The organism is Bifidobacterium pluvialisilvae (assembly GCF_019331695.1).
GTDB lineage: Bacteria > Actinomycetota > Actinomycetes > Actinomycetales > Bifidobacteriaceae > Galliscardovia > Galliscardovia pluvialisilvae.
The window spans coordinates 1-57671 of sequence record NZ_JAHBBI010000002.1 but is presented as its reverse complement, the minus strand read 5'-3'; the positions used below and the strand labels follow the sequence as shown (position 1 = coordinate 57671).

41 protein-coding genes, 1 tRNA gene and 2 pseudogenes (1 of these 44 running past the window's edge) are annotated in these 57671 nt (G+C 57.0%); 22 read left to right on the top strand and 22 right to left on the bottom strand.

Features of this window, described 5'->3' with window-relative positions; genetic code table 11:
- The 4 genes in view from KIH77_RS01715 to rfbA are tightly spaced (at most 45 nt apart) and all read right to left on the bottom strand, a layout consistent with a single transcriptional unit that may run on beyond the window.
- Window positions 1–1104, bottom strand: the 5' portion of a protein-coding gene (locus KIH77_RS01715; RefSeq protein WP_219099373.1) for an ABC transporter ATP-binding protein. Its footprint begins 177 nt before the window's first position; 1104 of the gene's 1281 nt are visible here — the first part of the coding sequence; its start codon is at window positions 1102–1104; its stop codon lies beyond the left edge, outside the window.
- Complete coding sequence (locus tag KIH77_RS01710; RefSeq protein ID WP_219099372.1) at window positions 1104–1952, bottom strand: ABC transporter permease; 849 nt, start codon at window positions 1950–1952, stop codon at window positions 1104–1106. The genes KIH77_RS01715 and KIH77_RS01710 overlap by 1 nt, the downstream gene beginning before the upstream one ends.
- Before the next feature lie 18 nt (window positions 1953–1970).
- Window positions 1971–5150 (bottom strand): rhamnan synthesis F family protein, encoded by a 3180-nt coding sequence (locus KIH77_RS01705; RefSeq protein ID WP_219099371.1) that lies wholly within the window; start codon window positions 5148–5150, stop codon window positions 1971–1973.
- Window positions 5151–5195: 45 nt separating this feature from the next.
- Complete coding sequence (rfbA, locus tag KIH77_RS01700) at window positions 5196–6104, bottom strand: glucose-1-phosphate thymidylyltransferase RfbA (RefSeq protein ID WP_219099370.1); 909 nt, start codon at window positions 6102–6104, stop codon at window positions 5196–5198.
- A 126-nt stretch (window positions 6105–6230) separates the two neighbouring features.
- On the opposite strand from rfbA, the gene KIH77_RS01695 reads away from it, so the two are divergent.
- The 11 genes and pseudogenes from KIH77_RS01695 (at window position 6231) to KIH77_RS10655 (ending at window position 17288) form a co-directional block, all read left to right on the top strand.
- Complete coding sequence (locus tag KIH77_RS01695) at window positions 6231–7247, top strand: glycosyltransferase (protein ID WP_219099369.1); 1017 nt, start codon at window positions 6231–6233, stop codon at window positions 7245–7247.
- 10 nt (window positions 7248–7257) lie between these two features.
- Entirely contained in the window at window positions 7258–8175 is a 918-nt protein-coding gene (locus tag KIH77_RS01690; RefSeq protein WP_219099368.1) for a hypothetical protein, read from the top strand.
- 138 nt (window positions 8176–8313) lie between these two features.
- Window positions 8314–9753, top strand: a complete 1440-nt coding sequence (locus KIH77_RS01685; RefSeq protein WP_219099367.1) for an oligosaccharide flippase family protein — start codon at window positions 8314–8316, stop codon at window positions 9751–9753.
- Window positions 9754–9849: 96 nt separating this feature from the next.
- The gene (locus tag KIH77_RS01680; protein WP_219099366.1) at window positions 9850–10239 is read left to right on the top strand and encodes a hypothetical protein; all 390 of its coding nucleotides are present in this window, start codon (window positions 9850–9852) and stop codon (window positions 10237–10239) included.
- A 76-nt stretch (window positions 10240–10315) separates the two neighbouring features.
- Window positions 10316–11651: pseudogene (locus tag KIH77_RS01675) on the top strand (IS3 family transposase).
- Between the two features lie 253 nt (window positions 11652–11904).
- Window positions 11905–12549 carry a hypothetical protein gene (locus KIH77_RS01670; protein WP_219099365.1) on the top strand — a complete coding sequence of 215 codons (645 nt, stop codon included), beginning with the start codon at window positions 11905–11907 and terminating at the stop codon, window positions 12547–12549.
- A 106-nt stretch (window positions 12550–12655) separates the two neighbouring features.
- Window positions 12656–13376: pseudogene (locus KIH77_RS10400) on the top strand (transposase).
- 104 nt (window positions 13377–13480) lie between these two features.
- A complete protein-coding gene (locus tag KIH77_RS01660) occupies window positions 13481–15676 on the top strand; it encodes an AAA family ATPase (protein WP_219099363.1) in 2196 nt (731 codons plus the stop codon).
- A 273-nt stretch (window positions 15677–15949) separates the two neighbouring features.
- A complete protein-coding gene (locus KIH77_RS10660) occupies window positions 15950–16270 on the top strand; it encodes a hypothetical protein (protein WP_236024422.1) in 321 nt (106 codons plus the stop codon).
- On the top strand, window positions 16159–17199 hold the full coding sequence (locus tag KIH77_RS01655) for an ISL3 family transposase (protein WP_274607429.1): 1041 nt from the start codon (window positions 16159–16161) through the stop codon (window positions 17197–17199). The genes KIH77_RS10660 and KIH77_RS01655 overlap by 112 nt, the downstream gene beginning before the upstream one ends.
- A complete protein-coding gene (locus KIH77_RS10655) occupies window positions 17166–17288 on the top strand; it encodes a hypothetical protein (protein WP_443623250.1) in 123 nt (40 codons plus the stop codon). Before KIH77_RS01655 ends, KIH77_RS10655 begins: the two co-directional genes overlap by 34 nt.
- Window positions 17289–17837: 549 nt before the next feature.
- On the opposite strand, the gene KIH77_RS01650 is transcribed toward KIH77_RS10655, so the two are convergent.
- Window positions 17838–19292: a sugar nucleotide-binding protein gene (locus tag KIH77_RS01650; RefSeq protein WP_219099362.1), complete on the bottom strand. Its 1455-nt coding sequence runs from the start codon at window positions 19290–19292 to the stop codon at window positions 17838–17840.
- Between the two features lie 132 nt (window positions 19293–19424).
- Complete coding sequence (gene rfbB / locus KIH77_RS01645; protein ID WP_219099361.1) at window positions 19425–20444, bottom strand: dTDP-glucose 4,6-dehydratase; 1020 nt, start codon at window positions 20442–20444, stop codon at window positions 19425–19427.
- 102 nt (window positions 20445–20546) lie between these two features.
- Here rfbB and KIH77_RS01640 point away from each other — a divergent pair, with 102 nt between their 5' ends.
- From KIH77_RS01640 to KIH77_RS01630, 3 genes are all read left to right on the top strand, one after another.
- Window positions 20547–22688 (top strand): glycosyltransferase family protein, encoded by a 2142-nt coding sequence (locus KIH77_RS01640; protein ID WP_219099360.1) that lies wholly within the window; start codon window positions 20547–20549, stop codon window positions 22686–22688.
- Between the two features lie 228 nt (window positions 22689–22916).
- Window positions 22917–24635: an ATP-dependent nuclease gene (locus KIH77_RS01635; protein ID WP_219099359.1), complete on the top strand. Its 1719-nt coding sequence runs from the start codon at window positions 22917–22919 to the stop codon at window positions 24633–24635.
- Window positions 24628–25731, top strand: a complete 1104-nt coding sequence (locus tag KIH77_RS01630; RefSeq protein ID WP_219099358.1) for a UvrD-helicase domain-containing protein — start codon at window positions 24628–24630, stop codon at window positions 25729–25731. The genes KIH77_RS01635 and KIH77_RS01630 overlap by 8 nt, the downstream gene beginning before the upstream one ends.
- Before the next feature lie 114 nt (window positions 25732–25845).
- Here the strand turns inward: KIH77_RS01630 and KIH77_RS01625 are convergent, their stop codons facing one another.
- The 8 genes from KIH77_RS01625 to KIH77_RS01590 form a co-directional block, all read right to left on the bottom strand.
- A complete protein-coding gene (locus tag KIH77_RS01625) occupies window positions 25846–27558 on the bottom strand; it encodes a glycoside hydrolase family 25 protein (protein WP_236024406.1) in 1713 nt (570 codons plus the stop codon).
- A gap of 368 nt (window positions 27559–27926) precedes the next feature.
- Window positions 27927–30341: a DUF4143 domain-containing protein gene (locus KIH77_RS01620; protein WP_274607427.1), complete on the bottom strand. Its 2415-nt coding sequence runs from the start codon at window positions 30339–30341 to the stop codon at window positions 27927–27929.
- A 110-nt stretch (window positions 30342–30451) separates the two neighbouring features.
- Entirely contained in the window at window positions 30452–31129 is a 678-nt protein-coding gene (locus KIH77_RS01615; RefSeq protein ID WP_219099355.1) for a trimeric intracellular cation channel family protein, read from the bottom strand.
- 25 nt (window positions 31130–31154) lie between these two features.
- Window positions 31155–32564 carry an APC family permease gene (locus tag KIH77_RS01610; protein WP_219099354.1) on the bottom strand — a complete coding sequence of 470 codons (1410 nt, stop codon included), beginning with the start codon at window positions 32562–32564 and terminating at the stop codon, window positions 31155–31157.
- A gap of 26 nt (window positions 32565–32590) precedes the next feature.
- The gene (locus KIH77_RS01605; RefSeq protein ID WP_219099353.1) at window positions 32591–33520 is read right to left on the bottom strand and encodes a proline iminopeptidase-family hydrolase; all 930 of its coding nucleotides are present in this window, start codon (window positions 33518–33520) and stop codon (window positions 32591–32593) included.
- Between the two features lie 18 nt (window positions 33521–33538).
- Complete coding sequence (locus KIH77_RS01600) at window positions 33539–34324, bottom strand: glutamine amidotransferase (RefSeq protein WP_236024389.1); 786 nt, start codon at window positions 34322–34324, stop codon at window positions 33539–33541.
- 210 nt (window positions 34325–34534) lie between these two features.
- Window positions 34535–35755, bottom strand: coding sequence for a LacI family DNA-binding transcriptional regulator (locus KIH77_RS01595; protein ID WP_219099352.1), 1221 nt, complete (start codon window positions 35753–35755; stop codon window positions 34535–34537).
- Between the two features lie 92 nt (window positions 35756–35847).
- Complete coding sequence (locus tag KIH77_RS01590) at window positions 35848–37092, bottom strand: nucleotide sugar dehydrogenase (protein ID WP_219099351.1); 1245 nt, start codon at window positions 37090–37092, stop codon at window positions 35848–35850.
- A gap of 432 nt (window positions 37093–37524) precedes the next feature.
- Between KIH77_RS01590 and KIH77_RS01585 the strand changes: the two genes are divergently transcribed.
- The 3 genes from KIH77_RS01585 to KIH77_RS01575 all read left to right on the top strand — a co-directional run bounded on the left by KIH77_RS01585 (window position 37525) and on the right by KIH77_RS01575 (window position 39676).
- Window positions 37525–38673: a PfkB family carbohydrate kinase gene (locus tag KIH77_RS01585; RefSeq protein WP_219099350.1), complete on the top strand. Its 1149-nt coding sequence runs from the start codon at window positions 37525–37527 to the stop codon at window positions 38671–38673.
- A gap of 281 nt (window positions 38674–38954) precedes the next feature.
- Window positions 38955–39042, top strand: a tRNA-Ser gene (locus tag KIH77_RS01580).
- A 271-nt stretch (window positions 39043–39313) separates the two neighbouring features.
- Entirely contained in the window at window positions 39314–39676 is a 363-nt protein-coding gene (locus KIH77_RS01575; RefSeq protein WP_219099349.1) for a DUF488 domain-containing protein, read from the top strand.
- A 177-nt stretch (window positions 39677–39853) separates the two neighbouring features.
- Here the strand turns inward: KIH77_RS01575 and KIH77_RS01570 are convergent, their stop codons facing one another.
- A complete protein-coding gene (locus KIH77_RS01570) occupies window positions 39854–40870 on the bottom strand; it encodes an NADP-dependent oxidoreductase (protein WP_219099348.1) in 1017 nt (338 codons plus the stop codon).
- A gap of 169 nt (window positions 40871–41039) precedes the next feature.
- On the opposite strand from KIH77_RS01570, the gene KIH77_RS01565 reads away from it, so the two are divergent.
- Both KIH77_RS01565 and KIH77_RS01560 read left to right on the top strand, forming a co-directional pair.
- Window positions 41040–41516: an RrF2 family transcriptional regulator gene (locus KIH77_RS01565; protein ID WP_219099347.1), complete on the top strand. Its 477-nt coding sequence runs from the start codon at window positions 41040–41042 to the stop codon at window positions 41514–41516.
- 342 nt (window positions 41517–41858) lie between these two features.
- Complete coding sequence (locus KIH77_RS01560; RefSeq protein ID WP_219099346.1) at window positions 41859–42917, top strand: hypothetical protein; 1059 nt, start codon at window positions 41859–41861, stop codon at window positions 42915–42917.
- 199 nt (window positions 42918–43116) lie between these two features.
- Here the strand turns inward: KIH77_RS01560 and KIH77_RS01555 are convergent, their stop codons facing one another.
- From KIH77_RS01555 to KIH77_RS01545, 3 genes are all read right to left on the bottom strand, one after another.
- Window positions 43117–43668 (bottom strand): type 1 glutamine amidotransferase domain-containing protein, encoded by a 552-nt coding sequence (locus KIH77_RS01555; protein WP_219099345.1) that lies wholly within the window; start codon window positions 43666–43668, stop codon window positions 43117–43119.
- A gap of 77 nt (window positions 43669–43745) precedes the next feature.
- Window positions 43746–45893, bottom strand: coding sequence for a DUF4012 domain-containing protein (locus KIH77_RS01550; RefSeq protein ID WP_219099344.1), 2148 nt, complete (start codon window positions 45891–45893; stop codon window positions 43746–43748).
- Between the two features lie 224 nt (window positions 45894–46117).
- Complete coding sequence (locus KIH77_RS01545; protein WP_219099343.1) at window positions 46118–46807, bottom strand: HD domain-containing protein; 690 nt, start codon at window positions 46805–46807, stop codon at window positions 46118–46120.
- A gap of 341 nt (window positions 46808–47148) precedes the next feature.
- On the opposite strand from KIH77_RS01545, the gene KIH77_RS01540 reads away from it, so the two are divergent.
- The 3 genes from KIH77_RS01540 (at window position 47149) to KIH77_RS01530 (ending at window position 50860) form a co-directional block, all read left to right on the top strand.
- Window positions 47149–48423, top strand: a complete 1275-nt coding sequence (locus tag KIH77_RS01540) for an FtsX-like permease family protein (protein ID WP_219099342.1) — start codon at window positions 47149–47151, stop codon at window positions 48421–48423.
- Entirely contained in the window at window positions 48420–49700 is a 1281-nt protein-coding gene (locus tag KIH77_RS01535; protein WP_219099341.1) for an ATP-binding cassette domain-containing protein, read from the top strand. The genes KIH77_RS01540 and KIH77_RS01535 overlap by 4 nt, the downstream gene beginning before the upstream one ends.
- A gap of 230 nt (window positions 49701–49930) precedes the next feature.
- On the top strand, window positions 49931–50860 hold the full coding sequence (locus KIH77_RS01530) for a cation diffusion facilitator family transporter (RefSeq protein ID WP_219099340.1): 930 nt from the start codon (window positions 49931–49933) through the stop codon (window positions 50858–50860).
- A gap of 87 nt (window positions 50861–50947) precedes the next feature.
- On the opposite strand, the gene KIH77_RS01525 is transcribed toward KIH77_RS01530, so the two are convergent.
- The 4 genes from KIH77_RS01525 to KIH77_RS01510 form a co-directional block, all read right to left on the bottom strand.
- Window positions 50948–52210 carry a glutamate-cysteine ligase family protein gene (locus KIH77_RS01525; protein ID WP_219099339.1) on the bottom strand — a complete coding sequence of 421 codons (1263 nt, stop codon included), beginning with the start codon at window positions 52208–52210 and terminating at the stop codon, window positions 50948–50950.
- Between the two features lie 79 nt (window positions 52211–52289).
- On the bottom strand, window positions 52290–53144 hold the full coding sequence (locus KIH77_RS01520) for a class II glutamine amidotransferase (protein WP_219099338.1): 855 nt from the start codon (window positions 53142–53144) through the stop codon (window positions 52290–52292).
- A gap of 67 nt (window positions 53145–53211) precedes the next feature.
- Window positions 53212–55833 carry a KUP/HAK/KT family potassium transporter gene (locus KIH77_RS01515; protein WP_219099554.1) on the bottom strand — a complete coding sequence of 874 codons (2622 nt, stop codon included), beginning with the start codon at window positions 55831–55833 and terminating at the stop codon, window positions 53212–53214.
- A 486-nt stretch (window positions 55834–56319) separates the two neighbouring features.
- Window positions 56320–57270, bottom strand: coding sequence for a TatD family hydrolase (locus KIH77_RS01510; RefSeq protein ID WP_219099337.1), 951 nt, complete (start codon window positions 57268–57270; stop codon window positions 56320–56322).
- Window positions 57271–57671 lie beyond the last annotated feature (401 nt).

Genomic DNA, 57671 nt, shown 5'->3' with positions numbered 1-57671 from the left:
GCCGTCGTTGAAAATCGACACTGGCATCTCGAAATGCGCCACCTTCCGGCCTTTGCCGACGGGCACGGTGAATGCTTTGGCACCCGGGTCGTAGGTGATGCCGCCGCGTTTGAGATCGAGCAACGACATGGCCATGTAGCATTCGTCAAGGTCCGTATCGGTGATTTCGTATTCTACGTCGAACCGGAACGGCTTAGAGATATCCTCGACGAGAGGCACGCTGGGCTTGACCTTCAGGAACGGAATATGCTCGCTCAACCCAGTCGGATATTCCGATTTCTTCTTATCGTCCTTCTTGTCTTTCTTCGACGACTCGCTTTTGAAGTTCTCCAACGTGTATCGGTTGGCGACTTCGTCCTTATCGCCGTTAATGACGATTTCGCCGTCCTTGATGAGAATGGCTTTGTTGCAGTACTTCTTCACCGAATCCATGCTGTGGGTGACGAGAATCACCGTCTTGCTGGGGTCCTTTTTAATCTGGGTGAAGAAGTTGTCGCACTTGCGCTGGAACGCCTCGTCGCCGACAGCGAGCACCTCGTCGAGTACGAGGATATCGCCCTGCGCCTTGATGGCCACGGAGAAGGCAAGACGTACCTGCATACCGGAAGAGTAGTTCTTCAGCTTCTGGTCCATGAAGTCTTCGAGCTCGGCAAATTCGACGATATCGTCGTACATGTCCTCGATTTCCTCGTGGGTAAAACCCAAGAGTGCGCCGTTAAGAAAGACATTCTCGCGTCCGGTGAGCTCCGGATTGAAACCGACACCCAGTTCAATGAACGGGACCAGCTTGCCTTCAACATCGATGACTCCTTTTTCCGGCACGTAGATGCCGGAAATCAGCTTCAGCAGCGTTGATTTGCCGGAACCGTTGCGCCCGACAATGCCGAAGAAGTCTCCGCGATGCACGTCGAAAGTGATGTCTCGCAGCACCTGCTGCTCACGATAGCCTTTGATGCCACGGGTCCAATTGATAAGCGCCTGCTTGAGCCCCGACGCCTGTTCGGTCGGCAGACGGAACATTTTGGCTACGTGTTCGACACGCAGCACAACATCGTCGGCGGCGACATCGTGCTTGGCGTTGCCCTGCATATTGTTTTCGACCATTAGAGCACCTCCGCGAACTTTCGGCTGTACTTACGGAAAATATGCACGCCAATCCATAGCAGCATCAGGGTCAACGCAACGGGAAACAGCGCAATCCACCAATGGTTGTACGCGGTCCATGTGATGGGTGTGGTGTCCGGGGCGATGAGATTGTGGCGGATATCCTGGATGATCTGTGCTGGAGGGCTGAGCAGCATCACCTTGATGATGAGTTGGGCCTCAGCCACGTGAGCCGGGCCGAAACGGTCGATGATCATGCTCAGCGGGTAAATGATAGGCGTCGCATAGAAGAACATCTGCATAAGGACTTCCCAAATGTGCTGGATGTCTCGGAAATACACGTTCAGTGTAGCGAGGATAAGTGCCGTTCCCAAGGCCAGAAGATAGAACTCGACAAAGTTCAGTGGCAGCAGCAGTACACGCCAAGTGAAATGCACCCGCGCAAATATACAGAAAATCAGTACCACGGCCATGTTGATGGCGAGACCGATGAGCGATCCGATGGTGGCTGAGACCACCACGATGTATTTGGGGAAGTTGATCTTACGCAACAGGTCGCCTCGGCCGGTGATGCCGTTAAGTCCCATGGTGGTGGCTTCCGCAAAGAAGTTCCACAGGCTGATGCCGAGCAGCAGCACCAACGGGAAGGTGGGCGTACCATCCGTGAACTTCAGGAATTTGGCAAACACCACGTACATCACGCAGAAAAGCATCAGCGGCTTCAGTACCGACCATGCGATGCCAAGGAACGACCCTTGGTATCGCAGCTGGAAATCAGTTTTCACCAGCTCTTTCAGGACCACCCATGAATAGTGGTATCGCTCCTGAATTTTTTTCAAACCGTTCATCACGAAAACCTTATCCTATCACTGCTCGTCGGAACGCTTTCCACGCAGCCGCTGCTGCAGGGAGTCACGCGTATGGCGGAAGATGTTGATGGGGGCCCAGCCCGCGGTGTAGACGACGTCTCGAATCGGCTTGGGTAGCGGGGCGACGAAATGATGCGCCGTCCACTTCAACCCAAGGTGGGCGCGACGGCGAATCACACGATGCGCCCTGTCCAGGAAGCCCGTGCGCAGATTGCCGCGTAGCGACTCGCAATTCGCCAACAGAGTCTCGCCGTGGCGGAATGGTCCCAGAGCCTTCAGCATCGCGTTGGTCGTGTACAGCAGGGAATCGACCTCTATGCGGGCATATCGGTCCGACATCACCCATGCCGGGTAGTATCCCTGTGACTGCGCGATGTAGCCGTTGGCGCGTTCGATGGCGTGGGAAATCGAGCCGTCTCCGCCCATCTGGCCTTCGGGCAGGAAGTCCTCATAGTGCCATCCCCATGCGAAGAGCGGCCGAAGGGCGTCCACGCGGAACCAGTAGCATGAGCCCATGGCCGACATCGTCGCTTTGCTTTCGTCGAGCGGTACCCGCAACTTCAGGCGCTTTTCGATGAGATCCTTCGTGTTCTTGAAGTTCGGGCCCCAATCGGTCGGAATGGTGTGAGCGAAGTACAGTGCGTGATACGGCGGCGGAGGGCAAGCTAGGCCAAGGCGGGGGTTGTTTGCAAACAACGTGAGGATGTTCTCCACGTAGTCCCTGGAACCGAGGGTGTTCTCCATCAGTTTATATGCGAATCCCTGGGTTTCGGTGCCGTGGTGCCCGCTTTCCTGATTCTGGCTGGACTTCTTGTCGTGGGCGAATCCGACGACCTCGTATTTTCCATTGAGAACCACGTCCTTGGCGGCGACGAGCAGGGCAGAGACATCGCGCCCGCGGTTCTTCACCGCGATGAATTCCACGTGACGGGTCATGCCACGCTTGGTCAGATATTCGCGGATGGTGTCGATCTTGTCGGCGGTCGTGGTGATGTACAGGTCGGTCTGTTCGGGGACTTCGGCAAGATACCGGTAGGTGTCGTCGAGCAGGTCGAGGAAGTAGATATGGTAGATGAACGCGGAGGACGGACGCTCGTTCTCCCGCGGGTTTAGCGTATGCAACGGCAGCACATAATCCAAGTGCATGTTCTTGCGAATGTCTTCGATATTGTACGACTGAAGAATCGCATCCCAGATGAGGTTCACATCGAAAGTGGTGTGATCCTTGAGGTAGTCGTACAAGTCCAGTGCCGGCTGGCCGGCTGTCTGGTCGAAGTACACGTCATAGTCGACGAAGAACGAACGACGCTTGAACACGGGACAGCGATCGCGCTCGATGAGCTGCTTGGGTACGTACAGCAAGGGGTAAGGAGAGATGTCCTTGTATTCTTCCTGATCGACGTATGCGCACCACGAGAAGCCGCGTTCGACGAAGTATGCCGTGAAGGGAATTTCATGCTTGTGGGTCACGTCCGCGTAGCTTTCCCACAGCGGCAGGTTCTCCCAGTATTCATGGAATGCCTGCGAAGAGACCAGCGATCGACGGTATGCGTGCCAGTAAGCCTGCAAGTGGGTGGGGATGAATTCGTCGTTGACGGTTTCCTCGTGGTAGGCGGTGATACCCCAGAAGTCCACGGCACGACGGTCCATCTTCCGGAACATCTCCTCGAATGGGTAGACAGGTCCGAGCACGGTGTCGTTCAGGCACAGTACTTCGTCGTATTCCTCAAGCTTCTTCCATCCGAGGGTGAGCATCACCTGCTTGTATGCGGCGGCGTCAAGGCCCTTGTTTTCGCGGATGATGATGCGATTGGTGTATTTCTCGAACAGTTTGCGAGATTCGCCATCAAGCTGCCCATTGACGACCACGACCAGATCGGTGACGGTGTACATAAGATCGCGCAGGAAGTAGTCGATGAATGACGCGGCATGTCCGTTCCTGTCATAGAAACAGTAGATCGCCAGACGCTTCGCGTTGTCGGAATCAATCACCTGTGCCGTTGCTGAGCCTTTGGCGGGATCTCCGCGTTGTATGAGCTTATGCTGAACCCTGTTCACCAAAGAGTTCGCCTCCTCCTTCAATTGCCTAAATCCTGCTGTGTTCATGGGGACGATGGTCCTGTACCGCACACCGACGTCAATCATGCCGAAGATACCTTGCAGCCGCCAAAGCTCGTCACCATCACTCGGCAGAATACCGTTGTCAAGTAGGTGCCGTGCGCGATCTCTGATGAGACGTGCAAGCTCACGGAGTACGACATCGGTTCCCCACGCCCTAGCGAACGCCAATGCGGCCGATTCCTCGTCGTATTCACTGACGCGCATCACCATTTCGGTGGATACATGCTGCGGAATCTCCTGCGCCAACCATTCGTAGCATTCCTGCACCGCAGGGGAAGCATGACTCTCGGCGTAATTTCCGAACGCAACCATAACCTGTCTGGTCGCATACGCAGTTTTGATGAAATACTCTATCCGCTGACGCTGAGTACCAGTAACTCCACGACCCCAATGATAAATTAATGCCGGAGTGGAAACATCAAACACCATGGATTTGGCACAAGCGGAAATAACAAATGCCTCATAGGCATCTTCCAGCCGCTCCAATCTATTAGTTGTCATCTGCGCGAACGCTGTCACGGCAACAGAGCGCTTTACAGCAGCACAGACACAAGTCCATAGAATTCTCTCTTCGTAACGGTCGGAGAACATCGCATAAAGAATCTCATCGCCGTACAACGGCGCTTTACTACGATTGTATTTTTTCTCCATATCGTTCGAAAACAGTGGGTCAATGCTGTCTTCCTGTGCGATAGAAAGCCCGTAACGAACGATATCGGCGTTACCGCTAGCACCAATAGACCTATTAATATTCACTAGGGCATTTTCGGCGAATTCGTCATCCCCATCAAGAAACAAAATCCAATTACCAGTAGATGCCACTATGCCCGAACGCCGTGCGGCATGCCTTCCACCATTAACCGGCTTGTTGATGACGTGAATACGGGAATCCTGCTTCGCCATCGCTGACAGGATTTGCGCCGTGTCATCGGTGCTGGCATCATTGACCGCGATGATTTCAAAATCGGTGAATGACTGGTGAATCACGCTGTTGATGCACTGTTCGATGTACGGCGCAACGTTATAGGCGGGGATGACTATGGAGAAAAAAGACATGGTTCCCGTATTTTCCGCTCTACTTGGCACTATTGGTGAACGAAATCAGTCTTCGTATTCGGTCTTCTTGACGACGATGCGGCCTTCGGCAACGTCCTTGAGATGCTTGCCGTAGGGGCTCTTGCCGTACTTGGTGGCGGATTCCATGAGGGTCTCCTCGGTGATCCATCCGTTCTGGTAGGCGATCTCCTCCACGACGGCGATCGGCAGTCCCTGCGCACGCTGGATGGTGCGCACGAATTCGCCGGCCTCGTACAGCGAGTCCATGGTGCCGGTGTCGAGCCATGCGTAGCCGCGGCCGAGCGTGCGGACGTTGAGGGTGCCGTCCTCAAGGTACATCTTGTTGAGGTCGGTGATCTCCAGCTCGCCGCGGGCCGACGGCTTGACCTTCTTGGCGAATTCGGTCACGCGCTCGTCGTAGAAGTACAGTCCGGTGACGGCATAGTTGGAGGCGGGGTGGGCCGGCTTCTCCTCGATGGAGATGGCCTTCTTGTTCTCGTCGAACTCGACGACGCCGTAGCGTTCGGGATCGTCCACGTAGTAGCCGAACACGGTGGAACCCTCGCCGTTCTCCGCGGCCTTGACGGCGCCGCGCAGCGTGCGGCCGAGGCCGTTGCCATAGAAGATGTTGTCGCCGAGCACGAGCGCGCACGGTTCGCCGCCGATGAACTCCTCACCGAGGATGAACGCCTGGGCGAGGCCGTCGGGGGACGGCTGCACCTTGTAACTGAGGTTCACGCCGTAGTGCGAGCCGTCGCCGAGCAGTCGTTCGAAGTTCGGCAGATCCTTGGGGGTGGAGATGATGAGGATGTCGCGAATTCCGGCCATCATCAGCACCGACAGCGGGTAGTAGACCATCGGCTTGTCGTAGACGGGAAGCAGCTGCTTCGACGTGACCGTGGTCAGGGGGTACAGCCTCGTACCCGAACCGCCTGCAAGAATAATGCCTTTCATACGTATCCTCTTTCGCTTGCCGTATGCGGTATCTATTACGATATCCTTAGTTACCGAACTTTATCCTACTGACCAGCCTATATAGGGAGCGGCTAGACGATGCGTCTCTTCATACAAATTCCATGCTTGAACGAGGAAAAGACCCTTCCTCTCGTGTTGAAGGACATGCCGAAGGAGATTCCCGGCATCGATGACATCCAGCTGCTGATCATCGACGACGGCTGCACCGACAAGACCGTCGAGGTGGCACGCAGTCTCGGTGTGCAGCATGTGGTGCATCATGCGAAGCCGATGGGCCTGGCCCGCGCGTTCCGCGACGGCGTGGACTATGCGTTGAAGCACGGCGCCGACATCGTGGTGAACACGGACGGCGACAACCAGTATCCGAGCGCGTCGATCGCCGACCTGGTGCAGCCGGTCGTACGTCATGAGGCGGATATCGTGGTCGGTGACCGCCAGACCGGCAAGATCAAGGAGTTCAGCTGGTTCAAGAAGCGTATGCAGCATTTCGGCTCCTGGGTGGTGAACAAGGCCGCGGGCACGCACATCCCGGACGCCGCCAGCGGCTTCCGCGCATACTCGAAGTCGGCGCTCATCAAGCTGAACATCGTCACCGAGTTCAGCTACTGCATGGAGACGATCATCCAGGCGGGCAACAAGCGCATCGCCATCACGTCGTACGCCATCACCACGAACCCGAAGACGCGCGAGTCGCGACTGTTCAGCAATATCTTCGAACACATGGCGAAGTCGGGCGGTGCCATCATCCGCAGCTTCCTGATGTTCAAGTCGAACGTCATCTTCAAGTGGGCGGGCATCATCTTCGCCATCGCCGGTCTGATTCCGATCGTCCGATTCCTCGTACTGGCGGCGATGGGCATGACCGAGGGACATCTGCAGTCGCTGATGCTTGGCGTGGCGCTGCTCATGCTCGGCGCCCTGTGCTTCGCGCTGCAGATCATCTCCGAGGTACAGCGCATCCAACGCCGTCTGGTCGAGGACGAGTTGGAGCGCACCAAAGAAATCCAGTACTCGCTCCCCTATCAGAAGATCTGGGCCCAGCAGGACGAGTTCGGCGGCTACACCGGCGACCCCACCGGTCTGCCCGGTAACAGCACTGCCCTGTCCGGCGAGCACGAATAAGGATTAATACATGAACATCACTGAGATTATTCCTGATTCTGTTTTCCGTTTTGGACGAAATCTGAAGAATCATAAAATGCTCGCCGCTGCTAAAAAAGCCAACGCAGCAGCACAACGCGATTTTCTGAAGCAGCCAGAAGAATCTGGACTATACGAAGGACATAGGCCCAATCGAATTATCGTGTCCTTCACCACTTACCCAGCACGTATTGATAGCGCCTATCTGGTTGCCGACTGCATGCTCAAGCAAACGGTCAAACCGGATAAACTCGTACTTTATCTGGCAGAATCCCAATTCCCCGGCAAACATTTGCCGGATGAATATGAACCCTTAAGAAAACGCGGGCTTGAAATCCGCTGGTGCGGCGAAGACTTGTTGGCGCATAAAAAATATTTTTATGCCATGCAGGATTTTCCCGATGACATTGTCGTTACTGTAGATGACGACGTCATCTATCCACACACTCTTATCGAAAATCTCTATAAGAGTTACAAACTTCAGCCAAACGCGGTTCATGCAACACGAGGACACCGAATCACGATTGAGAATCAACACATTCTGCCGTATAACCAATGGGAAAAAGATATCGTAGATAATCGTCCTGTAGCTGGATACCAATATCTTGCAACAGGCGTGGGAGGCGTTCTTTACCCTCCCCACTTACTACCAAAAGAAACATTCGACACCAAAAATATCCGTGACCTAGCAATTAAAGCAGATGATCTGTGGTTAAAAGTCATGGAGATAAAGAACGGCATTCCCACTGTTTTAACGCAAGAGTCCTTCCCCTGCTACGAAATTGCTGGCTCACAAAAAACTGCTTTAGTTTATGACAACGTAGGCAGAGGGCTCAACAGTAAAATACTTGGTGAGTTACTGAAGCGATATAACTTGGAAGAGAAGCTGATTAAGCTCATCCATAATTGATGGATACGCTAATGGAAGCAACGTGGCGGCCTTTTCTGTCACAATTTCAGAAAGACCGCCAGATTTTATGAATAGCTTATTTCCTCTGCATAGCGCAACATCAAGAGCTGAAACAACCTGAGCCATGAAGGTGAAGACATGCGAAAAGGTCTTGTACTGAATCTCATCAGCAACATCGTGTTTTTCGTTGCCGGATATGTGATTCACTATTTCCTCGGGAATACTATGCCTGCAGCGAGCTACGGCATAGTCGGAACAATCATGACCGTGCTGGATTTCGAATATCTGTTCCTGTCCAATGGCGCAAGGCAATCGTTGTCGAAGGAAATTTCGATGCGGCGATTCGACATCGGCGACGTAATCCGCAAGAGCATCATGTTCCAGCTGCTGCTGGTGCTCGTGTTCTTCGCAATCAATTTCTTCGGTGCTCCATTGTTTGGGATCGTGCTCAACGATTCTTCGCTGGACTTCTACTTCCGTATTGCGGCGTTCCTCGTACCTGCCAACGGCATGTATGTCCTTCTCCTCGGCATCAACGAAGGCATTCAACGATTCAGCACCAGCGCACTTATCAGCACCATATATCCCGTCGCAAAACTATCGGTGATTCCGCTGATCATCTTCGTGTTCAGGAACGATCCCGTTGCCGGCGTGGAAATCGGATACCTTCTGGCTCTGCTGTTCTGCATCGTGCTTGGCTGTCTGTCTCTGATTCGCCATCGCGGCGAACTCCATTCGACAGGCGGTGAGAAAATCCGTTTTGGCACGGTCGCTCATAACACGTTGAGTTTCTCCGTATTCTTCATCGTGGTGTCGCTCGTACTCAGCATGGATACGCTCGTCGTCAAATCCGTGGTCGAGCCGGCCTCGATGACCGGCTACTATACAGGTGCCGTGAATTTCGGCAAGCTGTCGTACTATTTGATGACCGCGTTCTTCACCATCATTCTGCCCGTTGTCGCCAAAGCGATCGGCGAGCATGATACCGATACCGCCATCAAACGGGTCAAGGAATTCCTACTGCTTATTGCGGTGTTCATATTGCCGATTCCGGTGGTCATCTCCGCAAGTAGCGAAAATCTGCTTGTTTCCTTCTACCACACGGACTTCGCTGTGGCCGCACCCGCATTGAGCTTCTTGTCCCTGTCAAGCTTCTTCATGGGTATGACCGTGTTGCTCAACATGGTCCACACGAACTTCGCATCCAACCGGTTCTCCGACGTGCTGTCCGTCGTCTCGCTCGTCGTGGTGATTCCGTTGTTCATCGTCGCCGGAAAACTCGGCGGAATCACATGGATCGCTGCCGCGAGCATGTGCGCCACACTGCTGACGATGATTGCCTCATATTGCGCAGTCGTCCGCAAAACCGGGAATCTCATCACCGGCAAGGTGAGCATCGCCGTGATCGGCGCCATTGCATTGTGGGTAATCGTTCGTATCCTGTTCTCCACCGTTCTGCACACCACGAATCTGTTCGCGCTCGCCGGATTGTATGCAGCGGTGTATGCCGTATATATTGGGATTATGGTGGCAACGAAGGTTGTAAGCGTACCAAAAGAGTTGCTAAAGCGAAACTGACCTCCGTTATGCAACTTCCTCCCGTCTAATCTCAGCGGGGATAGTTGGCACATGTTCTAAGGCAGGGTTTACGGGTCACTGGCTGTTAACCAGTGTATGGACACACAATTACATCAGGAGCCGGTTCCTTCCGGCGGCGCCGACAGCACCCGCGTCCGCAGCGAGTTCCTGCGCAACAGAGCCATCATCAAGTCGATCCTCTCGGGCATGCCGGTGTCGGAAGCGGCCCGCCGCCACGAAGTGAGCCGCCAGTGGACACACGAGTACGAGAGGGACAGCGAGGCGGGCCTGCTGCCGCGTTCCCGGCGCGCCCAACGGATCGTGAATAGGACCGACCTGAAGGGGTTGGTTCGGCCGGAGCCCCGCAAGCGGCCGAAGTCCTCGCACGCGGGGTTCGAGGCCGCCCTGCCGAACGAGACGTGGCAGTCGGACTTCACCCACTGGCCGGCCGCCGGCGGCCGGGACATGTGTGTTTTGTCAAGTTAGGGTAGGCCATTTCAGCGTTTCTTTTGGGGGTGCGGACGAAAGGTTGGACGCTTGGGCGTCCGGATTGGAGTCCGTGATGTATTCGCAGGAGATGAGGTCGCGTGTCCTTGATCTGCATTTTGTGGATGGTTTGAGCGTGCGCGCGATAGCTGGGATGGAGGGCATGCCCGTGCGCGCCACGATTGACGCGTGGATGTATGACGGCCGCGGTGCCAACCGCCCACGCCGGTCGGATACGGGACGTCATATACGCTGGAGACCAAGTTAGGGGCCGTGTGCATGCTGTTGCGTCGTGGCGACGCGAGGGCGGTCGCCGCGACGATGGGGGGGCACGACGTCGAGCGTGTACGCGTGGGACCGCAGGTATCGTGAGGAAGGCGGCGCCGGGATGGTCACGGGACGCAAGGGCGATATGAAGAAGCCGGATGCCCCATCGGCGGACGGCTCGGACGCGGAGGCGCTGCGCCGTCAGGCGGAAGCCCTGCGGTTGGAGAACGCAGACGATCAGGGTTTTAAAAGCCGATGACCCGCGCCTCAACCCGTCCGAGTTGACGAATAGGGAGAGGACGCGGGCCGTCGACGCAATCAGGAGTGAGTTCGATCTGGCTTACGCGCTTCGGGCGACGGGGCTGAGACGCAGCACCTACTACTACGAGCGCGGCGTCATCGCCGCAGGAGACAGGTACGCCGCCCTCAGGGAACGCGTCTGGCGCTTGTTCGAGCAGGGCGGGCGCGTGTGGGGCTGGACTATACACCGGATGCTGCGCCTCGACGCGGAGAAGGTAGTGCACCGGATCATGGACGAAGAGAACCTCACACCCGTGTATCTGAAGCGTGCGAAGCGGTGGAGCTCCTGCGCCGGGGAGGTGGGCGAGGCGCCCGCGAACCTCGTGAACCGGGATTGCCACGCCGACAGACCGAACCGGCTGTGGGTCACCGACGGCACCCAGTTCACCGTGGACGGGTACAAGTGCTGACTGAGCCCGGTGGTCGACTGCTTCGACGGGATGGTCATCTCGTGGACGCTGTCGCGTTCACCGAACGTGGACATGGCGAACCGGATGCTGCTCGATGCCGTCGCATCGCTCGGGGACAGGAAACGGTCAATCGTCCATTCGGACCGCGGCGCGCACTACCGGCGACCCGGTTGGATCGCGATATGCGAGAGGCACGGTCTGACGCATTCGATGAGCGCGAAGGACTGTTCCCCCGACAACGCGGCCGCCGAGGGGTTCTTCGGCAGGCTTAAGAACGAGTTCCCATGGGCGTAACTGGACGGGCGTAGGATACGACGAGTTCCACGAACGCCTGGCCTCCTACCTGACACACTATAATGAAACCCGTATCAAGAGAAGTCACTGGGCTGAATGAGCCCCGTGCAATACCGCAAACGCCTTGGACTGGCAGCCTAGCCGTCCAAAAAACATCCGCACCTCCATCCTTGAAAAACACGCAAATAGACGACGAAAAAGGCCCTTTATCCATTGCTGATAATTTGACCGCCAGCAATTAGCACATGAATTGGAGATGACTACACATGATTAAATGGATTGAAGAGACGATTCATCTATTCAACGAGACAAAGACAACACTTCAAATTGAATTTGCACACGCTACTCCAGAAATCCGGAAAATGGTCAATGGCGTCAAATTCATATCCCAGCAATGGAAAACACTAAAGCACTTACGGCATCCAAACAATCGGAAATTATTCAAACTGCATTTTATTATCGTGATTGTAGCGATAATGCTAGTCGAAGCTCTCTTCCCGGAAATACCAATCGATCTAAAAGAGTTTACATCTCCCGTCCTTGGACAGAATGGGCCCCCTTCTCTTTCATCGTGAAGATGGGTAATAATATCGCTGATATCTTCTATGTTATTTTTGGCATAGCGAATGCCATTTTTGTTTCACTCGGCGTAGCAACATTAATCAAGTATGGGCTACAGCTGATAAGCTGGCAATGGTCCGCCGCCGGAACAATCTTCACCTTGATAGTGACAATACTTAATTTTAAGTTTTCTATTGCACTGAAATTATGCATATCCGTTGGTGGAATTGGGTTATGGAATGAGCCCGCATATTATTATGTGACAATTCCATACGTATGCGGGGCTTGCATGATTTATGTTTCAGTGATGGTCCTTTTAGAGAATTGTATCGACATGATAGTCTGCCTAAATGCTCTACTGAAACGGACCACTATTACGGCGGTTTCAAAAACAGATCCTGACATTTTGTTGTGGGAAGACCAGCTGCACCCACTACTAGCGGAAACTCGCATGAAAGCACTAAGTAGAAAACAATGAATCGGATAACTTTTTACGTAAGTTCACGCAATGAACTGTAATGTCTCGGACTGATGTGGTCTGGTTTTTGTTCCGTGTTTCGCCTCATTGATGGGAGACTAGGAATATGACTGGAAAGACCCGTTATACGAAGGAGTTCCGGGAGAGGGCGCTCAGGCTTCTGGAGGAGTCGCGTGCGAATCATTCGTCGGAGACGAAGGCCGTGGCCTCGGTCGCGCAGGGTCTGGGCATCGCCCGGAAACGTTGCGCCGCTGGAGGAACAAGGCCGATCGGACGACCGCCGAGCGGTCCGCGGCCAACGCGGAGGAGACGGCCGCCGAGTTGAAACGTCTGCGCGCCGAGGTCGCGGAATTGCGCAGGGCGAACGAGATCCTGACGACGGCGTCGGCTTTTTTCGCGGCCAGACTCGACGGCGGCGCCGACGGGTGCGTGCATCACTCGGACCACAGCAGCCAGTACATCAGCCTCGCGAACTCCACGCACGTCGCGGACGCGGGCATGCTCCCCTCGACCGGCACGGTCGGCGACTCGTACGACAGCGCGCTGGCCGCGCGGACGAACAACACGTACAAGCGCGAGCTGATCTGGGCCAACAAGCCCTACCGGAGCATGGCCGAGCTGGAGTACGCGACGATGCGGTGGGTCTCGTGGTACAACACGAAACACCTGCACGCCTCCCTAGGCTAGGGGACACCACAAGACGTGGAGAACGAGTATTATCAAAAGCAGATGGCACAAGCCGTTTCATAGCAGAGACGGAACAAAAATCAGGCCACTTCAAAGAAGAGACGGATAGAGACCAATCTTCATGTGGCGATACGCAGTAACAGCTACAGATAAATAAAGGATAAATCATCAATCTGTTAACAGACGTTGAAAGTCTAACTTTATAGTCCTATTCTGTAAACAAGATTAGTATAGGAGTTACATCATGGCTGATGGCACAAAAATATCATTAGATCTTTCGGCTTGCACCCATCCGATTTTTAGTCCTCGTTCTTTGCCTCTCCGGGAAATCAACTTCTTTTACGGTAAAAACGGAACGGGGAAATCCTCAATTTCTCGAATTGTTCAGGAACAGTACTCTTCAACATATGATGTCCGCTGCTTTGCCGGATTCACGGAGGAAAACACTGATATAAATAAACCGTTGAACGCCATCGTATTAGGCACGACCAACGTGAAGGCTCAGAAACAAATCAACAAAATTGACGACGAGTTGCACAAGCTTCGAGAATCCATCTCAGAGCCTGCAGATAACAGCGATAACCTCTATACTGAGCAAGAGTCCGCCCGTCTCAAATGTGAAGACACCCGTAAAAAGTTAAATAAGTTCTACAAAACCTCGGCTTCTGTTATCAAAAATAAAACAAACCCCCAGATTGCCTCAGTTACGTACAACACCCGTGATTTTCAAGCTGAAATAAACAACGCACATCGTTTAGACGATACAAGCAAGAAGAATGCACAGGATGAATGCAGAGCTCTTCCCATGCCAAGCCCTATAACAATTGAATATCCAGCTATCGATATGCAAACACTTCCCCAGCAAATAAACCAGCTTCTCACCGAAAAAATCACCGCTGCGGCACAACCTAGAGGAATAGGGCAAGACTCCCAAAAACAAATGTTTGCCAAAGAAGGAATGACAATCCATAATCGCGAAAAAGACCGATATTGCGCTTTTTGCGGCAATGAATTAACTGAAGAACGCTGGCGGGAGCTTGATTCCTTGTTCAACAATACAGCTCGTAAATTTCAGACGCACCTCAATGACCTTATTGATACTTTGCGAAAAATTCAAAATCGGTTAGACAGCCTACCAAACTTGAATCCACAACACTATTACCCTCCCTTCCGAGAAGAAATCAAAGCCTTAAGCGAAAGCATTTCGGAGAACAAGGCCTCCGTACAACAATACTTGGCACTCGCCTTGGATCAGCTTGTGCAACGACAAAACAATTTATTCACTATACTACCAAGACTCGCCATGGATGTGCCCATGTGGGATGCCTCCGGGATTAACGAAAAATACAACGTTATTCGCATCCGCAACGAACAGTATGGTAGTGAGCTTAAAGATAAAAAAGAAGCTGCACGAAAGCGATTACGCTTCCATCACATCGCGAAACTGTTGGAAGAAAATAATTATGTTGCCATGAAAAACGCGAACGATATTAACGAAGAAATGCTGCAAAAAATCACAGCACGGGTTAACAGCGTACGTACACAAATAGCGGAATTGACGCAGAGGCGGGAAGAACAAATTCGGCATACCTCAAATGAGGAGATAGCAGCTAACAGAATCAACGATAGTCTTCGCTCACTTGGCAATTCGTCGTTTACCCTACGCTTACTACATAACGATAATGAGGCTCGTGGCCAGTATCAGATAATCAGCGATGATAAGCCACGTCCTATTGACACGCTCAGTACCGGAGAGAGAAATCTCGTCTCGTTTCTATACTTTATGCAACAACTCAGCGAACGCAATAACGTCAACAAACCCATGATTGTTATCATGGATGATCCCATGAATAGCAATGACGACGCATCCCAATATCTCATGTACAGCTATATCCAGCAGTATTACGGAGCGACGAAGAAAGGGCCAAAGCAAAAAAATGACGATGACATTTTTATCTTACTGACCCATAATGCGCATTTCTTCCTCAATGTCAGGCCCTACATGTGGAAACCAGACTATAAGGCAATAGCCTGCTTCCTACTTCGTAAAGCGGCCAACCATACCGAAATCCAACAAGTTGCCAATAAAGACACAGACGATATTAAAACTGGTTATGCAGCTCTTTGGCATGAATTGCGTTATGCCCATCAGCATAATCAGGCTGGTTTCATGTGGAACCCTCTGCGTAGGATAATCACTACGTTTTCGAATTTTGCTGGAGTGCCCTCTTTGGAAGAACTCATTTCCAAGGATGCAGACACTACGGACTGTGCTATTGCAGGGGAAATCAAAAAGGGGATGGATGTAAACTCCCATGAGTTATATGACATCGACGTAGACCCCAATTGCTATCAATGTGAAGATATTTTGCGCTTTGCTCGATGGTATTTTGCTCAAGTAGGATATTCAGCACATTTTGATCATTTCTGGAAACAGTAATTACACGAAAAAGCAAGGAACCATACTCATAGAACCACTCACATCCACATGGCGTAAGTAAACGACTCACGGCAATTTGATTTTTTACTTATGATGCCATAATAGTAGTCAGGATTGCAGGTGTTTGAACGAGCTGTTTAAATGTATGCTGGTCCTACTCAAGTCGAGAGTGCGCTCTCGACTTTTTTATAGGATTGAAATTGGGGTTATAGGGGCTCTTCCGATTTTGGTGTGTAAGGGCCGTGCGGTTTCATTCGGTGTGTGATCGAAAAAATGAAGAAAACCGCGCGGCTTGGTAACGAGTCTAGTGCGTTCGACGGCCGGGTCCTGCTCGGCCTGGACAAACTGCGCCTGAACCCCGTCTTGCAGAAGCACGTGATGTCAGGCTCGCGGGCGGGCGTGTGGCTAATCGGCTGCGAGCCAGCGGAAGAGACTGCCCGGTATTGCCGGGAATGCGGGGCCGCGGGCCGGGTTCGCTCCTTCTGGCGTCGCCGGTTCGCGCACACGCCCGTCGGCCAGCACGCCGTGCACCTGCTGGTGCGGGTCGACGGTACGAGTGCGCGGCGTGCGACCGCTCATGGACCGACGACCTGACCCACATAGCCGACGAGGGCCGGCGGCTGACGGACCAGGCCGTGTGGTGGGCCGCGGCGGAGGCGGTGCTCAAGTCGAAGAGCGTGCTCGCGTGCGCGAACGACCTGCACTGCTCGTGGGGCGCGCTCAACCGGGCCGTGTTGGAGAAGGGCGTGGGCGTGCTGGCCGCGGACCCGCATCGGCTGGACGGCGTGGAGTCGATCGGCGTGGACGAGCACGTGTGGCGCCACACCCGCACGGGCAACCGGTACGTGACCGTCATCGTCGACCTCACCTCCAGAAGGAGCGGCAAGCCGGCCCGCCTGCTCGACATGGTCGAGGACAGGAGTGAGCGGGCGTTCGCCCAATGGCTGGCCGAGCGTCCGCAATCGTTCCGGGACAACGTCAGGGAGGTCGCGATGGACGCGTTCGCCGGATACAAGAAGGCCGCCGCCAGGCAGGTGCCCCACGCCGTGGAGATCCTCGACCCGTTCCACATCGTCAAGCTCGCCGGCGACAAGCTCACCGCCGTGCGCTGCCGGCTCCAACGCGAGGCCACGGGCCGGCGGGGCCGGCGCGACGACCCGCTCTACCGGGGCCGCAGGATCCTGCTCAGGACCGCGGCGCTCAGGACCGGCCGGCAGCGGGAGCGCGTCGACGCGCTGCTCGCCGACCCGGCCAACAAACCGCTCACGCTCGCGCACGGCGCCTACCAGAAAATCATCGCCTGCTACGCGCAGGAGGACAGGAGAAGGGGACGGGACATGATGGCCGAGCTCATCGAAGCCCTCGCCGCCGGGGGCGCCGCCCCGGGATGCCCCGAGCTCGCCACGCTCGACCGCACCCTGAAGCGCCGCATGGCGGACGTCCTCGCGTTCTTCGGCCACCCCATGGGGCGAACGGGCCGACAGAGGCCATCAACGGACGGCTCGAGACCCTCAGGGGCATAGCCCTCGGCTTCCACAACCTCGACAACTACACCACCAGGAGCCTGCTTCACACCGGCGGATTCCGACAAGCCATCCAAACCCACCTCTGACCACCGCCCCTACACACCAAAATACGAAGAGCCGTTTAACAGAGCCAAAAATTTTGCATTCCGTCGACCGAATCTTTGAGATGCCCATCACGAGATAAAGCAGTTCAGCAGCGGCTTTGTTTTACAAAACAGATGTCGCATCTATTAGTACAAGGTTTTCCTTAGAATTTTTCTTTGAAAAGTACGGGAATAAGACCATTACTTGACATCTGCTTTCCATCAATAGGGAAGTGGAAGCGGGTAACTTCTTCGACTGAGACTGTCTATGCGACTCATCCAGCTTCCTTCACGGACCCCACATGATTTACCAACACGATGACCATCCAAATTGGATTAGCCTAGAGATAGGCACTAGTCAAGACTAGTGGCCCCATATTTCAGTCGCGAAGGCTTGGTGAATCTTCCTCAAATTCTTCTTAACGCTCAACACGCTTTTCTCACGCACCAGCAGAAAGACACAGCCATTGGGAAACTGAACAACAGTATCCTTCTCGGCCAATCATGCCGACGGCTCCCCTCACAAAGAAGGGGAGCCATACGAGACAGCGACTACTCCCCCAGCTCCTTGGCCACGTATGCCTTGAGGGATTCCTCCCAGTCGGCGGGCTTGTAGCCGGCGGCCTCGATCTTGGCGAGGTTCAGGGCGCTGTGCACGGGGCGCGGGCTGACCGGGTTCTTGGCGTTCTTGAAGTATTCGGCGGTGGAGATCGGCTTGACCTTGTCGCCGTTGCCGTTGGTCTGGTCGAACACGGCGGCGGCGATCTCGGCCCAGTTCTTCACGGCGCCGGAACCGGTGAGGTTGTAGGTGCCGTACGGGGCCTTGCCGTCGAGCAGCGCGAAGATGGCTTCGGCCATGTCCTTCGTGAAGGTCAGGCGGCCGAACTGGTCGTCGACGACTGTCACCTGGTTCAGGGCGTCGTCGGCGTCGGCCACGCGGTTGGAAAGCATCATCATGGTCTTCACGAAGTTGTGGCCCTCGCCGATCACCCAGCTGGAACGCAGGATATAGTGCTGCGGAGCGTTGGCCACGGCGATGTCGCCGGCGGCCTTGGTCTGGCCGTACACGCCGAGCGGGGCGAACGCCTCGGTTTCGTCATGCTCCTCGACCGTGCCGTCGAACACGTAGTCGGAGCTCACGTGCACGAGCGTGATGTTGTGCTCCTTGGCCACCTTGGCAAGCAGGGCCGGGCCCTGGGCATTGGCCTTCCATGCCACCGGACGACCTTCGGCGGTCTCGGCCTTGTCGACGGCCGTGTAGGCGCCGGCGTTGATGATCGTGCCGTACAGGCTCCAGTCGTAGACCTCGTAGGCGGCCGGGTCGGAGAAGTCGAACTCGTCGATGTCGGTGTATTCGAAGCCCTGCAGATCGTGGGCTTCGGCATAGGCGCGGATGGCGTGGCCCAGCTGGCCATTGCAGCCGGTCACCAGCGTGCGCTTCGGAGCCATCGGCTTGGCGTCCTTGAGCATCGGATGATGCAGGTCTGCCTCCGAACGCTCGGACTCCTCCAGCGGAATCGGCCACTGGATGTTCAGCTCCGGATCGGCGAGGTTCACGAACGTATACGTCTTCTTCTGTTCGAGGCTCCAATGCGCGTTCACCAGATACGTGTAGGCGGTGCCGTCCTCCAGAGCCTGGAAGCTGTTGCCCACGCCGCGCGGCACGTAGATGGCACGGCTCGGGTCGAGACGGGTGGTGAACACCTGGCCGAACGTCTCGCCCGGGCGCAGGTCCACCCACGCACCGAAGATCTCGCCGGTGGCGATGGAAATGTACTTGTCCCACGGTTCGGCGTGGATGCCGCGGGTCACACCCTTCTTCGCGTTGAAGGAGATGTTGTTCTGCACCGGTCCGAAGTCCGGCAGCCCCAGCGCGGTCATCTTCGCACGCTGCCAGTTCTCCTTGAACCAGCCGCGGTTGTCGCCGTGCACCGGCAGGTCGAACACCAGCAGACCGGGGATGTTGGTTTCGGTGACCTTCAGTTCCTTCTCAAATTCAAATGCCATGATTGCTCCTCGTTCGTCGTTGTGCGCCATGTAGTGAACATGGCTTGCCGTGCGCCTGCGCACGTTCTCTCAGTCTGCCGAAAGCAGACAGCTCCCCCACCATTCGTGGGGGAGCCGAAAGGGATTACTTAATCACTGGCCCTGGGCCTTGTACTTGGCTTCGGTGGCGGCCTTGGCCGGCTCCCACCAGGCGCGGTTCTCGGTATACCAGGCGATGGTCTTCTCGAGGCCCTTCTGGAAGTCGGTGTGCGTGGGCTTCCAGCCGAGCTCGGTCTGCAGCTTGGTGGAGTCGATGGCGTAGCGGCGGTCGTGGCCCGGACGATCCTTCACCCAGTCGAAGTCGTCGCGGTCCTTGCCCATGACCTCGAGGATGTCCTGCAGCACGGTGATGTTGTTGCGCTCGCCGTTCGCGCCGATGAGGTAGGTCTCGCCGAGGCGGCCCTTGGTGAGGATGGTCCACACGGCGGAGGAATGATCCTCGGTGTGAATCCAGTCGCGCACGTTCTTGCCGTCGCCGTACAGCTTCGGACGCAGGCCGTCGAGGATGTTGGTGATCTGGCGCGGAATGAACTTCTCCACATGCTGGTAGGGACCGTAGTTGTTGGAGCAGTTGGAGATGGTCATGCGCACGCCGAACGTACGATGCCACGCGCGCACCAGCAGGTCGGAGCTGGCCTTGGTGGACGAGTACGGCGAGGACGGATGGTAGGGGGTCTCCTCGGTGAACTTGGCCGGATCGTCGAGCGCGAGGTCGCCGTAGACCTCGTCGGTGCTCACGTGGTGGTAGCGCACGTCGTACTTGCGTGCGGCCTCCAGCAGACGGAACGTGCCCTCGACGTTGGTCTTGAGGAACGGCTCCGGATTGGCGATGGAGTTGTCGTTGTGGGATTCGGCCGCATAGTGCACGATGGCGTCGTGGCCGGGAACGAGCTTGTCGAGCAGCTCGGCGTCGCAGATGTTGCCATGCACGAAGTCGACACGGTCGCCGAGGATGGCCTTGATGTTCTCAAGATTGCCGGCGTAGGTGAGGGCGTCGAGCACGGTGATGTGCACGTCGGGATGGTTGTTGTAGACGTAGTGGACGAAGTTGGAGCCGATGAAGCCGCAGCCACCGGTCACGATGATGTTCTTCGGAGAGAATGCTTCAGTCATAGGTTCCATGGTACCGAGATAGATGGAACTTCTAGGTCATGAATTTCTCCCTATATCAACTACCATATATGTACGTTAAAAGGGACTGCGAAGGAGAGCAGCATGAAAGAGCCGGTAATGCACCAAGGATTGAGATTGCTAAAACAACATATAGCTATAACGATAACCGTCGTCGCTATAATTTGCGCCGCCGTCATCTCTCTCGGCAATTTCCGCCCCACCAACCTGTATTATAGCTTCACATTTGCCTCCGCGCCATCAGAAAACAGTAAGGCTGTTTTCGCCTTCGACGCGGACAAGGGATATCCTTCCTCCTCCCGGCAAGAAGCCAGTGTGACCAGCCAACAGACGACCATCAGGGTCGACCCCCTCAATAACGATTCGACGACGCTGACGCTTACTGTCACAGGGACGGATGTTGAGGTCACGTCTTTCATCGCACATACGAACATACGAGGTCAGCATGATCATGTAGTGGCCGCCATATCAGGTTCTGAGTTGCAAAAAATCGCGCACGGGGACAAAACCACGTTCTCGCTCTCTGAGCAGCAAATCGCCAGCGTCGAGAAAAAAACCCGATTCCAATCCGAGACCAAGCTCTTCCTGCTAACGCTTCTGCTGGTTGCATATGTCATAACCATTCTGCGCGTCACTCTGTTCAGGAAAATATCTATCGTCCACTACGCTATTGGTGCAGTCGGAGCCATACTCGTCGGTTTCTTTATCTGCAACCTTTGGATCACCAGAAAAGGACTTGGTGCCGGTCACTACCCCTACCGACGAACAATCACCTTGTTACTGCTTCTTTGCCTCTCAATACTTGCGGTCAACTATATTGTCGGGGTCCGCGGCAACATACTCGCCAAAAGAGCAATGGCCATCATTGATTATGTGATAATCGAATCATATGCAATATTCCAATTCCCATTATTCACAAAATACCTTGGCGGATTTCCGGATGAGCAAGCCCACATCTCCTATATTGCGTTCTTGAAGTACCATGGAGGTCTAATTCCGGACTTCCCTGATATGCATATCTATCAAAGCAATACCTCGGCAGTTCTGATGGATTCCCCTCAGCAGTTCAATTATCTGGGGCATCCGCCGCTGTACTACCAGATAATGAAAACACTGGGCGGACTGAGCGTAAACGGTTCCGCAGTCACGTATAACTTGCTCTCTTTGAGATTGCTGTCCTTCTGCATCGGCCTTTTGGGAGTGACACTAATTTTTTACATCGGTTTTACTCGCATCAAACCGATTCCGCTTCTTCATCTATTATTCGCCGTGGCAGTAATCTCACCGGCAAATTTCGTATATGGATTGTGCGGGGTCTCCAACGACGCGCTGGCATTGCTAACCGTTAGCATCTTCATTTTGGGCATTATTCGCTTTTACGAGAAACGGTACGATATCCGGACTTATCTGCTTATCGCGATAGGCATCAGCAGCACCCTGTTGACCAAGCTGACCGCTGGAATGATTGTGGCGGTTATGAGTGTCCTGATTGTTGGGTACACACTTCTCATAGAGAAATCCTACAACGCTATCGTACGCAAGGAATTCCTTATCTCTGCGCCTATATATGTCTTCCCTATCTCCTATTTCGCAATGCTCTACGCAAAATTGCACACCATACAGCCAAGTTATGCAAAGTTCGCATTCGACGAATATGTCACCAGTGGCATGTACGTGCCTAACGACAACCGACAGGTCATGGCCATCACGGAATACATCCAATATTTCTTCACCAAATTCCTTGGAACTTGGTACGCGATAGCGGGTCATGTGGAAGTGCCGCGTAACGGAATCAAGCAGTTTGACATTAGTTCTATCGGTATGTTGCTTATCCTTTTAGCCCCCCTGACAGTCTTCTTCTATACAAAGAACAGGATGCAAAAATTCCTATCCATGGGAACGATTTCCGTCCTTATCGTAGTGACTTATCAGTTCATTACCGCCCTTAAAGGTTTCTACACCAATGGCTATCCCGGAGGCATACAAAGCAGGTACTACCTCTGTGCAATGGGCTTCTTCGCTCTAGCTCTCATATGGATGGTCTCGAAGCTCGTCGTTCCCTCCGATGAGACCTGCGAAGACCTCGGTTCTAGTCAGTCAAGCGTACTTCCCCGATTGACTGGAACCGGTACGCTAATATGCGTCGGACTCTCCACGTTGCTGATATGCGAAGGACTTGCCTCCTTCCTCTATCAGGCCGATACAATCAAGGGCTTCCTCCAATAACCGTCCTTTGGGAAAATGAATGATTTTGATGGTATCTTGGCGCATCCTCCATCAAAATCATTCATTTTCCCAAAGATGTGCCAGTGAACCGAGAAGCTAAATGCATGACTGGATTTCTTTATATGCCGGACTGATACACTGGAACCGTATGGCTAAAGACGCTCTGCGTATACGCTGCCAAGCGAAAATCCTACTTTTAAAATACCCGCTCGATGGAATAGGAGCACTGTGGCAAAGACCAATTCACGCCTCTCTACCGAGGGCCCAACAAAACCCTTTTCCATCAAGACCGTCAAAGTAAAAAACTTCAAGCAGTTCAAAGATATGACTGTGAAGTTTTCTGAAGGTATGAATATTCTCGTCGGAGACAATGGCACCGGCAAAACGACGATTCTTGAGGCAATCGAACTCGCTCTAAGCGGCCGGTATAGGGGAGAGCCGATTAGCCGATGCTTATCTGAATACTTGTTTTATAGAGAAGCTGTTGACGATTATCTCAGAGGTCTGGAAGACGGGACTAAAGTCGAGCTTCCCCAAATCACGGTGGAAATCTATCTAGATGGCGGAGACGATCGCGTCGCCCAAAAGCTACGCGGCTCCAATAACTCATCCCATGACAGGGGTGCATATGGGGTCAGACTTGAAATTGCTTTTGATGAAGCATTCGCCGACGAATATCACGAGCTTTCACAAAACGGAAACGTTACAAGTCTACCGATTGAGTATTATACTGTCAGACTTTTCAGTTTCGCCGATGAACTAATGACCACAAGACTGTTGCCCATTAAAACAGCGCTAATCAATCCATCCAGCGACCTCTTAGGGCATCGGTCAGAATTCCGCGCAACAAAAGCACTCTATGACTCTCTTGACGAACGGAATCGAGTAGCCCTCGCTCAGAGCTACCGCACTGCCTTGCGTAGCTATAAAACTGATGACGCCGTAGACACCGTGAATAAGGAGCTCGCCGGTAAAGCTCCCCTAGGGTCAGATGGCAATATAACCCTCGACGTTAACATGGGTACCCGTGATTCCTGGAAAAGCGAAGTCATAGTAAATGTTGAGGATATACCATATTCACACATTGGTTCCGGCATGCAATGCCGATTGATGTCCGAAGTCGCCCTTTTAGGTACTGCCGAAAAAGGCATCAGCATATTGCTCATCGAAGAACCGGAAAACCATCTTTCGCATGCCAATCTCAATGCGTTTCTTAAACGTTTGGACACCGCTACAGAGGATCGACAAATAATTGTTAGCACACACTCTAGTTTCGTTGCCAATAAACTCGGCTTAGACAATATCATTCTTTTGGGACGCGGCAATCATGGGGTAAGAATGGATTCACTCGGCAAGGATGATGGCAATTACTTCTCCTGCCTACCGGGGTATGACACACTACGTTTCGTCTTGTGCAATACCGCCGTTTTAGTCGAGGGCCCCTCCGACGAACTTATTTTCCAAAGAGCCTTCATGGATCGTCATGAAGGTAAATTGCCTATCGAATGCGGAGTAGACGTTATCTCAGTCGGCACCAGCTTCCGAAGGTTTCTTCCCATTGCCAAAGAACTGAAGCTCAACGTCGCGGTTATTACGGATAACGACGATAATCCAGAAGCCTTAGATGAAAGATACAAGGACTACGTCAGCGACTCAAGGATCATGGTCTGCTACGATGATGTCGCCGTCTCGAAGCCCGAAAACGTTCCATCAACAGAGAATAAGATTCGATGGAACACTCTTGAGGCCACTCTCCTACGGGCTAATAGCCTAGTCCATTTGAATTCCATTCTAGGAAAGGACTGTAGCCAAAACTATGAACTTCTCAAATGGATGGAGTCACACAAAACCGACTCGGCCCTCCTGATATTCAATAGCGAGAGGAAAATAGATTATCCCGAATACATAATGAAAGCTCTGACTTTTGTGGAAGGCAAACTTGACTAGTTGCAAAATAATCATAGCCGGCGCTGGCACTGGAAAAACAACATATCTCGTCAACCGCGCTCTGAAATGCGCCAATGCAGGTGGACATGTGCTCATGGCCACATATACGACCGCCAATCGTGAAGAAATCAGGAATAAGTTTATAATCAAAAACGGTGTTGTTCCCCACGGAGTTGATGTAATAACTTGGTTTTCTTTTTTGCTCCGAGACGGGGCAAGACCCTTTAGACACAGCGCAATTCCGGAACGCATAGAGGGCCTTCTTTTCGATAACGGCCAACCCGATACCGGACGAGCACGGAAAAACACACATCGTTACTACTGTGCGTCAACCGGGATCGCTCACTCAGGACGCCTCTCTGAAATAGTTTGCGAATGCAACGAACAGGCCAGGGGAGCCGTTGCAGATCGAATAGTCCATCAATACGATCTCATCCTTCTGGATGAAGTCCAAGATTTCGCCGGATACGACTTCCCTTTTATCAATATGCTCGCAAAAGCCGGTGGAAATATCGAGCTGGTAGGCGACCCTCGGCAGAGGACCTATTCAACAAATCACAATAAGAAGAACAAAAAATACGAAACCATTTTTGATTATGCACGTATAAGAATGCCCTATGCCGAAATCGATGAAGATTCATTAAACATCTCGTATAGGTGCCACGAGTCAGCTCTTAACATTGCCAACAGCCTTTATACGCAATATAAACCCCTCAAGTCCGGTGCTGCCGACCATAGCGGACATGATGGCATCTATCTCATAGAAGAATCCAAAGAACGTGAATATGTCAAACGATATAGACCAGCCCTTCTACGCTATGATGCGAGGACAAAGATATACTACGATTACGCTCCTATGAACATGGCTGCGACAAAGGGCATGACATTAAATCACGTCCTTATTTTTCCAACGCCGGGAATTAGGAAATGGCTAATCGACCCCAAAGCTGGCCTAGCTTCATCCACACGGGCCAGATTTTATGTGGCTCTTACCAGGGCAAGATATAGCGCAGCAATCGCTGTTCCCAAAAATTTCCATATGAAGTGCCCATTGATACCGCGTTGGACTCCTTCAGAGGAAAGGACACTTTTCTGAAACATCCATTGCCAAGCTACGTCTTCCTGAAAAATGGGGAACAGTGATTCGGGGGCAGATGATAAGTTTCATCCACCCCCGAAAATCTTCCAATCGCCAAATGGTTATCTATGCCTATGCCCCATACCAGGAGATACCTTCCTTGCTCCACCCTTGGGAGCCACGAAGCTCATACTCTTTCGCATTGGACGTGTAGAAATGCTCCTTGTTATGACCATTGTATAGACGGTAAATCGGCTTATTCCTAGAGGTACTGCTATACCAAGCAATTCCCTCGTATCGCCAACCACGAGTCTTCAATACATCACGCTCATGTACGGACCCAGTAAAGTGATGCTGCTTGATTCGCCCATTGTATAGACGGTGCACAGGCTGCCCCTTTTTATCCGAAGCCGCTATGCCAAGAACACCCTCATACTGCCAACCTCGAAGAACCAGCGTACGCATCTCGTTATAGCTCGATGTGTAATGATGAATCCTCACACCTCCGAGATACAAACGATAAATAGCGTTCGGAACCGCGGCCGGAACAGTAACCGTGTGATTACCAAACGCACTCATGTCCACATCACCGGGAACACCATTGATGCGTCCGCCGGCGCTGTACTGCCAGCCACGGTAGTTCATGGAGAAGTTGAACGTGTTACGGGCACCGTAGCTGGCGACCCACTGGGTCTTCGCATGGATGCTTGAGCTGTTCAGCGCGGTGTTGAGGTAATACACGTACGAGTACACAGCGAGATTGGTGTAGCCGGCGGACCTCATGGTCGCATACCAAGAGTTGACGATGCCCTCATACACCTTCGGGCTGGTCGGATGCTGGTGTCCGGTCCACGTCCAATCCTCAAGGTCATAGTAGACAGGGTAGGAAAGCGTGTTCGGCGAGACACCGGCCTTCTTCAGCTGGTTGACGATGTTCGTGGCCTCATGCGACGCGAACGTATTGTCATACGCGTACGAATACAGGTAGATACCGAACGGAATCTTCAGCCGCTTGCATTCGCTGATGTTGCGTAGGGCCTTGGCATCGAGCGCGGCGGTACCGTAGCCGATGCGGATGATGGCACCTTCGACGCCGGCGGCCTTGGCCTTGGCCCAGTCGATGTTGCCGTTGTGCTCGGAGACGTCGATCACGCCCTTGGCCTGCTGTGCGAACAGGTTGTTCTTGTAGTCGAAGAACGCGGGCGTGCCGTTGTACGTGCCCCAATGGGCACCGTACTCGTTGTTCGGCAGCTTGGCCGTGCGGACGGTGGGGGTGGTTGAATCCACGTATGACGAGGTGCCGGTCTGGCCTTCGACGCTCTCGCCTTCATCCTCCGTGGATTGGTCATTGGAATCGGACTGCGACTTATCCTGCGCGGTATCGTCACCGGATTGGGCATTATCGGAACCGGCATTGGAGTCGGAATCGGAGTTGCCGGACGGCTGCTCCACCGTCTTGCCGGCCTCCTCCATCTGGTCCTTGACCTCGTCCATCGGCACAGGGATGAACGACTTGCCGTCGGTCTTCGCCAACGGATCGGCAGGGGCATCCGCGGTACCGACGAGGTTCGGATCGGTGACCGTCTCACCGGTCTCGACGTTCTTCAGCTCACCGTCCGTCGTGCTCGCGTATTTCGGAGCCGTCATCACGTCATCATCGGAGATTTCGGCGCTCACCTTGTCGGGCAGGGCCACGCTCGGATTCTCCGGCACGGCATCCTGGGAAGCGACGGTCGTGCCCTCGCCCTGCGCCTGCAGTTGCGTCTCGTCGGCGGCGGCTGTCACCGCATAATCACTGATTGGACTGCCCTGGTCAGTCGCATTCAACACCTCGGCGTTCGCCATCACCGGCAACGACAGACCCGCCACTGCAACCACAGCCACGGCAGTCGTCAACCACCCACGATTCCTCATCAATTATTTCCCGTCTCTAAGGCCTCATATGTATCGCGCCAATCACCTGCCAAATATATCGCTAGGACATTGACGCCCTTTTAGCATACCCTCTATAGAAAAAGGGGGCATGTATCCTTATATACCAGTATGATACATTCCCTTATCTCCAAACTCATTCCTATCGCAACACAGGAAATTTCATACATGTCCCAGTCTTTGGCCGCTCAGCAAATATGACGATACCGGCAAAAATCCATTTCATGATTCATCGTGAAATAAACCATGGGGACAACTCAGCTTCGGCTTCTCTCTACTTCTTAACGAGGCATTTCATTCAGACGATCCAACAATGATTCTGCTTGCAAACGTGCAGTTGAGAAGAAATCAAACGCATCTGCAATCGCAGAGGTCACAGGTTTCAACGGTCTGGCGAGATTCCCGAATACACGCATCATTCCTATAGCCTGCTGCACCTCTTCAGAAAACGTAAATGATTGGATAATCCCATCAATGTTACCGCTAGCTGCTTCGATCTGCTGATTACGAACTCCTCCTACAGGCAGTTCTTCAATCTGATCCACATACAATCTCAGCATGTTAAAGTAATGTTCCCAAGCATTGGATATTCGCTCAATACTCGTGTTGAGTTTTGCCACATCATCTTGTGACTCCGCAGCAATTGCGCTACTCCAAGAGAGAAGCTTCTTCGCAGGAGCATTTGCCGGTATCGGATTATCATTAAACCGATTGACAATTCGCTGTATGTACTGAGAAAAATCATCAACATCCGCAAACTCAGCCTCAGCTTGTTGCAGTTCGGAAAGATAGTCACAATCTGATTCATTTTTTAAACTGGTTTCCTCGGTTTTTCCTACAGAAACTGTCGCCTGATCAATTTTCTTGTTCTGCTCATCAATCACTTTCCGCAATTCAATAACAATCTGACTAATACGCTGTTTGTATTCGCGTGAAGTCGGGTCGGCATAAACTAAATCTTCCACGGATAAATACTGGTGAGCATGAATAATGCTCCACACGGGATCTGTTCGATTTGGGGAAGGCAACTGCTCAACATCCTGCCAAATCATTGATAATATATCGTTCCCGCGCTTTTGTCCAGATTGCGCATTGAAGTTTATTATCTCTTTTCTGCACGCCTCGCTTTTTAAATACATTGGAGTAACCGCAGCCAACATTATGTTGGCTGAAGCAATATTGCTCTCCAAAGTCTTTCTCCAGTCAGCGCCCCAACGAATATTTTTATCGCTAATCAATTGCAGACGACCTCCATATTGGAAGGCATAACCCTTCACAAGAGCCTCAGCGAAATCCATAATGGCTCCGTTAAGATACTCATTATCTTGGTGTCGATAACTCAGAAAAATATTAGCGTCATACGTTCCGTCAAGATCTCCCCGAGTCAGCTCATCATCCTTACCACCAATTTCAGCAACCAAATGATTGTCCTTCTTTTTTGAGAAAATAAAACCATCGCTATCCCATAAAGCCGACACAGGAATAGCCCACATATCATCCGCAAACCGGACAATACGCCGACCGCAATAAACCACGTATCCTCTCTTGAAACGAGAATCCTTCGCTTTTAATTGAGCTAAGCCAGCAAAATCCTTTCTATCGACGGAATCATTTGATTTTACTTCGACACCAATAAGCTCATCATTGTGGACAAGCACCAAATCCACCTCCTTAGGCCTCGAACCTGGCTCCCGCCAATAAAATGCATCTGGACGCATGGCCGACCATTGAGCTTCAGGAACAATCTGGTTCACCACAAAAGATTCAAACAACTGCCCGAATAACACCCGGTCCAGCATGGGATTTTTCCCGCTCCGCAAAAAAGATTCAACCGCATATGCCGTATCGACAGGATGAATTTTCGCCCGTGTAAGCACTTGTCGATTTGCTGTCGTTCTCAAATTCGGCAAAGAAAAAACAAGAAACCGATTGATAAAAATACTCACGTACCGCTCCACAGTCCTTGCGTCAATATGAATGAGGTCCGCGGTTCTTTTAAGGTTCAAAATGCCGCCAGGCGTTGCTAAAAGCTCTTGCAAAACAGATTGAGCAATTGCCCTATCTAAACGCTCACCCGGTAATATAGTGTCACCCAGCACATTATCAATGTCATCTCGAATGGCCAGACTTCTTTCAGCGGACGACATAACGCTAGCGGTAGCTAAATATATAGGAAAACCACCAACAGACATATACCGCTGAATATCCTGCTTGGTCGACACCGAACGATAATTGGCATTAGGCTCACCATTCCATAGAATATCCACAATGCTGGTGGAAGAAATTCCATTGTATTCCCGTCTCGTAAGTGGCTTAAGAACGAAACGCCTCGAGCGTCGGGTCAAAGGATTTTGCCCACTTAGTTCATCGCGAGCTATAGAAGCAGAGCCCGTGAGTATAAACTGTGGCCCCTGATCCGAACTTGTATCAACAATCCCCTTAACAGCCAAGGGAAGACCGGGAATACGCTGGGCCTCGTCAATAACCACCGGTAAAGAAAGCGAATCCAGCCAGTCACTCACATGTCCTTTTGCATAGCTAAATGTCCGCTCATCGGCAAGAGAGACATAATTGAACTCCGACAGTTCACGCTGAGCCAGCATGGTCTTCCCTACGGCGCGAGCCCCCTCCAATATCAGTACTTTCTGATGAGCTCTCTTCAAGGTTTTTGCCAACGGTCGACTTATATACTTCATAAAATGAAATAATACTGCATAAGAAAAATAAAACAACATCAAATGCAGTAATCAAAATACACTGACCGTAGAAAAACTTTTTTGTAAGACTATTCTTCTCCGTGGAATCCCTATAACTCCAAATCGGACCCATCCCGTCGCACGGCCCCTGGCAAGGTGATATTAAAGCGTACGGAAAGCACACGAAGGACGACGACCAGTATGACGATGGCCACGTCCAACGCCATCTCCACATCCAAATTCCATGACCAGTGATCAACCGAGCGATATGCACATACCGTCAGTACGCATCCTACGAACGAGGGCACGGCATACCAGTGCCTGTCCCGGATAACGGCGGGGACCTCGCTGAGAATCATATCGCGAATCAATCCGCCGGCGAGCGCGGTGAACATGCCGAGGAATACCGATACCATGCCGGACATGCCATAGGCAAGTGATTTCGCGGTGCCGTTGACGGCGAACAGTCCCAGGCCCATGGCGTCGGTGATGATCATGGACCACCGCAGGTGCTCGATTTCCGGATGAGCGATTGCAACAACGATGCCGGACATCAGCGTCGTCAGTACCAGTCCTTTGTCGGCGATGCCGACCGGCGGCAATGCGCCGAGCAGGGTGTCGCGGATGATTCCTCCACCGAGCGCGGTCATCCATGCGGCCACGAGAATCGCGAACAGATCATATTGTTTTTTGACTGCGGAGAGCCCGCCGGATAGTCCGCAGCAGAATATGGCAAGATATTCGATGCCCATGAACACGGCATTGCTTTCCAACGCGACGGGTTGCATGGGCATCGCTCCTTCCGATGCGGAACTACGCGTCCAGGTCGAGTTCGGCGCTGCGGCCGTGTGCCTTCTGTACGACAAGCACTATCACACCGATGACGAACCAGATTCCACCAACCGCGAGTGCGCTCACATTGGCGTGGATGAGCACGTATACGAGAATCACGAAACCGATCAGGGGGAACAGGCCCTTGGCGATGTACGCTTTCTCATGCTTGCGGAAGAGGAACAGCGCGATGACGGAGAGGTTCAGCAGTGCGAACGACGAGAGCGCGCCAACGTTCACCAGCGAAGAAATCATGGAGACGTCGCCGACGAAGATGAATCCGAGCACGAGCGTAATGCCGCCGACCAGCAGGGTGGCGTTGCGCGGGACCTTGTGCTTCGGGGAGACCTGGCCGAGGAATCCGGGCAGCATCCGATCACGGCCCATGGAGAACAGCACACGAGAGACCGCGGCCTGCGAGGTGAGCACGTTGCCCACGGCGGAGAGTACGGATACGCCGGCCGCGCACGCGACCTTGAGCGGGGTTCCGCCGACCATATACGCCACGTCGAAGAACGCCTCATTGGTGGCGTTGCCATCGGCGAAGCTCTGTACGTCGGGCACAAGCCAGGTGGCGAGCGCAGTGAGCGCCACGAAGCAGAAGATGACGATGAACAGGGAGATGATGATGGCGCGGCCGACCGCCTTGCCACCGCCCTTGGCCTCCTCCGACAACGTGGAGATGGCGTCGAAGCCGAGGAAGTTCAGCGCCGCCACGGAGATGGCGGTGAAGACGAAGTCTACGGAGAAGCTGGATGAGTCATAGAACGGACGGGCGGAGAAGTGCGCGCCGTTGACGCCTTTCATCACTGCGGCCGTGGCGAACCAGACGAACAGCACGAAAACGATGATCTGGCAGAGCAGCAGTATCTTGTCGAGGCTGTCGGCCCATTTGATGCCCATGCAGTTCGCGGTGGTGGAGAGCGCGATATACAGCACCACCCAGATGATCTGCGGCACGGCGGGGAGGATGGAGTGCATGGCCACGGCGCCGAGCACCGACGCCAAGGTCGGGAACAGCAGGTAGTCAAGCAGGATCAACCACCCGGAGAGGAATCCCACCTGCTTACCGAGGCCGGCGCCCACGTAGGAGTATACGGAACCGGCTGTGGGGATGGTGTTCGCCATGATGCGGTATGACATGGCGGTAAACAGCATGGCGATGAATCCGATGATGTAGGTCAGGGCGACCATGCCGTGGGAGAGGTTGAACACGACGCCGAAGATGGACATCGGTGCGATGGGCACGATGAACACGAGGCCGTATACGACCAGTGCCGATGTGGGGAGGGAACGTTTCAGCTCCTGCTTGTAGCCCTGGCTTTCCAACGCCTGCTCGGCGGAGCTGACTGTGGATTGTCCGTGTTCCGTGGTCGGTGTGTTTGCAGACATGATGACTCCTTACTGCTGTCATGCAGTCAATCGTTGCGGGAGAGGAATTGGGAGACGGCTCGAAGCGTGGGTTCGGGATTCTCGAGGTGGGGCACGTGCGAGGCATCGGGGATCCAGCATTGTTCGACGTCGGGGATGCCGTTGATGAATGGCGCGACGGTTTCGGCGTCGACCTGATCGTGTTCGCCGGCGATAATCAACGTTGGGACAGTGATGCGTGCGGCGTCGTCGCTGCGGTCCCAATCGTGCAACGACCCGGTGGGCATGAACTCATATGGCCCCCACATCACATCGTAGGTGTGGCCGTCGTTTTCGGATTCAGCGTCCGAGACGGCCAGGCATTCCGGTTTCGGCGAGAAATCCCCAAGATGGCGGCGATAATACTCGTCCTTGGCCTCGATGAATGCCGGGGCCGTGAAGTCCCCGGTACGGTCGGCTTCGCGCAATGCCTCCTGCTGCTCCGGGCTTTGCAATTCCCACAGTTTCCTGGCGGTGTGCGACCACAGGGGAATCGACGCCGGGGCACTGGCGATGACAAGCGAGCGCAATCCGTGGCCGATGCCGTTCCTCAAGGCGTGTTCGACGGCGAGCATACCGCCCCATGAGTGCCCGAGCACATGGTATTCACGCAATCCGAGATGTTCAATCAGCGCCTGCAGTTGATCGGCGAACAGATCGACGGTGAAGAACTCCTCCCCTCTGCGAGGGAAGTGCGAGGAACGCGCGCATCCGACCTGATCGTAATGAATAATCGTTCGACCGGAAGCGGCAAGACCGGCATAGGGCAGAAGATAGTCGTGGCCCGCGCCGGGACCGCCGTGCAATACGACGAGCGGAGCTTTGCCGCAAGACAGGCCCGCAGCGCCCGGAGTCACGCGGTACCAGGTGCGGTATCCGTCATGGATGAATTCGCCGGCATGGTATCCGGCCTGCGTATACGCATTCGATAGCATCATGAGCCTCGATTCCGCCGTCTATTCCTGCGCCAGCCATGAAACGATGCCATCGAACAGGCGCTGGTAGCCCGGCCAGTTCATGAACTCCTCCGGCGCCCAATGCGGGGAGATGTCGGATGCGAAGGCCACGGACCTGCCCTTGCCGAACGTCTTGGTCACCAGCATCGGGTCTTCTTCGACACTGGCTAGAACCTGGGCATCGTCGTCGGCCTCCAACTTTTGATATCCCAATACGAAAGGCCATTGCCGGTCCAATCCCTCGGTGATCGGATGCACGACGTCGGTGAGTTCGGGGTTGACGCCTTCCGGCGCCTCCACGCGATCGTCCCAATGCGCGATTCGCACCGGAAGCGCTTCCTCGACGGGCGTTCCGGCATAGTTGGCCATGCCTTGGAATCCTTGGAACGAGAGATAGCCGCCGGCCATGAGAAGACCGCCTCCGCCACGAACCCAGTCGCGAATCAGCTTGAGACGGTTGGGCATGCGGTGTCCTTCCTCGAACACCTCCGGTGAAAGCAGCAACGTGTTGGCTCCGACGTCGGACAAGATCAGCACATCGTAGGCATCAAGCTCATCGATGGTGTATGGGAAATCAGTCGACACATCATGCGATCGCATGTGTGTGACATTATGACCAGCGTTGCGCAACGCTTCCAGCAGTTTTGCGCAACCAATATGCACCTGCGTATGAGGGAAATGATCGAACCCCTTGTGGTCGACCACGTCGCTCACCCACGATTCCCCGGCCAATAGTACGTTTGCCATGACATCCTCCTTCATCAATTGTTGCGCTACGGTGCGCATCAATTACTATGAAGTCTACCCACAATCTAACGCAACACGCACGTAACATTGTTTTCCGTTACGGAATTTCATTGCGCAACGTTTCATCCATAACAAGGAAAGGCACGTATGTCAGAGCATGGCAAGGCCGCCATACCATCAAGCGACAACAATCACGACAGCCGCTCCAGCCGGCACCGCCTCTCACGGACCGCCATCGGCCCCGATGAATCATCCACGCAGGGCCGCAGCGGATTCACGGATGGTCAACGACAGCGGCAATTTGATGTTCGCACCCTTCGACGCCGAGGATCCGATGCCGACATCCCCCTGCGTCAACAAGCCGATCGCACAATCCGCCATATCCTCAATCGGCTGCACCAACGTCGTCAGGCTCGGACGCAGCCATTGGCCGATGGCGATGCCATCGCATCCGATAATCGACAAGTCCTCCGGAATACGGATGCCATACTGCTTGCACACCGACAGCACGCCAATCGCCACGATGTCCGACCCGGCGAACACGGCGGTCGGTCGGTCGTCATGCTGCAGCAGATACGGAAAGACGCTGGCGCCGTATTCCTCGGTATAGGGACCCGAATACAGCAGCGAGGAATCGAATTCGATACCGGCGTTCTCCAACGCGGCCCTATACCCGCGCAGACGTTCGGATGCCGTGCTCAGCATGGCCGGACCGGAGATATGGGCAATGCGTCGGTGACCCAACGAAATCAGATAAGACGTGGCCTGATACGCACCGGCGAAATTATCGACCGTCACCGTATTTGGATGGGACAACGCCGGTATGGTCACATCCTCATCAAGCAGGACAAGTTTCGTCGGACTCGAGGCGAGATGATTCAGCGCACGATTGGTGCGATGCATACCGGCGTAGATGAGCCCATCGAATCTGCCGGAATCCACTACATGCTCCACCAGTTTGAGCTCATGGCTTGCCTGCCGGCCTGACACCATGACCTCCAGAATGCGTCCCGCAGCCTGCGCGCTGTTCGCCAATGCGGCGCTCAGCGCGGAATAGAACGGATTGGTGAGCTCGGGGACGATGAGCGCGATGGTGTCGGTCTCCGGAACCCGTGATGACAAATCATATCCCAACGACTGCGCGGCACGCTGAATCTTCGCGGCGGTCTCGTTCCTGATGCTCAGATGCCCCTTGACATATCGGGAGACAGTCGAGGGGGAGACCCCCGCCTTCTTCGCAACCTGAGTAAGAGACGCCACCGTATAACCTCGCTCGTCGTTTTCTTTTGGTCTGCTTCCAAGGCTCATGGCATTGCGCAACGCCATGCAATCCGATATACAGAATACGCCAAGACTCATGACACGAGACGGCGACGCCTTCGCCACCATCAGGGAACCGCTATCGTTGCGCTGGACCGCGATGCAAAATCTGATGAATCGCAACGCAAAAATAAAAATGGCTCCCCGCAATCATCGCAATCATGAGGGGAGCCGTGGATAGATTCCGGATATGTTCCGGATATATGGACCATTCGGCCCCAACTGGGGCCGAATCAGTCGGACTAGTCGCGCTTGAAGAGGTCGCGGGTGTAGACCTTGTCCTCGACGTCGGCGAGGTCGGCATTCCAACGGTTGGCGACGATCACGTCGGCGCGCTGCTTGAAGGATTCGAGATCGTGCGTGACCTCGCTGCCGAAGAAGTCGGGGTCATCAAGCGTGGGCTCGTAGACGACGACTTCGATGCCACGGGACTTGATGCGCTTCATCACGCCCTGGATGGCGGACTGGCGGAAGTTGTCGGAACCGGACTTCATGGTCAGACGGTAGACGCCGACGACCGGCTTCTTCACGCCCTTGACGCGCTCCTCGATCTCGGTGGCGATGAAGTCCTTGCGAGTGCGGTTCGCATCCACGATGGCGCCGATGAGGTTCTGCGGCACGTCGGAGTAGTTGGCGAGCAGCTGCTTGGTGTCCTTCGGCAGGCAGTAGCCGCCGTAGCCGAAGCTCGGGTTGTTGTAGTCGTTGCGGATGCGCGGGTCGAGGCAGACGCCGTCGATGATCTCGCGGGTGGAAAGGCCGCGGCTCTCGGCGTAGGTGTCGAGCTCGTTGAAGTAGGCGACGCGCAGCGCCAGATACGTGTTGGCGAACAGCTTGATGGCCTCGGCCTCGGTGGTGCCGACCACGAGCTGCGGGATGCCCTTCGAGCCGTCCGGGTTGGTGCGCTCGGTCTCGCCTTCGGCGGCGCCGTGGGCAAGCAGGTTCACGAAGGTCTTCGCGGCCTCCACGGCCTCCGGGTCGTCCTGCGGGGCGCCGGCGACGATGCGCGACGGGTGCAGGTTGTCGTACAGGGCATGGCCCTCGCGCAGGAACTCCGGGGAGAACAGGATGCGCTTGTCGCCGAGCTTCTCACGCAGCTGCTGCGTGTAGCCGACCGGAATCGTGGACTTGATGACGATCCAGGCCGTCGGATCGACCTCGCGAATCGCGGCGATCGCGGCCTCGACGCTGGACGTGTCGAAATAGTTCTTGTGCGGATCGTAGTTCGTCGGCGTGGCCACGACGGCGAACTCGGCGCCCGTATACGCCTGCTTGGCGTCCAACGTGGCGGTGAAGTTCAGCGGACGTTCGCCCGAGGTGTTGCCGTCCAGGAACTCCGTGATCTCCTTGTCGACGATCGGGCTCTTGCCATTATTGAGCAGCTCGACCTTCTCGGGGACGATATCGAGCGCATGCACCTCATTGTGCTGCGACAGCAGCAGCGCCACGGACAGGCCGACATAGCCGGTTCCGGCAACGGCAATCTTCATTGCAAATACCTTTCTTGACACACTTTCGGCCCCGCACCTTGGCGAAACCCCACGGTTGCCATGATAGTAGCGTCGCAGACCGTGTGGTCCGATATTTTCCGCCGAACCGGCAATCCGCCACAATCGTCCTTGATGTTGATTGACTTCGGGGGTGCCGACGATAGAATCGAAACAGGCGAAGGAAATCACAGAACACGCCATAGAGGTTGTCTTCTCTCCCCCAATCGCATGGGTTTTCGGCGGCATGACGCCGCCGAACGCGGGGTATTCCAAGCGGCGCAACGATGCGCGGCGGGGAATATCCGAACGGCGAACATGCGGGAGGGGATTCGAATGCGACCGGTCATGGCATCGACGGACCCCAAGACCACGACGAAAGGAACGACGACCGCAGCACCAGCCACCCGAGCCTGACGATCCAAAGGAGGAATCATGTCGTACACCATCACGCAACCGAACCCGGCAACCGGTTCGGTAATCTCATTGAGCGAGATCTTCGTCACCATCAACATGGGGGTGAACGCCATCCCCCACCCCGGCGGGTACGCGCTCTCGGAACACCATAATCTCGACGTGGGCGGAGGATTCGCACTGCTCAAGGCCGCGAGCCGCATGGGCGCGGCGGCCGAGCATGCGGGCATCGTAGGCAACGGCGTATGGGGGTCGATCATCCGCAAGGCGATGGCGACCGAAGGCATCACACATACGGGACTGGACCGGCTCGACGAGGACTCCGGATTCCGCGTGCTGCTCAGCGACGGCGGACGGCGCAAGACGCTGATCGCCACGTTCGGCGCGGAAGCGCACGGCAATCCCGACGCGTTCGACATGATACGGCCGCGGTCGCATGACGTGGTGCACATCAGCGGCAACACGCTGACGAACCGCACGGCGAGCGCCGTGTACGCATTCCTGCGGCGCGAGGACGAGCATTGGAACGACTATCCGGCCGGGGCGCTGGGTCTCATGAGAGACGGCGGCGATGACGGCGGCGGCAGTGCGGTCGGTGACGGCGTGGTCGGTGACGGCGTGGCGACCAACGGGCATCGGCGCTATCAGATGGTGTTCAACCCCACCGGCGCGCTGATGCAGCATGTGAACGAGTCGCTGTTGGAGACGCTGGTGCTGGATCGGCCGATCTGGTCGTGCAACAAGCAGGAGGCGCGCATCATCGCGCACCGTCTGGGAGCGCCGATCACCGAGCCGGAGCCGATCACGGTGAACGGCAACACGGACGCCGCGATGCCGGAACTGTGCGAGATGGTGGGAGAGATCCTCAAGGCGCCGCTGATCGTACGCACGGGGTCGACCGGCGCATGGCTGTGGGAACCGGACGGCGACGGCGCCGTGCACATCCCGGGGCATGCGGTGAAGGCCGTGCACATGCAATCGGCGGGCAGCTGCCACACGGGCGCGTTGTGCGCGATGCTGGCGCGCGGGGCCTCGCTGACGGAGGCGGTGCGCGTGGCCAATGCGGCGTCGGCTCTGGCCGTGGAACGGGCCGACGGGAACCTCGGCGGCGAACCGGAATGCCCGAACTATGAGGAGGCACTTTCGCTGGCGAACCGGGAACTGCGGTAGCGGGCGGACGGCGTTATTGCGCGATTCACTCTTTTTCGGCCGGTCCAAAGAGTGAATCGCAAACGCACAATATCGAGCACACAAGTCCGCAAGGTGTGCGGGTCCCGCTGATTCTGCGTTCGTTCGCGCAAACTCCGGTTCACTCTTTGCGCCCCCATGAAAAGAGTGAACCGGCCACTGCACACGACACGCCGACAACACGCCGCATTGGCATTTCCCAAACCTCATGCTATTCTATTCGAGTTGCCTGAATTCATCACTTGTGATGAGTTTTGCGCAGTGGAGGATTCGCCTAGTGGTCTATGGCGCACGCTTGGAAAGCGTGTTGGGTGCAAGCCCTCACGAGTTCGAATCTCGTATCCTCCGCCAGTAGGGTTTCCGGAGATTTCCGGAAACCCTTTTTCATTGTCAAAAAGCCGCTGAAACGGCGGAATTCCGGTGTTTTCCGGCTGTTGGGCGGGCGGTGCCATGATTCCGTCGACAAGCCGTGCACGACCGTGTTTCACGCGCAATACGTGAGCGTCTACGTGAGCGTTTTTCGAGCCACTGGACGCACTCACGCCATCACCCACTGTCCGTGACCGCGGGCGAAACCCTCAAAGTATTGACTCACTCGCCTCACGCCCGGATGATGGTAGGCATGAACATCAAGGTGAAACGCATCTATGACGAGCCGGAACCCGACGACGGCTACAGGATTCTGGTGGACCGCCTGTGGCCGCGTGGCATGAGCAGGCAGCGAGCCGCCCTTGACCTGTGGATGAAGGACATCGCGCCATCGTCCGAACTTCGCACATGGTTCGGGCACGACCCGGCACGTTTCTCGGAGTTCTCCCAGCGGTATCGGGAGGAATTGGACGCCAATGCAGAAGCGGTTGCATCCTTGCTCGACATCATCCTGACCCATGAGACCGTCACGCTCCTATACGCAGCCAAAAATCCACTGATTAATCATGCGGTCGTCCTGCGCGACTACATGGCCGGCATTGCGAACTGCCGGTGACGGCGACAACCAGCCAGCATCATCACACCGGATGATTCAGGGAAGCAACATGAACGCTGCGACTTCTGAACTTCCGGCGTAATGCGATGGACAGCAGACGCACGGATGCCTGCCGGCGACGTACGCCGCCAGATCGCGCACCGGTGACGATGGCGGCCGACAGACAGGCTCTCCTATTCAGAATCGGACGACGACCTTGCCTGACGGATGACCGTCGGCCACGAGCTTCAGGGCCTCTCGAATATCATCAAGCCCGAATTCATGCGGGTCGACGGAGGGTTTCACCTCACGGCGCTTGACGATATCGGTGACGCGGCGCAGCTGCTCGCCATCGGCATGCACGAAGATGAAGTCGTACCGCTTGGCCTCCGAACGGGCTTTTCCATCGAACTTCGACCCAGCCAGTGAGAACAGCGCGCGTTTGAGGAACGGCAGACGCATGCGTTTGGCGAACGCCTTGTTGGGCACGCCACGAAGGCTCAGCAGCGCGCCGCCCGGCTTAATCACAGACAGTTCGCGGTCGAACTCGCCGGGTCCCAGCGCGTCGATGACGTAGTCAACCATGATGTCGGACCGCCAGTAGTCCTCCTTGCGGTAGTCGAGGTATCGGTCGGCACCGAGGGCAAGAATCTCCTCGCGGGCCCGCTCGCCGCCCGTCACGACGACCTCGAGCCCCAGCTCCTTGGCAATCGGCACGGCCATGCGCCCAAAGCTGCCGGAGCCGCCGGGAATGAGGACGCTTTGCCCCGGTTTGACGGCGAGAATCTCGATGAATGCCTGCCAGGCGGTCAGCCCGGTAAGCGGGATGGTGGCGGCTTCGGCGAAGTCGTATCCCTCGGGCATGGGGGCGAGCGCGTCGGCCGGCACCGCCGCGTATTCGGCGAGCGCGCCCGGCCGGTCAATCGGCGTGCGGGCGTATACGCGATCGCCGGGTTCGAAACCGGAGACGCCGCTGCCGACCTGTTCCACGACGCCCGCCAACTCGTTGCCGAGCGTGACCGGCATGGGATAGTCCTGTATCAGCTTGACGCCGCCGGTGATGGTCAGAATCTCCAAAGGATTGACGGCCGCTGCCTTCACACGGACCAGCACGTCGCCAGTCCCGGCCTCCGGCAAAGGAGTCTCATGGACCTCAACTTCGGAGATCGCCGTCGTCGTGTCCTTCTCGTAATGACCAATCTGCGCCGCCCGCATATCGCCGCACCTTCCTTCTCGACTGTCGGTGTTTTGCCGGCACTTCGTCTTTCCGAACCTGCCGACCATTAATGTAATATTTAGAATTACATTAGAACATATCGCAACGACCGGATATCGTCAACCGATAGGACCTCGCCGACGGAACAAGAGAAACAGGGAGGAACACATGCACATCAGCATGAAATGCTCGGTGGCGGTGCATTGCCTCATCTTCATGAACGAGGCCGGCGCCGGCAACCGCGTCACCAGCGCGCTACTGTCGGAAAGCACCGGCTGCAATCCGGCGAGCATCCGGGCATTGTTCACCGCACTCAAGAAGGCAGGCATCATCGATGTCCAACGAGGCAATGTCGGCGCCCGCCTGATCCGCGACCCCAAGGACGTGACTCTGCTGGACATCCAGAACGCAGTAGAACCCAACGGATTGTCCACCATGATTGGCATGCACGCCTACAAAGGCCAATCCTGCCCCGTCGCAAAGAATATCCAAGCCGTGCTCACCCCTTCCTACGAGAAAGTCGAGCAGGCCGCCGCCAAGGCCATGTCCACCATCACACTGGCGGAACTCATCGACGACTACCACTCCCGAATCAACGGACAGGATTCGGACGCCAATAAACCGACCGACAGACATCAGGATTGAGCCCAGTGCCCCGTCGCGGCATGTCAAACACAGTGACAAATTAACAAGTAAGACGGCTGGACGGTACGCCGATTTTCGTTGCAATTTCGGCAGTTCACCGCCCCGAAGTTGTGAATTCCTCATCCTCCGCCACTACGGTCCCAGCTTCAGCTGGGACCTTTTTTGCATTTCGGCGCGTCTTCCATCACAGTTGTGGTATCTTCTGGACTCATGCGATAAATTTCGCCACGAACATTCGTTTGTTCTCCGGTTACCAGATACCTAGGGAGTAGTGTATCCACACTCATTCCGCGGCATCTGGAGCAGTAATAACCGACAACGAACGAATGGAGTATCGCATTCATGCCGATGAATGATATCCGACGAACCGATATCAATCTCTCCTCTCTCTCCGAACTGCTGCGGGCCAGTTCCCGCACCGCCGACGCGACCGATACCGGCGCGGGTCTCGTCATCACTGACGAACGCACCGAATACCTGAAAACATATGTCGATATGAATGGCGTCGTCCGTTCCCGCTGGGAGTACCCCGAGCCCGGCCGCAGTGGCCGCATCCGCGGATTGGGCGACTACGACACCGCGACCGTGGCCACGTTCGCGAACCGTCGCGTGGAACTGCCGCCGTTCGCATTGACCGGTGACACCGTCCATCAGGCCATGCGGCTGCGGCTGCATCTCAACCGTCAGGCGAACCGTTTCGCACCGCATCAGGTGCACGCCACACTGCGGATGCCGCAGCTCGCCGCCTCCGTCGACGCACGATACGACGTATTGCGCGCCTACCGGCGGCTGATGCAGAACGTCATCGACGACAGCAACACCGACGCCGTGTTCGGCGGCAGGATCGGCCGCGACATGCAGCTGCTCATCGATGCCATCGCCTCCCCCGCCGGATTGGCGCTCATCGCCGCGCTCATCATCGACGAGGCGGAACGGGTGACGCCCGATGCCGGCAAGACCGACCATGACCGCCGGATGCGTTACGTCGTGGAGGATCTCGACTACGGCGGCACCGATGATGCCGGGCAGCTCGCCGAACTGCTTGAAACCGCCGTGGACCTCATCGCCGGCGTTCGGATTCGCCCCGATATCGCACGAATCCGCGCCATGCGTGCGCTGCTGACCGGCATCGTCAACCGGCTGCCGGACAAGGCGCTCGCCGATGCCGGCTTCACGCGCGGCATGGCCGGCCACGTGCTCATCCTCATCAGCTGGTGGCTCGGCTCCGACCTGGCGCGTCTGGCCGATGCGGCGCTGCGGCTGGAGATGCGCACCGAAGGGCAGCTGGCGGGCACGGACGCATCAACTGACAGCAGCATCGCCGCCGGACTCAAGCCAGTCGGCGGTTCGACCATCTGCACTCGGGCCGTACGCAACGGTCGCCCCGGCTGGAAGCGGTAGGGAAGGCTGCCCCGGTTCCTGTCCGACGCCCAAATCACAACGGACAGGAACCACGGAAGCCGTTTGGTTCCTATTCGTCGTCAATACAGCAACGGATGGGAACCGTACAGTCAGCACGATTCCCATTCGTTGCAACTACAACAACCGACAGGAACCGGGGATTCGGTTCGGTTCCTGTCCGTCGCGAACGCCCGGGACGCTACTCCCCCAGCGTCTCCTTGATGGCACCGATGAACGCATCGAGGTCGTCGGGCTTACGCGACGTGATGAGACGCCAGCCGTTGGCGTCATCCACATGCACCTGCTCATCGACATGGCTGCCGCCGGCGTTCTCGATGTCGGCGGCGATGTAGCGGCAGCTGGTGAGCGTCTTGCCGGGCAGCAGTCCGGCGTTCACCAGCAGCCACGGTCCGTGGCAGATCGCGGCAATCGGCTTGCCCGCCGCCGCGAAATCCTTCGCCAATGCGATCGCGGCCGGATTCACGCGCAGACGGTCCACGTTCGTGGTGCCGCCGGGCACGACCAGCAGATCGTAGTCATCAGCCGACACCGCATCATACGTGGTGTCCGGCGTCACGGTCTCGCCCTCGAAACGGTCGTGCTGCACGGTCTCCACGGGGTCGGCGGTCAGTGCGGCGAGCGTCACGGCGGCGCCGGCCTCGCGCAGTTCGCGCAGCGGCCGCGTCATCTCCGTCTCCTCGATGCCCCAGTTCTGGGTGATGATCAGTACCTTCGCGGCGGCAATCGACATGGCCTGCTCCTTTGTGATGGTAGGGAATTGGGGAATTCACAATGACGAATTCCTCTTCCCATTATCCCATCATCGGGCTATCCCATCATCGATTTGATATCGACCGGGCAGGAGAACCTGCTCTTCATGTCCTTAAGGGACGACAGCGGATCATCACTACTGCCGCTTGACGTCGTCGGCGAAGACTTGGACGTCGAGGACTTCGACGCGGAATCGGACGACTTCGGCGACGCCGACGACGACTGGCTCGGCGTGGCGGAAGCCGACTGCGACGGAGCCTGCGACTGCTGCCCATTCGAAGAGGAGGCCGCGCAATTATCCACCACGGCGCCATTGGAACCTGTCTGGATACCCGTTTCGTTGAGCAGAGGAGTGTTGACGACGTTCAACGCGGACTTCGCGGTCTTGGGTACACGCACCGTATACGCCACCGTTACCGAGCTCTCCGGCTCGACCGGAATCTTGACGGCAACGAAATGACGCTTGTTCAACACCATGTTGGCGACGAAATCACCCTTGTTGTAAGCGATGGATGTAATCTCCCCGTTCGTAGGGGCCATGAAGAACATGCGATAGCTCATCGTGCCGGGATCGGTCGTGCCGACCACGAAACTGGGAAGCTGGCTCACCTGCTTCTTGGTCAACGTGTTCTTCATGGTGAACTCGACCGTGTATTCGTCGCCAAGCTGGCTTTCGTCCACATCGTCGACGACGGTGGAACGGGGCGCGAAACTGACCTTGTCGGAGATGCGGTCCTTCATCGCCGCGACGGTGCCGTCGCATGACCGCGTGACCTTGACCTCGCTCTGCATGTACCAGTCGAGCTTGCTGGGCTGGGTCTCGTTGAGATACACGCCGCTGACCGGCGTCGTCGCATCGCCCGGCAGTTCGCCGGCCGCGTTCTCGTTGATCAGACCCGTCTGCACCAATGCGTCGAATTCGCTTTGCTGCTGCATCCATATTTTCAGATGCGACGACGAGGTCGTGTCCTTCAATGCCTTCAGCAACGCCGAAAGATTCGACGGCTTGGCGTTCTTGAGAATATGGTTCATCACCAGTTTGGCGGCCTTGCTGGTGTATTCGTTCTGCTCGCTGAAATTCGGATGATCGACGTAGAGGTCGCGTTCGAAGAACTTCACCGTATTCGTGCCGTTGAGCACCGTGCCATCCTCGAGTGTGACATTGCCCGTGGCACCGACCATGGCCTGAAGGAATACGGGATCGACCGTGATCACACCGGCGACCTCGCGCTTCTTGTTCTTGGCGTCCTGGTACTGCCACAGGTTCTTGAAGTTCACCGCCGCGCGCTGATAGTCGGGGTTCACGGTGGTGGTCTGCGGCCAATTCCATACCTGCATGCCGTAGAGACGCGCTTCCTCCTCGCCCGCATCGTCGAATGCCTTGGTGGGGTTCTTGAAACCGAGCGTGGTCTTGAAATCGCCGATGTCGACGACGCCCTTATTCGCCGTGACGACTGCGTAATTGCCGACCATGCCGCCGGCCGAACGTAGTTCTGCGGGGTTCTGCACGGTGAGCAAGTACGTCCGCTCCCCGTTCTCACCGAGCAGCTCGGGGAAGAGGTTCACCAGCTCGTCGTAGCTGTCGAGCATCTTGTCCACGGCCTCGAGACCATTGGCGCCGGCGTCCACGGCCGAGGCGACCTGATGGATCTTCGGCTTCTTCAGCGCCTTGAGGGTCTTGCTTTCGCGTTGGATGTCGGTACGCGCCTGGTGCACGATCTTCGGCATGCTGGACAATGCGCTCAGGTCGACGGTCTTGTCCTTCATGGAGAAGCCGGAAAGGTCCTTCGACAGGTTCACCATATCGGTGAACGGCCCTTCGACGAGATTGTTCACCGACTGCAGCATCGTGCGCGCGGCCACGATGTCGTTGCCGTAGGCGGTATGGTCGCGCACCCACGTCCACTGCGGCTTGTTCAGCTCGTCGTTCAGCTTGCGCGAGGAATCGACCAGTTCGTCGGCGGAATCGGAGAGGCTTTTCTTGCTGCCGCAGCCCAACGCCGCGTTGGCCAGGTTCTCGCCGGCGGAGATGAACCGGTTGGCCTCCCAATACATGCGTACGGCGGAGATGCCGAAGATCGCGGTGAACGCGATGACCAACCCCAGGAACACGAAGGCGACGCCCATGGCAATGCGCTTGGGGCGGAGCACCTTGGTCAGCGTGGAATGCCCTTTTCTGCTGACGTGACGTGGGGTGTGACGCATAAACTAACCTCGCATTGAATCCATGTAAGCCATCTATGGATGCCGACTACAACCGTTGATAATACCTTGTTACCCTTATTTGCCGCTAATGCGTCGCCGCACGATGGCATTTTCACGAAATCCACGGTCGAGGCGAACCGTGGATTTCGTAGGCCCCCGATGCCGGTCAGACACAGCGCCCCCAAGCGTCATCGTCATCGAGACGCCGTGCCTGATATGACGGGTTACGCGTCGATGAGCACCATGTGATAGTGCTCGGCCATCTCCTTGAGGCCCTTCGGCTCGCCGTAGACGCCGATGAGGTCGCGCATCTTCTGCTCGTTGTCCTTGCCGAACTTGGCGCAGCGCTTGAGGGCCTTGGCGGCGGTGACGAACCGCGGCGGCTCCGACTTGCTGTTGAAGTTGTCGGCGTACATCACGATCTCCTGCTCGGTGGTCTTCGGCACGTAGTCGGCCACCGGCAGCGGCAGATGCTGCTTCTCGACCATCTCCTTGGTGATGCCCACACCCGTGTGGTTACGGCAGAACTGGGCGATCTCCTCGTCCACGCCCTCAGCCTTGAGCAGGTCGTAGCCGGCCAGACCGTGCAGGATGTACCGATTGCGGTCGAAACTCACCGGCTCGCCGTTGGAGCCGTCGTTGTCGATCACCGAATAGGTGCCGATGTCGTGCAGCAGCGCGCCGACCACGGCCTTGTCGGTGTCGAGCAGACGGTTCGGGACCTTGGTCGTGTACTGCAGGATCATGTCCTTGCCCAGCACGTCGGCCTGGACATAGAGCCGGTTGCGGAAGCGGCAGATCTCGCGCGTCATGTCCGCCACGATCATGCAGTGGCGGTAGACCAGCTCGTACGCCTCCTGCGAGGGCGCGTACTTGCGGTGGAGTTCGTCGATCTCATCGAAATTTGGAATCATACCGCCATCTTACGGCGGCGACCGACCGATTTTCGGAGCATAGAACAGGGAAAAGCCGAGTTGTGGGTGTTTGTTTTGCGAAGCACGGGCGTATCGAAAACCGAAACGTTGCAATTGCAACGGCCAGATTCCGCAAACCGCCAAACAAACACCCACAACTCGCGGTTTCCCCATGCCGACCGTGCAAGTTCTCAGTTTTCTCACAGGAGTAGCCTAGAAATCGGACAGAAAACACACACATACTGTGCCCATAGTGAAAAACACGGGGCCAGGCCGCGCCCGGCGGGGCCGCCGGCCGGGCCCCGTCCACTTTGCATGGAAATGGAACTGGAGAAGTACGCATGTTCGTTCTCAAGAACGCCTGGAACGGGGTGACGCGCCACAAGGCGTGCGCCACGCTGCTGGTCATCACCGCGGTCGTCGTATCGTTCGGGTCGGTCGTCGGGGCGGCGATCCTCGACGCCAACACCACCGCGACCACCACCGCCTACGACAAGCTCGAACCGGCGGTGAACTTCCGGGCCGACCGCACCGCCATCATTGCGAGATACGGCGGTGACGCCAGCAAGGTGGATTGGACGAAATACCATCTTTCCTGGACCCAGTACTCCGACTACGTGCAGAAGTCGGGCGTCGGACTGTCGACGGCGTACTCCGCCGAAACCGCGAAGGTCACGGCCGAGGGAATCAAACCCACGAGGGACGGCGCCACGATCGCATTGACCGGCTTCTCCGACGCCACCGCCACCAAGAACCCCGTCAACGGCCCGTTCACCATCGTGGACGGCAAGGACATCGCCTACGACGAGAACGGCGTGGGCAAGCTGCTCGTGCCGAAGGCGCTCGCCGAGAAGAACCACCTCAAGGTGGGCGACACCATCAAGCTGACGAATCCGAAGGACGCCAAGCAGACGTTGTCGATGACCATCGCCGGCATCTACGAGAACAAGGAGAAGGTCAACGCCGACGTGACCGGCATCGACCCGGACAACACCATCTACACGAGCGCCTACACGTCGAGCACGCTGGGCCTCGTCACGACGGGCGACAGCAGCACGGAGAACGATCTCGACGTGACGATGGTCCTCAAGAGCGCGGCCGACTACGACACGTTCCGGCAGGGCGTGCGCAAGGCCGGATTGAGCAAGTACTTCACCATCTCGTCGTCGACCATCGAGGACTACAACGCCAAGATCGCGCCGCTGAAGGCGCTGGCCGGCAAGACCCGCGTGGCTCTTGTCGTGCTTGACGTGGCGGGCGGCGTTGTGGCGCTGCTGCTGGTCGTCGTGGCCATCCGGCGTCGTATGGAGGACATCGGATTCCTCATGTCGATCGGCGTGACGCGCGGCCGCATCGGATGGCAGTTCTCGCTGGAGACGATGCTGCCGATTCTGCTCGGCTGGATCGTTGGCACTACGGCGGGCGCATTCTCGAGCGCACCGATCTCCAACATGCTGGCCGCGAACGCGAACGCCACGATCGGCGGCGGCACGATCTGGACGATGGTCTGGACCGGGCTGGCCGTGCTGCTGGCAACGATCATCGTCTGCGAGGTGCGGGCGGCGATCGCCAAGCCGCAGGACATTCTGGCATCCCGAATTCAGGAGGCACGATGAGCGACAGGAACACCGAGAAGATGACCGAGGACAGCATCGACGACGAGCTCGTCGAGAACGCCGACAAGACCGTGACGGAGAACGCCGACGACGCGGCCAATGGTGCGGGCAACGGCGAGCGCAGGGCCGATACCGATACCCAGGCCGAGGCCGGAAGCGCGGCCGAGAAATCCTTCCCGAAGTTCGACATCGTCTTCGATGACGCGGTCGAGACCGTGACGATTGACGATGCGGGCAACGCCACCACGGCGGAGACGACCGACGAAGCCGACGATAAGGCCGATGACGACGCCGCCGGGAACGCTGTCGTCACAGACGCCGACGACGACGCCGACAATGATACGGATGCCGACGTGGACGCCGATACGACCGAGGAATCGGATGATGGCACGAAGCCCGAGGGCGAAGGCACAGCGACCGAGGGCGAAAATATGACGTCCGACGGGAACGATGACGCCGACGTGGAGACCGTGGCGGCACAGGTCGCCGCCGAAGGCATCGCCGCGGCCGTAGCCACAACCGCGACCGTGACCTCGTCCGCATCCGCATCCAGGCCCGAGCCCGTGGAGGCGGAGCACGCGGCAGCGCATATCGACCGGGAAATCGACACGGATGACGCGTTCAAGTTCCGCAGTTATCCTGCGCTGGCGCTGAAGCACGCCTCGTATGCGCCGGACCGCAAGGGCGGCGACGTGCTGCACGATGTCGACATGGAGTTCCATGCACGGCGCTTCTATTCCGTATGGGCGCAGTCGGAGGCCGAACGCGTGGCGGTAGTCGGACTGCTGTCCGGCCTGATGGCGCCGACCGACGGCAAGGTGATGTTCAAGAGCCAGGAGCTGCACGAGCTGACGCCGCTGGAATACCGTGGCCATTTCATGGGATTGATTCCGCAGCGGTACGCCTTGCGCGAGGACCTGAGCGCCGTGCAGAACCTTGTGCTGACGATGGAGGCCTCGGGCAGGAACTTCCTCAAGGCCAAGCCGATTCTGGCGGCCGAGCAGCTGGAGGCCGTCGGCTTCCCGGATGCGAAGAACGACAGGCCGGTGCATGACCTGCTGGAAGTGGAGAAGCGCAAGGCGGCGATTGCCCGCGCGCTGGTGTGCGAGGCGAACGTGATCCTCGCCGACGACCCCACCGGCCAGCTGGGCGACGAGGCGCGTCAGGAGATCATGACGCTGCTGCGCCGGCTCACACGCCGCGACGACCACTGCGTGATCCTCGTGACCGAAGACAAGGAGACCGCGGAATCCGCGGATATCATGTACCGTCTGTAGGCCTTCGGGAAGCCGGCGGACACCGTTACCGTTGCGGGGACTCGTCGGCGAACGAACGACAGCAAGGGGCGCGACCGCCGTCATGGACGGGGTTGCGCCCTTTCCATACCATGCGTTATGGTGGACTGCCCAGAGGGTAGCCGTGACGCGGTCCTCGGAGTCTTTCGGCGGTCCATTATGCTCCGGCTCTTATGTCACAGCGATTCACAGCATGACAGACGGAGGTGGATATGACCGATAATCATACTCATTCACAAGGCGACATGAACGATCCGCGGCATTCGCGGCGTCTGTTCGCCACATTGGCGTTGACCGGCACGGTGTTCGTGGCCGAGGTCGTGGGCGCGCTGCTCACGGGGAGTCTGGCGCTGCTCGTGGACGCCGGACATATGCTCACCGACATCTCGGTGCTGACCGCGTCCGCCGTCACCGCGGTGCTGATCCGGCGCCGTCCCAATGCGGAGCGCACGTGGGGTTGGGCGCGGTTGGAAATCATCACCGCTGCCGGCGGCGCGATCGCGCTGATGATGGTGGGCCTCTACGCCCTCTTCGAAGCGTGCAAGCGGCTGTTCACCGGCGGCGAGGCGATGCAGGAGCCGAAGCTGCTGCTGTTCTTCGGCATCCTCGGTCTCGCGGCGAACCTCGGCTCGCTTGCCATCCTCATGGCCGACCGTTCGGCGAACATGAACATGAAGGCGGCGTTCCTCGAGGTGGCCAACGACGCGCTCGGTTCCGTGGCCGTGGTGATTTCCGCGGTCTTGGTGATGACCACCGGCTGGACGAACTTCGATTCCGTGGCCGGCCTCATCATCGCAGTGCTGATGATCCCCCGCGCCGGCAAGCTCCTGCACTCCAGCATGCGTGTGCTGCTCGAGGAGACGCCGGAGGGGCTGGACCTCACCGAGGTGCGTGAGCATCTGGAGAACGTGACGCATGTGGTCGGCGTGCACGACCTGCACGCCAACATGGTGGCCACGGGACTACCAACACTCAGCGCCCACGTGGTGGTCGACGCCGATACCGTGCACGATTACGAAAGCATCCTCACCGCGTTGCAGACGTGCGTGCGCGATCACTTCCCCGTCTCCGTGGAACATTCCACGTTCCAGATCGAGCCGGAAGGCTATACGAACATCCGCGACGGCGTGTTCCACAAGTAGCGTCGTGGCCGACCACCGTAAGAGGAAGTGAGAGGAGCCGGCCACACGAGGGGCCGGCCACACGGTTCGGTCGTCTGCGCCTGGAATCTACGCCTGGAAGAAGTCGGGGCGCAGGGGGTCGCCAGGCTCGTTGTCGAGCGTGCCCTCGGCGTGGAAGAACTCACGCCAGAAGTCGAGGCTCTGCCCATACGGATGCGCGTCGGCGCCATGCGCCTGCAGGTCCGCCTTGGCCTCACGCACGTCGAGGTTCGTCAGCCCGTCGAAATACGACAGCAGTCCCTCGAACTCGCTCCTCGTGTAGAACAGGTTCGACACGATCTCCGTGAGCCGCTGGGCGCGTGCGATCGGCAGCGAATCCCACGAACGCAGCTCCACGAAGTTCTTGAGACGCACGTCGTTGAAATGCGTGGAGATGATGTGGTTGATCTCCGCCTGGTTGAGCTCGCGGTCGGGGTAGATCGTCGCGGCGTCGTCATACGGCGCGGAGAACACCGGCCGGTCGCCCGTGTATTCGGGCGTATGCGAAAGGTCGGCGATGAACACCGGGGTCGTCAGCACGTCGACGGCGTAATGCTCCCAGTCGTAGTTGTCGTCGTAGAGTCCCCACAGCTGGCCCGTGCGCTGCGGGTCGATCCAATCCCACATCTCCTGACGCAGCAGCGGATACGGGTTGGTCTCCTTCTCGAAGTTCGGCGTATTGCGGAAGAACCACGCGAGAATCGGCCCGATGGCGGTGCCGATGCGGAGCTTGTCGATGGCATCTCGCTCGCTGAAGTAGTCGATGCTCACCTGCGTGGACGCGGAGGCGCGCATCATGCAGAATCCGAACCTCGCGATGCGGCCGAAATACTTCTGCATCGCGTAGTAGCGATGCTTCGGGATGATTTCAATTTCCTTGTACGACGTATCCGGCTGGTATCCGAAGTTCACGAGACGGATGCCGAACTTGTCGAGGATGGGGTCGAGGTCGCGACGGAATTCGGTGTACAGGGCGTCGAGGTCGTCGGCGTGCTTGAGCACGCCGAGGGAGCATTCGATCTGCCCGCCGGGTTCGAGCGAGACGGCGATGCCGGGTTTGCCAAGACCAAGCAGATGCCCGTCCTCGTAGTATTCGCGCGAGGGGTCGTAATACTGCGTCAGCGCCTGCAGCACGTTGCGGATGCCGTGCGGTTCGGCGTAGGTGACGGCTTTGCCGGTGTCCTTGCGGATGGGCAGATGCTCGATCTCCACGCCGAATCCGTAGTGGTCCGGGGTCTTGACGCCGGATTCAAAGAACTTGACCAGGCTCGCCACATGCTTGGGATTGGCGGTGGTGCTCTGGTGAGCGAAATCAAAGGCTCGTATCGTCATGCTGTAGAGCGTACTGCAAATCATCCACCGACGCGTGAACACGCCTATACGAATAATCGATAGGACGCGTAAGCGGCGGTCACAGCTCCTCGATGCGGTATTCGCCGGTGCGGTTGGAGGCGATGATCATATGGTTGTTCGGCAGGGTCTTCCAGCCGTCGCGCTCGCGCTGCTCGAAGCCGGAGCTGGCGGCCACCACTCCCCCGCCGGCAAGCTCGCGGTAGCGGATGCGACGGTAGTCGGCGGCGTGCTCGGCCTGGCCATAGCGGGCGTACAGCTCCTCGATCTCCTTCTCGGGCTTGAGGCTGCCGACCGCGTGCACGCAGATGTACGTGTCGCCGGTCTGGATCATGCAGTTGTATGAGGAACGCGGGCACAGGCCACGCAGGTCGGCGATGGCCTCGCGCGCGGCGTCATGCAGTTCAAGACCCTTGTGATAGTACGAAAGCACCAGCGCGAAATACACGGCCGAATCGCTTTTGCCGCCCGTGCGGAGCATATCGAGCTCCGAGACCGGCTTGCTGGGCGCACGCACGATGTTGCGCTGATTGAGGTCGCTGATGTCGCCGTTGTGGATGAACGAGACGCCGTCGGCGAAGAACGGCTGCTGATTCTCCATGATGAGCGGCAGATTCGACGACGCCAGACGAAGATGATACAGGCCGCCGCGCGCTCCCTGGCATTCGATGGAACGGAACACCGGGTCGGCGTAGGCCGACGACGTGGACTTGTAGATGCTCACGTTGGATGACGGCGTGGGCGCGCCGCCGTCGTAGATGCCGGCCGGCTCGGGCGGGTCGGTGACGAGCGCGGCGCCCCATCCGTCGTTATGGATGATCGCCATCTGCTGGAATGTTTCGAGCTGCGAGGACGTCAAGACGTCGTCGAGGCTCTGATTGTCACCCGAGGTCGCATATCCCAACAGTCTGCACATAATCACCTACGATACAGGCTGGGCGACGCAAATCGCCCATGCCCGTTATAGCCGTTGTCTATATCGCTCATTCGATGGCGTCGATGGATGCCGGGGCGCGCCGCACGGCCCTAGGCTTGGGTTTGGACGGCGGCGCCGGTTTGTCGGATGTCGTCGGTTTGCCGGATGGCTTCGGCTTGTCGGATGACGCGGCCGTCGCCGCCGTCTTGGATTTGGCGGACGTCGATTTTGCCGTCGTCGACTTTGCGGCCGTCGATTTGGTCTTCTCGACGGTTGTCGTCTTCTCGGCAGACTTGGCCTTCTCGGCGGACCGGCCCGTGGCGGACGACCTGGTCCTGGTCTTCGACGGGACCGCGGCCTCGGAGACGGCATCGCGGTCGGTCGTGGATTCGCCCGACTTCTCCAGATATTCGTCGCTTTCCTTGGCGGCGAGCGCGGCGGCGCGGGCGTTCTCCATCTCCTCGCGCTGTTCGGCGCGGATCTGCTGCAGCGTGACGGGCCGCTTCGGCTTGCGCAGCGCCACACGCTTGAGTCCCGGCACCTTGTGCGTGGAGACGAACAGCGGCTGAATCTCGACGACGGGGTTGTACGCCGTGAGGCCGAACCATTTGACCGGGTTGCCGGCCACGTGACGAATCGCGTACTTCACGCGCAGCGACGTGGCGCCGCGCGATGTGATCTTCGATTCCGGCATCAACGCCTTGTGGACGAGCACGTACTGGATCGTGCCGATCTCGGGGTCGGCGTCGACCTTCGGGTACATCGAGGTCTGACGGGGAAGCGTGCCGTCCTTGATGAGGTCGTGCATGATCTGATGCAGGTATGTGGCCACGTTCTGTGAGACCTTGAAGCCGAGGCGGATGCGCACGCGGAACAGGAAGCTCGTGCCGAAGTTCTCCACGGAGTATTCGCGCGTGAACGGGTCGTCGGTCACCTGCACCGACACGGCCCACCATGCGCGGGCGCGCTTCGGATGGTTGGCGAAGATGGAGTAGAAGATGTCGGTGTCGAGACGACGCAGCTCGTTGTCGGACGTCAGATAGACGAGGTTGTCGGCGTAGTACGGAATCTTGAAGTCGCGGTGCAGCGCGTCGAGGGCGGGCAGGAACTCCTTGGGCCACATGTGGCGGCGCTGCGAGCGTTCGACCTTCGTGCCCTGGTCCCACGTGTACATGACGCCGAGGATGAGCAGGGTGAGCAGCATGGTGAACCAGCCGCCGTGCAGGAACTTCGACATGGACGCCAGGAAGAACAGGATCTGGATGGCGAGGAAGATGATGGCGAACACGATGGCGAACACGCGGCGCTTCCACGCGCACCAGATGTAGGCGGCGAGCAGGATCGTGGTGGTGATCATCGTGATGGTGAGCGCAAGGCCGTATGCGGCGGTGATGCGTTCGGAATCACGGAAGATGGCGAGTACGGTGAGCGTGGCCACGCACAGCACGAGGTTCACCGTGGGGATGTACAGCTGGCCGCGGGTACGCGCCGGGTAGCGCACCTGCAGATGCGGCATCCAGTTGAGGCTCGTGGCCTCGGAGATCATGGTGAACGCGCCGGTGATGAGCGCCTGCGAGGCGATGACGCCCGCAGCAACCGACAGCACGACGGCGATGGAGCGGATGCTCGGCGTCATCATCTGGAAGAACGGGTTGAGGCTTTTGACGTCATAGAGTTCGGTGTTCGACTGGTTGCGCAGCATCCACGCGCCCTGGCCGAAGTAGTTGAACACGAGGGCGACCTTGATGAATGGCCATGTGGCGTAGATGTTGCCGCGGCCGACGTGGCCCATGTCGGAGTAGAGGGCCTCGGCGCCGGTGGTGGCGAGGAACACGGTGCCCATGATGGCGAGGCCGGCCTTGTTGGCCGGGTCGAACAGCAGGAACCGGATGCCGAACCACGGGTTGAGCGCCTCGAAGATGCTCCAGTCCGCGCCGATGTTCACGATGCCGACGACGGCGAGGAACGAGAACCAGATCATGACGACGATGCCGAACACCTTGCCGATGCGTTCGGTGCCGCGCGACTGGATGCAGAACAACACCACGATGATGACCACGGTGATCATCAGGGTGAGGTTCGCGTTGCCATCGAATACGGGTTCGATCTGCGGAATGGTCTTGAGGCCTTCGACGGCGGACGATATGGAGACGGCCGGTGTGAGCACGGAATCGGCGAGGAACGCCGCGCCGCCGATCATGGCGGGGATGGCCAGCCATTTGCCGAAGCGCCGCACCATGGAGAACAGGGCGAAGATGCCGCCCTCGCCCTTGTTGTCGATGCGCATGGCGATGAACACGTATTTGACGGTCGTGATCAGCGTGATGGACCAGAACAGCAGCGACAGCATGCCGAGCACGGACTGGCGGTCGGCGTATTGGATGCCGCCCTGACCGGCGAGGAATGATTGGGCCATGTACAGGGGCGATGTGCCGATGTCGCCGTACACGACGCCCAATGCGACGATGCACATGCCCAGCTGGATGCGGTTCGGTCCGTTCTGCACGCCCCGCCACCAACGCCCGATCGGCGTATGCGGGGTCTTCGCGGCCTTCTTCTCGGCCTTGCTGGCCTCACGCTTGGCGCGTGCGGCCTCCTCCCTCTCCTCGGCGGTCACGATGTGCCGTGATATCTTCGGCGGTTTGACAATGCCCTTGGGGAGCAGCGACCCGGTGTCCTCGGCAGTCATCGGCGCCTTACTGTGCGCCTTCTTGCTCGTCTTCGCCGCACCGGACTTTCCGGTCTTGGGCGAGGCGGTCTTGGCCGGGGAGGATTTGGCTTCCTCCGTCACTTGGAACCTCCAACACTTTCAGTCAGTATCAGGAATTCACATCATCCTTACGTTTTTCAACGCCAATTTACGCTACCACCGCCGTAAGGAATTAGTAAATCCAGACGGCAACAAAAAACGGCAAAAAACCTAAATCGTTGTGAACATTAGGAAACGCTCGTTTTTTTCCTAACGTTTTCCTAATGCCCTCCGAACCGGAACAAGCCGAAATATGACGACGGATGGCGCGGTTCCGTCGCTTCATGGCCGACCACGGACGGATGGCACGCTTATGAAAGCCGGTTACAAAAGATGGCTGCAAAAGACGATTCCGAAAGACGGTTATACAAGCCGGTTGCGGAAGGACAAGGACGACGACGCGCGCAACCGGCACATGCCGTATGTTCAGATGCGGTAGACGCGGCGCGCGTTCTCACGGGTGATGGCGGCCATCTCGTTGACGGGGATGTCGAGCACGTCGGCCATGGCCACAAGCGTGTAGGGAATCATATACGGCGCGTTCGTACGGCCGCGATACGGCATGGCGGTGAGATACGGCGCGTCGGTCTCCACGAGGATATGGTCACGCGGGGTGAGCGCAAGCGCGGCGCGGATGCCGTCGTTGCCCTTATAGCTCACAGTGCCGGAGAAGCTCAGATACCAGCCCTGCTCACGGGCGATCTCACCCATCGCCGCGTCGCCGGAGAACGAATGGAACACGGTGCGGTCGGGCGCGCCGTCCCTGAGGAGGATGTCGATGCAGTCGGCATGGGCGTCGCGGTCGTGAATCTGCATGGGCAGGTCGAGTTCCTTGGCGAGCGCGATGTGGGCGCGGAACGCCTCGCGCTGATAGTCGCGGGCGGCGTCGCCGGTGCGGAAGAAGTCAAGGCCGGTCTCGCCGATGCCGACGACGATGTCCGGATGGGCGACGGCGAGACGGTGGACCTCGGCGAGCGCGTCGTCGAAGCTGATGTCGTGCCACGGCTGGTACTTGAGTTCGAGGCCGTCGGGGCCTTTGGCGCCGCGATGGCCGTGGAGCACGGATTCGTTGGGGTGGATGGCGATGGCGGCGTGCACCCGGTTGGGGTGCGCTTCGGCGAGATCGATGGCGTCGCGGAGATTCGGGTACTCGCAGCCGACGTCGATGATCTGGCGGACGCCTACCGCAGCGGCCATATCGAGCAGTTCGGCCTCGGAGTAGACGGGCACGGGCGGCTGGCCCTTGGCCGCGGCCTCGTGGCTCATCGCCCTGGAGAACGGGACGACGGATTTGACGTGCGTATGGTTGTCGATGGTCCATTCGGTGAGCGGTTCCGGAGCGGGCGCCCAGCTGCGGTTGCGGTGATGCTTTGCCATACGCACCAGTATGGCGCGGCGGGGCGATTGCGGAAGCCGGCAGGGACGCGGGTGCGAGTGCGGCGTGTCCCGCGTGACGTACCAGTCATGAAAATGAGAAACCCGGTGGGGATTGGCCACCGGGTCATCAGAGAAAGGAAGAGAGAAGAAGGGTTAAGTTATATTCCGCTTACCGGATGATGCGAGTTCGTCGCATCATCCGTGGGACTGTCAGCCTCACTGCTTGCTGACGATTTATATATAACCACCCGTTTCTGGGTACAACGATGCGAAACCGGGTTAAGGGTCAAAACGTGGGTCTTAAATCCGTGGTGAGGTGTTCTCCGGTCTTGCGTGTCGGGGTGTGATTAACGTTTTGGGTGTTAATCCGGCGGGGTGCTTGACTTTTCGGGTTGGCTTGT

Coding starts and splice junctions, on each gene's coding strand:
- KIH77_RS01615 (WP_219099355.1), bottom strand. CDS start 31,129: ATGCAACCCGTCGCGTTGGAAAGCAATGCCGTGTTCATGGGCATCGAA.
- KIH77_RS01660 (WP_219099363.1), top strand. CDS start 13,481: ATGGCTGATGGCACAAAAATATCATTAGATCTTTCGGCTTGCACCCAT.
- KIH77_RS01705 (WP_219099371.1), bottom strand. CDS start 5,150: ATGTCTTTTTTCTCCATAGTCATCCCCGCCTATAACGTTGCGCCGTAC.
- KIH77_RS01610 (WP_219099354.1), bottom strand. CDS start 32,564: ATGTCTGCAAACACACCGACCACGGAACACGGACAATCCACAGTCAGC.
- KIH77_RS01710 (WP_219099372.1), bottom strand. CDS start 1,952: ATGAACGGTTTGAAAAAAATTCAGGAGCGATACCACTATTCATGGGTG.
- KIH77_RS01575 (WP_219099349.1), top strand. CDS start 39,314: ATGAACATCAAGGTGAAACGCATCTATGACGAGCCGGAACCCGACGAC.
- KIH77_RS01540 (WP_219099342.1), top strand. CDS start 47,149: ATGTTCGTTCTCAAGAACGCCTGGAACGGGGTGACGCGCCACAAGGCG.
- KIH77_RS01690 (WP_219099368.1), top strand. CDS start 7,258: ATGAACATCACTGAGATTATTCCTGATTCTGTTTTCCGTTTTGGACGA.
- KIH77_RS01680 (WP_219099366.1), top strand. CDS start 9,850: ATGGACACACAATTACATCAGGAGCCGGTTCCTTCCGGCGGCGCCGAC.
- KIH77_RS01590 (WP_219099351.1), bottom strand. CDS start 37,092: ATGAAGATTGCCGTTGCCGGAACCGGCTATGTCGGCCTGTCCGTGGCG.
- KIH77_RS01525 (WP_219099339.1), bottom strand. CDS start 52,210: ATGACGATACGAGCCTTTGATTTCGCTCACCAGAGCACCACCGCCAAT.
- KIH77_RS10660 (WP_236024422.1), top strand. CDS start 15,950: ATGAAGAAAACCGCGCGGCTTGGTAACGAGTCTAGTGCGTTCGACGGC.
- KIH77_RS01605 (WP_219099353.1), bottom strand. CDS start 33,520: ATGATGCTATCGAATGCGTATACGCAGGCCGGATACCATGCCGGCGAA.
- KIH77_RS01600 (WP_236024389.1), bottom strand. CDS start 34,324: ATGCGCACCGTAGCGCAACAATTGATGAAGGAGGATGTCATGGCAAAC.
- KIH77_RS01570 (WP_219099348.1), bottom strand. CDS start 40,870: ATGCGGGCGGCGCAGATTGGTCATTACGAGAAGGACACGACGACGGCG.
- KIH77_RS01555 (WP_219099345.1), bottom strand. CDS start 43,668: ATGTCGATTGCCGCCGCGAAGGTACTGATCATCACCCAGAACTGGGGC.
- KIH77_RS01650 (WP_219099362.1), bottom strand. CDS start 19,292: ATGGCATTTGAATTTGAGAAGGAACTGAAGGTCACCGAAACCAACATC.
- KIH77_RS01585 (WP_219099350.1), top strand. CDS start 37,525: ATGTCGTACACCATCACGCAACCGAACCCGGCAACCGGTTCGGTAATC.
- KIH77_RS01625 (WP_236024406.1), bottom strand. CDS start 27,558: ATGGCGAACGCCGAGGTGTTGAATGCGACTGACCAGGGCAGTCCAATC.
- KIH77_RS01515 (WP_219099554.1), bottom strand. CDS start 55,833: ATGACTGCCGAGGACACCGGGTCGCTGCTCCCCAAGGGCATTGTCAAA.
- KIH77_RS01520 (WP_219099338.1), bottom strand. CDS start 53,144: ATGTGCAGACTGTTGGGATATGCGACCTCGGGTGACAATCAGAGCCTC.
- KIH77_RS01670 (WP_219099365.1), top strand. CDS start 11,905: ATGGAAAACACTAAAGCACTTACGGCATCCAAACAATCGGAAATTATT.
- KIH77_RS01530 (WP_219099340.1), top strand. CDS start 49,931: ATGACCGATAATCATACTCATTCACAAGGCGACATGAACGATCCGCGG.
- KIH77_RS01510 (WP_219099337.1), bottom strand. CDS start 57,270: ATGGCAAAGCATCACCGCAACCGCAGCTGGGCGCCCGCTCCGGAACCG.
- KIH77_RS01685 (WP_219099367.1), top strand. CDS start 8,314: ATGCGAAAAGGTCTTGTACTGAATCTCATCAGCAACATCGTGTTTTTC.
- KIH77_RS01560 (WP_219099346.1), top strand. CDS start 41,859: ATGCCGATGAATGATATCCGACGAACCGATATCAATCTCTCCTCTCTC.
- KIH77_RS01565 (WP_219099347.1), top strand. CDS start 41,040: ATGCACATCAGCATGAAATGCTCGGTGGCGGTGCATTGCCTCATCTTC.
- KIH77_RS01545 (WP_219099343.1), bottom strand. CDS start 46,807: ATGATTCCAAATTTCGATGAGATCGACGAACTCCACCGCAAGTACGCG.
- KIH77_RS01640 (WP_219099360.1), top strand. CDS start 20,547: ATGAAAGAGCCGGTAATGCACCAAGGATTGAGATTGCTAAAACAACAT.
- rfbB (WP_219099361.1), bottom strand. CDS start 20,444: ATGACTGAAGCATTCTCTCCGAAGAACATCATCGTGACCGGTGGCTGC.
- KIH77_RS01550 (WP_219099344.1), bottom strand. CDS start 45,893: ATGCGTCACACCCCACGTCACGTCAGCAGAAAAGGGCATTCCACGCTG.
- rfbA (WP_219099370.1), bottom strand. CDS start 6,104: ATGAAAGGCATTATTCTTGCAGGCGGTTCGGGTACGAGGCTGTACCCC.
- KIH77_RS01535 (WP_219099341.1), top strand. CDS start 48,420: ATGAGCGACAGGAACACCGAGAAGATGACCGAGGACAGCATCGACGAC.
- KIH77_RS01620 (WP_274607427.1), bottom strand. CDS start 30,341: ATGAAGTATATAAGTCGACCGTTGGCAAAAACCTTGAAGAGAGCTCAT.